At 40.6% G+C, this 57,671-nt stretch carries 55 protein-coding genes and 1 pseudogene (1 of these 56 running past the window's edge); 48 read left to right on the forward strand and 8 right to left on the reverse strand.

What is annotated here, in order from left to right; translation table 11 throughout:
- The 11 genes and pseudogenes from FTU79_RS06485 to FTU79_RS06535 all read left to right on the forward strand — a co-directional run.
- Nucleotides 1–169, forward strand: a pseudogene (locus FTU79_RS06485) (IS5/IS1182 family transposase); the annotation flags it as partial.
- A 576-nt stretch (nt 170–745) separates the two neighbouring features.
- Nucleotides 746–4,663, forward strand: a complete 3,918-nt coding sequence (locus tag FTU79_RS06490) for a DUF3418 domain-containing protein (RefSeq protein WP_218945422.1) — start codon at nt 746–748, stop codon at nt 4,661–4,663.
- Nucleotides 4,664–4,693: 30 nt separating this feature from the next.
- The gene (locus FTU79_RS06495) at nt 4,694–5,809 is read left to right on the forward strand and encodes a beta-ketoacyl-ACP synthase III (protein WP_078189024.1); all 1,116 of its coding nucleotides are present in this window, start codon (nt 4,694–4,696) and stop codon (nt 5,807–5,809) included.
- Nucleotides 5,810–5,820: 11 nt separating this feature from the next.
- Entirely contained in the window at nt 5,821–6,588 is a 768-nt protein-coding gene (locus FTU79_RS06500; RefSeq protein WP_180049325.1) for a 1-acyl-sn-glycerol-3-phosphate acyltransferase, read from the forward strand.
- 212 nt (nt 6,589–6,800) lie between these two features.
- The gene (locus FTU79_RS06505) at nt 6,801–8,816 is read left to right on the forward strand and encodes a hypothetical protein (protein WP_180049327.1); all 2,016 of its coding nucleotides are present in this window, start codon (nt 6,801–6,803) and stop codon (nt 8,814–8,816) included.
- A 96-nt stretch (nt 8,817–8,912) separates the two neighbouring features.
- Nucleotides 8,913–10,628 carry an AAA family ATPase gene (locus FTU79_RS06510; RefSeq protein ID WP_180049329.1) on the forward strand — a complete coding sequence of 572 codons (1,716 nt, stop codon included), beginning with the start codon at nt 8,913–8,915 and terminating at the stop codon, nt 10,626–10,628.
- A 148-nt stretch (nt 10,629–10,776) separates the two neighbouring features.
- Nucleotides 10,777–11,763 carry an ion transporter gene (locus tag FTU79_RS06515; protein WP_180007353.1) on the forward strand — a complete coding sequence of 329 codons (987 nt, stop codon included), beginning with the start codon at nt 10,777–10,779 and terminating at the stop codon, nt 11,761–11,763.
- 181 nt (nt 11,764–11,944) lie between these two features.
- Nucleotides 11,945–12,865 carry a LysR family transcriptional regulator gene (locus FTU79_RS06520; protein ID WP_078189020.1) on the forward strand — a complete coding sequence of 307 codons (921 nt, stop codon included), beginning with the start codon at nt 11,945–11,947 and terminating at the stop codon, nt 12,863–12,865.
- 9 nt (nt 12,866–12,874) lie between these two features.
- A complete protein-coding gene (locus FTU79_RS06525) occupies nt 12,875–13,201 on the forward strand; it encodes a gamma-glutamylcyclotransferase family protein (RefSeq protein WP_180040213.1) in 327 nt (108 codons plus the stop codon).
- 253 nt (nt 13,202–13,454) lie between these two features.
- Nucleotides 13,455–14,465 (forward strand): sensor domain-containing diguanylate cyclase, encoded by a 1,011-nt coding sequence (locus tag FTU79_RS06530; protein WP_180003108.1) that lies wholly within the window; start codon nt 13,455–13,457, stop codon nt 14,463–14,465.
- A 305-nt stretch (nt 14,466–14,770) separates the two neighbouring features.
- Entirely contained in the window at nt 14,771–15,937 is a 1,167-nt protein-coding gene (locus FTU79_RS06535; protein ID WP_257223272.1) for a CynX/NimT family MFS transporter, read from the forward strand.
- Nucleotides 15,938–15,969: 32 nt separating this feature from the next.
- Here FTU79_RS06535 and FTU79_RS06540 read toward each other — a convergent pair whose 3' ends face one another.
- Nucleotides 15,970–16,425, reverse strand: coding sequence for a DUF441 domain-containing protein (locus FTU79_RS06540; RefSeq protein WP_180003104.1), 456 nt, complete (start codon nt 16,423–16,425; stop codon nt 15,970–15,972).
- 151 nt (nt 16,426–16,576) lie between these two features.
- On the opposite strand from FTU79_RS06540, the gene FTU79_RS06545 reads away from it, so the two are divergent.
- Complete coding sequence (locus tag FTU79_RS06545) at nt 16,577–17,296, forward strand: pseudouridine synthase (RefSeq protein ID WP_180007350.1); 720 nt, start codon at nt 16,577–16,579, stop codon at nt 17,294–17,296.
- A 133-nt stretch (nt 17,297–17,429) separates the two neighbouring features.
- Here FTU79_RS06545 and FTU79_RS06550 read toward each other — a convergent pair whose 3' ends face one another.
- The 3 genes from FTU79_RS06550 to FTU79_RS06560 form a co-directional block, all read right to left on the reverse strand.
- Entirely contained in the window at nt 17,430–17,873 is a 444-nt protein-coding gene (locus FTU79_RS06550; protein WP_168378877.1) for a GNAT family N-acetyltransferase, read from the reverse strand.
- Nucleotides 17,874–17,971: 98 nt separating this feature from the next.
- Entirely contained in the window at nt 17,972–18,319 is a 348-nt protein-coding gene (locus FTU79_RS06555) for a type II toxin-antitoxin system RelB/DinJ family antitoxin (protein WP_078189014.1), read from the reverse strand.
- A 112-nt stretch (nt 18,320–18,431) separates the two neighbouring features.
- Nucleotides 18,432–19,337, reverse strand: coding sequence for a pseudouridine synthase (locus FTU79_RS06560; RefSeq protein WP_180007349.1), 906 nt, complete (start codon nt 19,335–19,337; stop codon nt 18,432–18,434).
- 135 nt (nt 19,338–19,472) lie between these two features.
- Here FTU79_RS06560 and tsaE point away from each other — a divergent pair, with 135 nt between their 5' ends.
- The 4 genes from tsaE to hfq all read left to right on the forward strand — a co-directional run bounded on the left by tsaE (nt 19,473) and on the right by hfq (nt 23,507).
- Entirely contained in the window at nt 19,473–19,952 is a 480-nt protein-coding gene (gene tsaE / locus FTU79_RS06565; protein ID WP_180007348.1) for a tRNA (adenosine(37)-N6)-threonylcarbamoyltransferase complex ATPase subunit type 1 TsaE, read from the forward strand.
- Nucleotides 19,942–21,954, forward strand: coding sequence for a DNA mismatch repair endonuclease MutL (mutL, locus tag FTU79_RS06570; RefSeq protein ID WP_180007347.1), 2,013 nt, complete (start codon nt 19,942–19,944; stop codon nt 21,952–21,954). Before tsaE ends, mutL begins: the two co-directional genes overlap by 11 nt.
- A 6-nt stretch (nt 21,955–21,960) precedes the next feature.
- On the forward strand, nt 21,961–22,905 hold the full coding sequence (miaA, locus tag FTU79_RS06575) for a tRNA (adenosine(37)-N6)-dimethylallyltransferase MiaA (protein WP_180007346.1): 945 nt from the start codon (nt 21,961–21,963) through the stop codon (nt 22,903–22,905).
- 92 nt (nt 22,906–22,997) lie between these two features.
- On the forward strand, nt 22,998–23,507 hold the full coding sequence (gene hfq, locus FTU79_RS06580) for an RNA chaperone Hfq (protein ID WP_180040220.1): 510 nt from the start codon (nt 22,998–23,000) through the stop codon (nt 23,505–23,507).
- Between the two features lie 170 nt (nt 23,508–23,677).
- Here the strand turns inward: hfq and FTU79_RS06585 are convergent, their stop codons facing one another.
- Together FTU79_RS06585 and FTU79_RS06590 are read right to left on the reverse strand one after the other, a co-directional pair.
- Entirely contained in the window at nt 23,678–24,985 is a 1,308-nt protein-coding gene (locus FTU79_RS06585; RefSeq protein ID WP_180049331.1) for a peptidylprolyl isomerase, read from the reverse strand.
- Complete coding sequence (locus tag FTU79_RS06590) at nt 24,985–27,456, reverse strand: LPS-assembly protein LptD (RefSeq protein WP_180049333.1); 2,472 nt, start codon at nt 27,454–27,456, stop codon at nt 24,985–24,987. Before FTU79_RS06590 ends, FTU79_RS06585 begins: the two co-directional genes overlap by 1 nt.
- Before the next feature lie 120 nt (nt 27,457–27,576).
- Here FTU79_RS06590 and FTU79_RS06595 point away from each other — a divergent pair, with 120 nt between their 5' ends.
- From FTU79_RS06595 to pyrF, 28 genes are all read left to right on the forward strand, one after another.
- On the forward strand, nt 27,577–28,590 hold the full coding sequence (locus FTU79_RS06595) for an aminoglycoside phosphotransferase family protein (RefSeq protein ID WP_180007342.1): 1,014 nt from the start codon (nt 27,577–27,579) through the stop codon (nt 28,588–28,590).
- A complete protein-coding gene (gene murU, locus FTU79_RS06600; RefSeq protein WP_180049335.1) occupies nt 28,590–29,279 on the forward strand; it encodes an N-acetylmuramate alpha-1-phosphate uridylyltransferase MurU in 690 nt (229 codons plus the stop codon). Before FTU79_RS06595 ends, murU begins: the two co-directional genes overlap by 1 nt.
- An 84-nt stretch (nt 29,280–29,363) precedes the next feature.
- Nucleotides 29,364–29,996, forward strand: a complete 633-nt coding sequence (gene rsmG, locus FTU79_RS06605; protein ID WP_168378887.1) for a 16S rRNA (guanine(527)-N(7))-methyltransferase RsmG — start codon at nt 29,364–29,366, stop codon at nt 29,994–29,996.
- A 24-nt stretch (nt 29,997–30,020) separates the two neighbouring features.
- Nucleotides 30,021–30,803, forward strand: coding sequence for a ParA family protein (locus FTU79_RS06610; protein ID WP_078188958.1), 783 nt, complete (start codon nt 30,021–30,023; stop codon nt 30,801–30,803).
- Complete coding sequence (locus FTU79_RS06615; RefSeq protein WP_168378888.1) at nt 30,800–31,687, forward strand: ParB/RepB/Spo0J family partition protein; 888 nt, start codon at nt 30,800–30,802, stop codon at nt 31,685–31,687. Before FTU79_RS06610 ends, FTU79_RS06615 begins: the two co-directional genes overlap by 4 nt.
- A 31-nt stretch (nt 31,688–31,718) precedes the next feature.
- Nucleotides 31,719–32,360, forward strand: coding sequence for a MotA/TolQ/ExbB proton channel family protein (locus FTU79_RS06620; RefSeq protein ID WP_180049337.1), 642 nt, complete (start codon nt 31,719–31,721; stop codon nt 32,358–32,360).
- Nucleotides 32,361–32,373: 13 nt separating this feature from the next.
- On the forward strand, nt 32,374–32,796 hold the full coding sequence (locus FTU79_RS06625; protein ID WP_078193671.1) for a biopolymer transporter ExbD: 423 nt from the start codon (nt 32,374–32,376) through the stop codon (nt 32,794–32,796).
- Complete coding sequence (msbA, locus tag FTU79_RS06630) at nt 32,796–34,523, forward strand: lipid A export permease/ATP-binding protein MsbA (RefSeq protein WP_180007340.1); 1,728 nt, start codon at nt 32,796–32,798, stop codon at nt 34,521–34,523. Before FTU79_RS06625 ends, msbA begins: the two co-directional genes overlap by 1 nt.
- Before the next feature lie 3 nt (nt 34,524–34,526).
- Nucleotides 34,527–35,540, forward strand: coding sequence for a tetraacyldisaccharide 4'-kinase (lpxK, locus tag FTU79_RS06635; protein ID WP_180049339.1), 1,014 nt, complete (start codon nt 34,527–34,529; stop codon nt 35,538–35,540).
- Between the two features lie 3 nt (nt 35,541–35,543).
- The gene (gene kdsB, locus FTU79_RS06640; protein ID WP_180049341.1) at nt 35,544–36,305 is read left to right on the forward strand and encodes a 3-deoxy-manno-octulosonate cytidylyltransferase; all 762 of its coding nucleotides are present in this window, start codon (nt 35,544–35,546) and stop codon (nt 36,303–36,305) included.
- A gap of 13 nt (nt 36,306–36,318) precedes the next feature.
- Nucleotides 36,319–37,302: a DNA polymerase III subunit delta' gene (locus FTU79_RS06645; RefSeq protein WP_180049343.1), complete on the forward strand. Its 984-nt coding sequence runs from the start codon at nt 36,319–36,321 to the stop codon at nt 37,300–37,302.
- A 15-nt stretch (nt 37,303–37,317) separates the two neighbouring features.
- The gene (locus tag FTU79_RS06650; RefSeq protein ID WP_111885061.1) at nt 37,318–37,659 is read left to right on the forward strand and encodes a PilZ domain-containing protein; all 342 of its coding nucleotides are present in this window, start codon (nt 37,318–37,320) and stop codon (nt 37,657–37,659) included.
- A gap of 31 nt (nt 37,660–37,690) precedes the next feature.
- Nucleotides 37,691–38,464, forward strand: coding sequence for a TatD family hydrolase (locus FTU79_RS06655; RefSeq protein WP_180049345.1), 774 nt, complete (start codon nt 37,691–37,693; stop codon nt 38,462–38,464).
- A 42-nt stretch (nt 38,465–38,506) separates the two neighbouring features.
- Entirely contained in the window at nt 38,507–39,121 is a 615-nt protein-coding gene (locus FTU79_RS06660) for a TetR/AcrR family transcriptional regulator (RefSeq protein ID WP_168378896.1), read from the forward strand.
- 9 nt (nt 39,122–39,130) lie between these two features.
- On the forward strand, nt 39,131–39,688 hold the full coding sequence (locus tag FTU79_RS06665) for a type II secretion system protein (RefSeq protein ID WP_180049347.1): 558 nt from the start codon (nt 39,131–39,133) through the stop codon (nt 39,686–39,688).
- Nucleotides 39,678–40,070 carry a type II secretion system minor pseudopilin GspI gene (gene gspI, locus FTU79_RS06670; protein ID WP_180049349.1) on the forward strand — a complete coding sequence of 131 codons (393 nt, stop codon included), beginning with the start codon at nt 39,678–39,680 and terminating at the stop codon, nt 40,068–40,070. Before FTU79_RS06665 ends, gspI begins: the two co-directional genes overlap by 11 nt.
- 46 nt (nt 40,071–40,116) lie before the next feature.
- Complete coding sequence (gene gspJ / locus FTU79_RS06675; RefSeq protein WP_180049433.1) at nt 40,117–40,737, forward strand: type II secretion system minor pseudopilin GspJ; 621 nt, start codon at nt 40,117–40,119, stop codon at nt 40,735–40,737.
- 49 nt (nt 40,738–40,786) lie between these two features.
- Nucleotides 40,787–41,734 carry a type II secretion system minor pseudopilin GspK gene (gspK, locus tag FTU79_RS06680; RefSeq protein ID WP_180049351.1) on the forward strand — a complete coding sequence of 316 codons (948 nt, stop codon included), beginning with the start codon at nt 40,787–40,789 and terminating at the stop codon, nt 41,732–41,734.
- Nucleotides 41,735–41,864: 130 nt separating this feature from the next.
- Nucleotides 41,865–42,461, forward strand: a complete 597-nt coding sequence (locus FTU79_RS06685) for a 6-carboxytetrahydropterin synthase (protein ID WP_180007335.1) — start codon at nt 41,865–41,867, stop codon at nt 42,459–42,461.
- 36 nt (nt 42,462–42,497) lie between these two features.
- Nucleotides 42,498–43,211, forward strand: coding sequence for a uracil-DNA glycosylase (ung, locus tag FTU79_RS06690; RefSeq protein WP_180007388.1), 714 nt, complete (start codon nt 42,498–42,500; stop codon nt 43,209–43,211).
- The gene (locus tag FTU79_RS06695) at nt 43,208–44,329 is read left to right on the forward strand and encodes an enoyl-CoA hydratase/isomerase family protein (protein ID WP_180049353.1); all 1,122 of its coding nucleotides are present in this window, start codon (nt 43,208–43,210) and stop codon (nt 44,327–44,329) included. The genes ung and FTU79_RS06695 overlap by 4 nt, the downstream gene beginning before the upstream one ends.
- Before the next feature lie 7 nt (nt 44,330–44,336).
- A complete protein-coding gene (gene tadA, locus FTU79_RS06700; protein WP_078188939.1) occupies nt 44,337–44,888 on the forward strand; it encodes a tRNA adenosine(34) deaminase TadA in 552 nt (183 codons plus the stop codon).
- A 26-nt stretch (nt 44,889–44,914) separates the two neighbouring features.
- Nucleotides 44,915–45,346: an SRPBCC family protein gene (locus FTU79_RS06705; protein ID WP_180049368.1), complete on the forward strand. Its 432-nt coding sequence runs from the start codon at nt 44,915–44,917 to the stop codon at nt 45,344–45,346.
- A 17-nt stretch (nt 45,347–45,363) separates the two neighbouring features.
- Nucleotides 45,364–46,047, forward strand: a complete 684-nt coding sequence (cmk, locus tag FTU79_RS06710; protein ID WP_168378902.1) for a (d)CMP kinase — start codon at nt 45,364–45,366, stop codon at nt 46,045–46,047.
- 107 nt (nt 46,048–46,154) lie between these two features.
- The gene (rpsA, locus tag FTU79_RS06715) at nt 46,155–47,834 is read left to right on the forward strand and encodes a 30S ribosomal protein S1 (protein ID WP_078188933.1); all 1,680 of its coding nucleotides are present in this window, start codon (nt 46,155–46,157) and stop codon (nt 47,832–47,834) included.
- A gap of 162 nt (nt 47,835–47,996) precedes the next feature.
- On the forward strand, nt 47,997–48,299 hold the full coding sequence (locus FTU79_RS06720) for an integration host factor subunit beta (protein ID WP_067767464.1): 303 nt from the start codon (nt 47,997–47,999) through the stop codon (nt 48,297–48,299).
- 24 nt (nt 48,300–48,323) lie between these two features.
- Entirely contained in the window at nt 48,324–48,689 is a 366-nt protein-coding gene (locus tag FTU79_RS06725) for a lipopolysaccharide assembly protein LapA domain-containing protein (protein WP_078188931.1), read from the forward strand.
- A 240-nt stretch (nt 48,690–48,929) separates the two neighbouring features.
- On the forward strand, nt 48,930–49,610 hold the full coding sequence (gene pyrF / locus FTU79_RS06730) for an orotidine-5'-phosphate decarboxylase (protein WP_180007332.1): 681 nt from the start codon (nt 48,930–48,932) through the stop codon (nt 49,608–49,610).
- An 80-nt stretch (nt 49,611–49,690) separates the two neighbouring features.
- Here pyrF and FTU79_RS06735 read toward each other — a convergent pair whose 3' ends face one another.
- Both FTU79_RS06735 and FTU79_RS06740 read right to left on the reverse strand, forming a co-directional pair.
- Nucleotides 49,691–50,599: a lysine exporter LysO family protein gene (locus FTU79_RS06735; RefSeq protein ID WP_180007331.1), complete on the reverse strand. Its 909-nt coding sequence runs from the start codon at nt 50,597–50,599 to the stop codon at nt 49,691–49,693.
- A 49-nt stretch (nt 50,600–50,648) separates the two neighbouring features.
- Complete coding sequence (locus FTU79_RS06740; protein ID WP_180007387.1) at nt 50,649–52,178, reverse strand: NAD(P)/FAD-dependent oxidoreductase; 1,530 nt, start codon at nt 52,176–52,178, stop codon at nt 50,649–50,651.
- 157 nt (nt 52,179–52,335) lie between these two features.
- On the opposite strand from FTU79_RS06740, the gene FTU79_RS06745 reads away from it, so the two are divergent.
- From FTU79_RS06745 to FTU79_RS06760, 4 genes are all read left to right on the forward strand, one after another.
- Entirely contained in the window at nt 52,336–53,343 is a 1,008-nt protein-coding gene (locus FTU79_RS06745) for an AraC family transcriptional regulator (RefSeq protein WP_180007330.1), read from the forward strand.
- Nucleotides 53,344–53,427: 84 nt separating this feature from the next.
- The gene (zapE, locus tag FTU79_RS06750; RefSeq protein WP_180007329.1) at nt 53,428–54,579 is read left to right on the forward strand and encodes a cell division protein ZapE; all 1,152 of its coding nucleotides are present in this window, start codon (nt 53,428–53,430) and stop codon (nt 54,577–54,579) included.
- Between the two features lie 526 nt (nt 54,580–55,105).
- Nucleotides 55,106–57,268, forward strand: coding sequence for a malate synthase G (locus FTU79_RS06755; protein ID WP_168378907.1), 2,163 nt, complete (start codon nt 55,106–55,108; stop codon nt 57,266–57,268).
- 88 nt (nt 57,269–57,356) lie between these two features.
- On the forward strand, nt 57,357–57,671 hold the 5' portion of the coding sequence (locus FTU79_RS06760; protein WP_111885048.1) for a hypothetical protein. It continues 162 nt past the right edge of the window; the window shows 315 of its 477 coding nt (coding positions 1–315); the start codon lies at nt 57,357–57,359; the stop codon falls past the right edge of the window.

The following is a 57,671-nucleotide window of genomic DNA, read 5'->3' on the forward strand; positions in this document are numbered from 1 at the left end:
TAGCAATGATGATATGGACTGGTATATGTATAAAATCAGACATTTAGTTGAAAATGCATTTTGTAGATTAAAACAATTTAGAGGAATTGCCACAAGATACGATAAGCTAAAACGTAACTATCAAAGCGCTGTTGCTTTAGCTTGTATATTTATATGGTTGCCTCTTTAGCTCAATTTATCGGCTGTAAATGTCAACACACCCTAATGTATAAAGCTTTCAAATGGATTGGCTTGAGTTGCCTATTCTAGTCAGCATATGGCTTTATTATTCTGTACTGGATGAATCAAGAATGTGCTTTCATTTCAAGGTGCTAGCCCGAATCAAATTAATTATTATGCTGAAATGAATGGTTCTTCATCGGATGAACCTCTTTTATTTATTTTTATTGGGTAGATTTGCATATTATTTTCAATTTTTTTGTGCTTAGCAAAATCTGTTCATCATTTCTTGATCATCACTTTCACTTTATTGATGTTTTTAATTGTGCCATTGAGTATATTCTATACAGTGTCATTTTATCAGCCATTACATGGCAGTATTGAAGCATGTGGCAATTATTGGTTATTGGCCGCAATTTTAGTTTTTTATCATTTTATTCTGTTCGGCTTTACCTATTGGTTTCAGGCACGCAAAAAATAGATTCATCTTTCACTATTTTTACATACAGCGTAAAATATTCGGTTCTATTTTAATTATTAGGATAATGCATCTGTGCCAAGTCAGTTAAATGTCGATCAATTGGTCATGGTTCGTGATCGCCATCGCTTAAGTCGGCTGAAAAAAGGCAAAGAAGCCAATCCTGAAAAATTTCAAGATTTGTTTGAAAAGTCGAATGCGAAAGTGCGCGAACGGATTGCCCGCATCCCAAATATTAAATTAAATCAAGACTTACCTGTTACGCAGTATGCAGACAAACTAATTGACGCGATTCAAAAGCATCAAGTGATTATTGTGGCAGGTGAAACCGGTTCGGGTAAAACCACGCAGTTACCGCAAATTGCAATGCTTGCAGGTCGTGGTTTAACGGGTTTGATTGGTCATACTCAACCCCGTCGACTGGCTGCACGTAGCGTTTCGCAACGTATTGCAGAAGAAGTGGGCGAAAAGCTAGGAGAGTCGATCTCCTTTAAAGTTCGTTTCAATGAACAAGGTTCACAAGATTCCATCGTTCGTTTAATGACTGACGGTATTTTATTGGCAGAACTGGCCAATGACCGATTCTTAAATAAATACGACACGATTATTATCGATGAAGCGCATGAGCGTTCGCTAAATATTGACTTCATCATGGGCTATCTCAAACAGCTCTTGCCTCGTCGTAAAGATCTCAAAGTCATTATTACTTCAGCAACTTTAGACGTAAATCGATTCTCGAATTACTTTAATGGGGCACCTATTTTTGAAGTCGAAGGTCGAAGCTTTCCGGTAGAACTCCGTTATCGTCCGATTTCAGAGCTGAGTATTGTCGGTAGTGATGACGATGAATTTGACGATTTTGAAGAAAATTTACCCCGTGCCGTGGTTTCAGCTGTAGAAGAATGTTTTCAAGATGCGCAGGAAAAAGGTCATCCTGAACATGCCGACATTTTGATTTTTGCCAGCACTGAACAAGAAATTCGTGAGTTACAGGAAACACTGCAAAAGTTTGGGCCACGACATACCGAAGTTTTGCCTCTCTATGCTCGATTAGCTTTGTCAGAACAGCAAAAGATCTTTAATCCATCAGGCGGTGGGCGACGGATTATTATTGCCACCAACGTGGCAGAAACTGCCTTAACTGTGCCAAATATTCGCTATGTAATTGATAGTGGCTTTGCACGGATATCCCGTTATAACTATCGCTCACGTGTACAGCGTCTACCAATTGAGGCTGTATCACAGGCGGCAGCAAATCAGCGTAAAGGTCGTTGTGGTCGTATTGCACCAGGTGTGTGTATTCGACTGTATTCAGAAGAAGACTTTATGAGTCGTCCTGAATTTACCGAACCGGAGATTAAACGAACCAACTTGGCCTCGGTTATTTTGCAAATGCAAAGTTTGGGCTTTGGTGAATTAGAAGACTTCGATTTTATTGAGCCGCCAGATCATCGTTTGGTGAATGATGGTCGTAAGCTTTTGATTGAGCTTGGGGCGATGGTTGAGAAAGGGAAAGCCCCTCTTTCGCAAAGAGGGGTTGGGGGAGATTCTATTGAAAGTAATCCCCCTAAATCCCCCTTTACAAAAGGGGGACTTCCTCCGGCGAAGGGTGGTGGTTTAACCAAAATTGGTCAGCAAATGGCGAAAATGCCAATCGACCCGCGTCTTGCACGGATGATTTTGGGCGGAGCGCATTTTGGCGTATTAAATGAAGTCTTGATTATTGTCGCTGCTTTGGCAGTACAAGATCCACGTGAACGTCCTGCGGATAAACAAATGCAGGCCGATCAGAAACATGCTTTGTTCCGTGAAGCTGACTCAGATTTCTTGTTCTATATCAAGTTATGGGAAGCTTTAGTCGCCAACCGTGACATGAGTGAAAATAAGCGTCGTACATTTGCACGCAACCATTTCCTGAGTTGGTTACGCCTCCGTGAGTGGAAAAAAACCCATGAGCAATTGGTGGATTTGGCTCAGGGTTTAAAACTGTCCTTTAATGAAAAGAAAGCCAATTATGAAAATCTGCACCGTGCGCTATTAACGGGTTTACTTTCATTTATTGCCAATAAAACCGATGAACGTAACGTGTTCATGGCGGTGCGTCAGCAAAAGGCACGTATTTTCCCTGCATCAACCTTGCATAAAACCAATACACCTTGGGTCATGGCTTTTGAGATGGTTGAAACCTCTCAGGTTTATATTCGAACGTTGGCGAAAATTGAACCTGAATGGATTTTATTGGCCGCAGGCGATTTGTTGAAACATCATTATTTTGAACCTCATTGGTCAAAAAAATCTGGTGTAGTCAATGCCTATGATCAAATTTCTTTGTTTGGTTTGATTATTGAGCCACGTCGTCAGATTAATTATGAAAAAGTAGATCATCCGGCGGCGCATGAAATTTTCCTACGCGATGCATTGACGACGGGACATTTGGGTATTACGCCACCGTTCTTAAAACACAATTTATTAAAACTCGAAGAAGTTGAGCGTGTTGAAGATAAACTGCGTCGTCGTGATTTGGTGGTGGATGAAGAAACCATTTACCAGTTTTATGCTGTTAAAGTGCCTGAAGAGGTGGCAAGCCGTCGTAGTTTTGAAGACTGGCGTGCAACGGTAGAACCACAAAATCCGCGTTATTTATTTATCGATGATGATTCGCTTTGGATGAATGACCGTCCAACGACCCAGCAATTTCCAGACTATCTACGTAATGGTGAACTGCGTTTGGCTGCAAGTTATCGTTTTGACCCAAGTCATGATGAAGATGGTGCAACGGTCAAAATTCCAGTTCAAGCTTTGCCGCAAGTGGATGAAAATATTTGGTCATGGGGTATACCTGGTTGGCGACAAGACCTGATTGAAGCTTTACTTAAAGCACTGCCAAAAGATAAGCGCCGTCATTTGGTGCCGATACCAGATACAGCGCGTAAATTGATGGATCGTGTCGATGCCGTGCATTTGCGCGAGCATATTTTTAGTTTCTTGGCGTTCCAACTGCGTGGTGAGCAAATCACAGACAAAGACTTTTCTTGGGAACGTGTTGAGCAATATCTGCTGCCTTTAATCAAAGTCATTGATGAAAAAGGCCGTGTGATTGAGCAAGGTCGTGATCTAGATGAACTCAAAGCACGCTGTCGTACGGAAACTCATAGCCCAGTCAAACAGTTAAAAGGTGAGTTTAAAACCTTCCCTGATAATTTTGTGTTCGAAGCATCACAAAAAGTCACGGGTGTGGTGGTGAAACAATACCAAGCGCTTGTTTCAGTCAAAGGCTTTGCAGAGTTGGATGCCAAAGACGAATCTGGTGTGGTGATTCAGACTTTCAATGACCAATTTGAAGCAGTCAAACAACACCGCGAAGGGATCATTCGTTTGGTTCATATGCAGTTGGGTGACTTAGTTCGTCAGTTGAAAAAACAGATTTCTAAACCCTTGGCATTGGCTTATTCACCGCTAGGTGACAAAGCTAAACTAGAGCAAATGTTAGTTTATGCCACACTTCAGCTTGCAATAAATGAGCTACCTGTCAATGTGCAGGAGTACCAAAACCTGATTTTAAATGTAAAGAAATCTTTCTTAACCCATGGGCAACAAGCATTAGCCGTTTTAACTGAAACCTATATTCAATGGCAGGATATACGTCGGAAATTGTTGGTTTTAGATGATTCTGTGTTTGGAAAGAATATTGATGACATTGAAGATCAGCTCGATTTGATGCAACTTTCAGATTTTGTTTATGGCAAAACTTCCGATGTGTGGCTCGAATTTCCAAGATATTTGAAGGCATTAGTCTTGCGTTTAGACCGCTTGCCAAATAACCTACAAAGGGACAATTCTGCCATTGATCAAGTTGACCCATGGATGGAAAAATTATTTAAGTTTAAAAATGACACTCGCCTTAAAGAATTGTATTTCATGGTTGAGGAGTTACGCATCTCTATTTTCTCTCAACCAATGAAGACCAAGATGCCAATTTCTCCATCCCGCTTGCAAAAAGTATGGGATAAGCTCGGAATCAGTTAAGATATAGGTAATTTCTAAAAGGAGTTTTACATGGGCATCCGCATTACGGGTACAGGTCTTTATCATCCAGAAGACGTAATTACTAACGAAGAGTTAGTTGAAGCTTTAAATGCTTATGTGGAACAGTACAACAGCGACAATGCTGAAAAAATTGAAGCCGGTGAGCTAGAAGCGCGCCGTGGTTCAAGTGCAGAATTTATCGAAAAAGCGTCTGGCGTGAAAGCACGTTATGTTGCTGAAAAAAGCGGTATTTTAGATCCAAAACGTTTACGCCCAGTGCTACATGAACGTCCAAATGATGAAATTTCGCTACAAGCGGAATGGGGTGTCGCTGCGGCTAAACAAGCGATGGAAAATGCAGGCGTGACTGCAGAAGACATCGATGTAGTAATTTTGTCTTGTTCAAATATTCAACGTGCTTATCCTGCTGTAGCGATTGAGATCCAAACTGCATTAGGTATTCAGGGCTATGCATATGACATGAACGTTGCATGTTCAGCTGCAACTTTTGGTATCAAACAAGCCTATGACGCGATCAAATCAGGCGCTCGTCGCGTGTTATTGGTGAACGTTGAGATCACATCTGGTCATACAGATTTCCGTATGCGTGACTGTCACTTCATCTTTGGTGACGTTGCAACGGCTTCGATCATTGAAGAAACTGAAACCAAAGCTGGTTTTGAAGTGTTGGATATTGACCTGTTTACTCAGTTCTCAAATAACATTCGTAACAACTTCGGTTACTTAAATATGAGTGAAGTCGATGCTGACATCGACAACAACCGTTTCCGTCAAGACGGTCGTAAAGTATTTAAAGAAGTGTGTCCATTAGTGGCGAAAATGATCACTAAGCAATTGGATGACAATAAAATTGCGGCAACAGATGTAAAACGCTTCTGGTTACACCAAGCAAATGCCAGCATGAATGAATTGATTCTGAAACTGGTTGTGGGTAAAGAACATGCTCAGCCAGACCTTGTGCCAATCATTCTTGATGAATTTGCCAATACTTCATCAGCAGGTGTCATTATTGCATTGCACCGTACTGCGAATGAAGTAAATCATGGCGAATATGGTGTACTTTGCTCATTTGGTGCAGGCTACTCAGTAGGTTCTGTACTTGTTCAAAAACATGATGCTGCCTAAGGTCAGCACATTTGCAGGTTGAACATGATGCAAAATGGATAAAGCGTTTAAGCGCTTTATCCCGCATGTATTTCACGCCGACCTTTTTTGGCGCTGAATATATTGATGCATCAAAACCTGCAATGTATGTAGGGAATCATACAATTTACGGTGTACTCGATTCACCGTTGATTATTGATTATCTCTACAATGAACATAAAGTGGCTGTGGTCAGTATCGCTGATCATAGCCATTTTTATTTGCCCGGTTGGCGTGGCATGGTCAAAAAGTTCGGTGCAGTCCAAGGTATTCAGGACTATGTCAGAACTGTGATGCAACAAGGTTATTCCATTTTAGTTTTTCCCGGTGGTGGTCGAGAGGTTTTGAAGCGAAAAGGCGAAGCCTATCAACTGATTTGGAAGCAACGTTATGGCTTTTTAAAACTGGCGCAAGAATTTAATTATGATATCGTGCCTTTTGCCGCTTTAGGTGGAGATGAAGTCTTTGAACTGGGCTTTGATGCCAGTGTGATCGTTGAACATCGTTGGTTTAAACAACTATTAAAAATACAAAAACTCGATAAATTATTACGCCATGGTGATGTGATTCCGTCTTTACCCAAACGGATTATCCCCAAGCGCATTCCGTTCTATTTTCAATTTTTACCCCGTCAAAGTTTAAGTCATATTCAGAGTGTGGAGGATTTAAAGCGTTATCGAGAGGCTCTACAACAAGATATTTACAATGCGATAGAACAGCTTAAGAAAATCCGTTCAGAACAATATTCTACAGATCAATAATAGTGACTACTCTTCAACTTCATTCATTTTTATTCGTCACAGCTCAAAATTATGGTGAATTTTGTCACAACAATAGCTTTTAGATTTTTTTATTGAACGCCTTTGTATTGACCTTTTGTACAGCTATTCGGCTGATTAATGGCAGTAGTCGGAGCATTAAACTTTGACTATAGTGAAGGTTGAAAAATAATCAACGATCGTTAGGGCGGAAGATGGAAAAGAAAAGCTTGACCCCGCAGCTTGAGCATATTGCTCGGCAACTTATTCGAATATCTCCAAGTTTAAAGCAGTTGTATCAAGAGCAAATGGATCTTGCTACAGCACTCAATTCACAAAATATCTTTAAAATTGAACAAGAGCAGCACCGCATTCAACTGTGTAATGGACTGTGGACCTTACAGCTACAAAGTCGTGAATCGATTGGCTATCAGTTTCCTAGAAGTCCATTTAGACCCATCAAAATTGCTGAATTGCATACGACAGTGCCATGTATTGAAGTAGTAGAAGATTTCTTATTTCATGAATTGTATTTTTTTACTGGCGACCTAAAGCCGCAACATTCACTCTTGCTCAGAGAAAAAGCACAGCAATTTAGACAATTGATCTTACAGTCGATTTTTCAACATCTAAATGGGCCAGCGCGTGTTCAGCAGTTTTTAGCACAGATGACAGCAGTTGAAGCGCAAATTTTTGATCAGCTGATGCAAGAGCAGCAGATTTATCAGACACCGCTATTACAAACGTATATCGAATGCCAAATCTGTCTACCCCATTGGTTGATGCAAAAGATTGAGCAGATGTTTGCGCTTCATTCACTTACAGAAGCTGAAATATTGCCGATACAGCTCTTGATGGATAGTTTGGACGAGATTTGTTTTGCTACAGCACAATTTTTAGATCCAACGATTTACCGGATCATGAGTTTGAGTTATGAAGATCGGTTCAATTTACAAGAATTAAATGAACATATAGAAGATATTATTTTGTTGCTCGACCATGCATATGAGCGTCCCAATTTGTTGGGTTTTATTCGTTTGATGCATCGGGATGTTTGGGCAGAGCAGGACATATTAAGCCACAGTAATTTTGTGCAAGCTACAGCAATTTGGCAAAAAAAATGTGGAAAACTCCCTTTACTCGATAACAACCGTGCAGTGCGATGGATGTTCAAGCAGTCAGTCGAAGTGTTGGATTGGCTGAGTCGTAATTTTCAACACAGTAATGTACGTGTGGCTGTGACGGCATTGAGTTTCGTCGATACGCAGCATATTTATCCAACATTGATTCTTGCGACCTTACAACATTTTCAATTTGTTGCAGCGCGCTTATTTATTCAAAATTGCCATACGATTGCGCATGAACAAGATTGGTTTAATCATGAAAAAAATCTACAGTTTGTTTTACAGCGAAAATATCAGCAGCATGATGATCATCGTGTAGTGATCAGCCCATCGATTTTGTATTTAGATGAGTGGTTGATCTTAATGCGACAGGTGTTAGGCGCGGAGGATCAGGCCATAAAAAAAGTCTATCTACCTTTGAGCCGTATTATGCAGGCCTATCTGCAACATTTAGTACGTTGTACGCAGCATTTACCGCAGGCTTTGATGGATTATATCCATCCAGAAACCCAAGAAAATCGCCAGTTTTTAAGTATGTTACGACAGCATAAAATTCAACTGCAGGATTTTCGAAATTTATTTTATTTAAAGCATGCTAATTTAAGAGTATCTGTATTTGATGCATATGTGCGTGACTATGTTAGTGCGACTTATTCTACAGGTCATACAGTCCCTAAAAATATTACCTGGAATGGGGTCTTTCATCAGGCGGTGCATTGGCATGCTAAGCAACAAAAGCAAGAAGTGTTAACTCAATTAAAGCGTAAATTTCAGACAACAGTATGGCAGCCATTTACAACAGAAGACAAAATATATTTTCAAGAGTGGGTCTTTGAAGAATTAAAAACCATCGATCGAATTATTGATGAATCTATTCACTTTAAACATTGTTTGGCATCAAGTTATAGCGCCAGTATCATTGCAAGAGTATATGTAGCTTTTCATATGTATCATCCCATTTTGCATGTTTCGATGACTTTGGGCTGTCATGTGCAAAACCACATTTTGGTTTTTGATCAACTTGAGTATTCAAATAATACCCAAGCAGAAATAGAAAAAGTAAATATCGCCAAAGAATTTTTAAATAGGTTCAATAGCTTAAAGTAAGATTGGCGAAATACGGATTTAGTAAACTGTGTTGTGCGCTTAACTTTTGAGTCAAAAATCGTTAGGCTATAGCCGTTCTTTTACGGTATAGGTCTTATGAAACAAGAAACTGCACTCAAGCTGCTCAAAGCAGGCGAAAATGTGTTTTTAACAGGTTCGGCTGGTGCAGGTAAAACTTATACTTTAAATCAGTACATCAATTATTTGAAAGCGCGCAAAGTGCCGGTGGCGATTACAGCTTCTACAGGGATTGCTGCAACCCATATGAATGGCATGACGATTCATACATGGGCAGGGATTGGTATTAAAGATGCTATTTCCGAAGATGAATTAAAGCGCTTAAAAGAACGTAAATATTTAAAAGAGCATTTGGGAAATGCCCAAGTTTTAATTATCGATGAAATTTCGATGTTGCATGCCAAGCAATTAAACTTGGTGAATAAAGTTTTAAAATTTTTTAAAGACAGTGAAGACGCTTTTGGGGGAATCCAAGTCATTGTTGCGGGTGACTTCTTCCAGTTACCCCCTGTGGGACGCAAAGGTGAATTAAACCGTGATAAGTTTTGCTTTATGTCTGAGGCATGGGTAGAAGCGAAGTTTCGCGTGTGTTATTTGACCGAACAACATCGTCAGGGTAATGACTATCTCAATGATATTCTAAATGCGATTCGTGCTCAGCAAATTACGGGTGATCATTTGCATGCTTTAGGGCAAACCCGTGCGCAAAATATTGGTGAAACCTTTACGCGTCTGTATACCCATAATATGGATGTGGATAGTATTAACTATAAGCATCTAAATGAAATTGAACAAGAATCTCGCCAGTTTGATGCTCAATGCGATGGTAATGACAAACTGATTGAAACCTTAAAATCATCAGTGCGTGCACCGGAAACTTTGACTTTAAAGAAAAATGCCAAAGTGATGTTTGTAAAAAACAACTTCGATGTGGGTTATATCAATGGCAGCCTCGGTGAAGTGATAGGTTTTGAAGAAGATGATGAATATGGCATCTTGCCTAAAGTAAAACTCACTGACGGCACGACCTTGGTGGTCGAACCTGAAACATGGTCTGTCGATAATGATGATGGTAAAACCATTGCCAGTTTCCAACAAATTCCACTACGTTTGGCCTGGGCGATTACCATTCATAAATCTCAAGGGATGACCCTTGCAGCAGCTGAAATTAACTTGACCCATACTTTTGAGAAAGGTCAGGGTTATGTGGCATTGTCGCGTTTAAAAACATTAGATGGTTTGCGTTTACTTGGTTTTAATGAACAAGCCTTAGAACTCGACAGTTTGGCCGTTAAAGCCGATCGACGCTTTCAGGAACTCTCTGATGAAGCGGAAACCAATTTTGCAGAGGCTGATTTAACCGTACAACACAAAGCCTTTATTCGCCATTGTGGCGGAACACTGAATGAAGTGGAAATCGAGCGCAATGAAAAGAAAATTGCCAAAACTGGTGCGAAACAAAGCTTTGCCACAGCGACTTTAGATCAAACTCGTGAATTATTTGAAGAAGGTTATGAAATTCAAGATATTGCAGTGGAGCGTGGTTTAACACCTGCTACGATTATTAACCATTTGGCTCGTCTGCAAAAAGAGCAAGGTTTAGATATATCGGTGGCACATCCGGGAGAAGACGTGGTTGAACAGGTGCGTAAAATTTATAAACGTTTGGCGAAACGACAAGACCCAGCACATTATAACGATGATGGTACTGTTAAGCTGCGCCCAATTGTGGAGTTGACCAGTCCACGCATGGGATATGACCAAGTTCGTTTGGCTTTATTATTTGTGGAATAATGGATATATGGTGCATACGAAAAATACTGATGAATAAAGTGTGGTTAATATCGTTCAATAGATTTAACAGTAGACTGTCTAAAGGATTCGTATTTTTCCTAAGCGATGGTTTACACTGTAGCAAGTTAATTTGCTAACGATTTGAATTATGACTTTTAGTGCATGGTATTCACTGCGTAAATTTGTCTATAACAATTTACATAATGATGATTATGAAACTAAATTTAGTCATTTTCTCAACTATGCTTTGATATTGCTGATTTTAGGTAATGCTGCTGCGGTTTTACTCGAATCGGTCAATGATATTTATTTGTCTTATCAAGTTTACTTTGATTTTTTTGAAAATTTTTCAATCATTGTATTTAGTGTTGAATACGTATTGAGGCTTTGGTCGATTGCAGATAAAGACCCATTTTACTCCGCTTGGCGTAATCGTTTGAATTGGGTAAAAAGTGGTGGCGCAATTATTGATTTATTGGCAATTTTACCTGCATATCTAAATTTCTTTGTCCATTTTGATTTGCGTTTTTTACGTATTTTACGATTACTGCGTTTATTAAAATTAACTCGATATTTTGTGTCGTTGCAAATTTTGTTACGTGTCATTGAACGTGAAAAAGGTTCATTTCAAGCTGTTGTTTTTATTTTATTTATTATGATTATTATGGCCGCAGCTGGGGTGTATTTAGTTGAGAGTAAAGCACAGCCAGAGGTCTTTAGTTCTATTCCTGCGTCCATGTGGTGGGCTGTTGTTACTTTAACGACGGTCGGTTATGGCGATGTAACACCGATAACCCCTGTTGGGCGGATATTAGGTGCAATGATTACGATATTAGGGGTTGGCTTGGCAGCATTGCCAGCAGGTATTTTAGCCAATGGTTTGGCACATGAATTGGAGCAACGCAAACAACAATTAGAACTCAGTTTTCGTGAGTTGATTCAAAATCGTGAAATTGATTTTGTACTTGAGCCTGAAAAAATCGAAGAAATCCGAAAAACAGTGGGTTTAACCCGTGAGCAAACACAGGATATTATTTGGCAATTGTTACGTGAGCAAAAAGAGGAATCATTAAAGCAGGAGCGTGAGCAGTATGCATATTGCCCGCATTGTGGAAAAAAATTACCTGATTTGTAATGTGAAAAAAACACATTAGCTAAAGATGATTCAGAAAAACTTGATGAAGTATATTCATGTGAATAAAAAATAGTTAAATAAAATTTATGATGAATATGATTCATAAATATCATGATATGATAAATATAATTTAAAAATACTGATTTTCAGCTCATTCAGTATGTCGTTTGTGGAACTCATTATGTTGGAATTACGCCATCTCAAAACATTATTGGCACTCAGAGAACATGGTTCTTTGGTCGCTGCATCTAATGATCTGTGTTTAACGCCTTCTGCGCTTTCACATCAGTTGAAAGAGCTTGATCATTGGTATGGGGTAGAGGTGGTGAACCGACGCACACGTCCTGTGACCTTTTCGAATGTTGGGCAACGTTTACTACGCCTTGCCGATGACATTTTGCCGCAAGTTCAAATTGCGCAATCGGACATTACACGTATTGTGCATGGTCAAACCGGCCGAATTATTTTTTCTTCTGAATGTCATAGTTGCTTTGACTGGCTCATGCCGTTATTGAATGTCTACCGTCAACAATACCCCGATGTAGATTTAGACTTTGCCTCTGGTTTTGAAGCCAATCCGCATGAACTATTACAAACGGGCGAGTTTGATCTTCTGATTACGGCAGATCCGATCAATTTAAAAGGTGTGGAATATTTCCCTATCTTTGAATATGAGTCTCGTTTGGTACTGTCAAATACGCATCCATTGGTTCGTGCGACAAATGTGACTGTTCAAGAATTAGCAGAAGAAACGCTGATTACCTATCCGGTTGATAAACATCGTTTAGATATCATGGCGAAATTATTTTTACCGGCCAATATTCAGCCTAAACATGTCCGTACCACAGATTTGACCCAGATGCTGATTCAGTTGGTTGCAAGTGGTCGTGGTATCGCGGCATTACCTGATTGGGTCGTGAATGAATATGAACAAAAAGGTTGGGTGACCTCTCGACGTTTAGATTGTGTTTCACCTGAAGGTTTAAGACGAACTTTGTACGCCGGTTATCGTACCGAAGAGGCTGAAAAAAGCTATTTTGAAGGCTTCCTAAAACAGTTGGCCAAATTCTCACAAAAACGCAATCAATATTATTCCAACTAAGGGGGAGCTATGACTCAGAGTCTTTTTGTATACGGGACATTACGTCTAGGTCAGCCCAATGCTCATGTGATGGAGCGTATTGGTGGCGAGTGGAAGAAAGGTGTGGTTTGGGGTGAGTTAGAACATAAAGGCTGGGGTGCGGCGATGGGCAGTCCGGGCATTCGTTTATCGAAGGCAGGTCTAGCGATTGAAGGCTATGTTTTTATCTCTGAAAACTTAGCCGCACATTGGGCGGCTTTAGATGAATTTGAAGGGGTTGAATATCAACGTGTGGCTGTCGATGTGCAACTGGAAGGCGGAGAATGGATGCAGAGTGAAATTTACGCGTTGAAATAATATTCAGGGGGAGAGTCGTGAAATACGTGGGTCATCCATACATCATGACTTCCCCAACCTTCGAAATATGTATCGATGATTCTGCTTGCTCTGTTGTTTCCTTGAGTGCATTTTCTTTCGAAGAGCAGTATTTGAAAGAGTTGTATCTAAAGTGCTTGAATGCACAGAAATTACTTTAAGATTGCTATACAAGTGGATGAATAATTTTTAGAATTGAGCTGTATCTCACATTGAACCCTGTTTGAACTCAATCATGCCCAATTCTATAGAACCCTCACCAACTCAACTCATGTCTGTGATTCAAACTCAGACAGCTATTGCCAAACTGGGTTTAGATCTAAATGCAGTGATGACCGTAGTGGCAGAACAGGCGCAGCAGATTACACATGCTAAAGGTGCAGTTGTAGAGTTGGCTGAAGATGGTGATATGGTCTATCGTGCAGTGTCTGGTGGGGCGAGTCATTTACTGGGTTTAAGACTTCATATTGAAAATAGTTTATCGGGTCTATGTATAGCGCAAAAACAAACACTGTATTGCCAAGATTCGGAAACAGATGCACGGGTAGATCGCGTGGCATGTCAACGTGTTGGATTGCGTTCGATGGCAGTAGTGCCATTGATTCATTGTGATGAAGGTGTCGGTGTTTTAAAGATTTACTCTGACCAAGTCGATGCCTTTCAGGAAGCCGATTTACATATATTGAGTTTGATGTCTGAGTTGATCGCTGCGGCGATGTACCATGCAACACGTTTCGGTGCGACAGAGTTATATAAATTGGCGACTCAAGATAGCTTAACAGGTTTAGCTAATCGGGCTTTGTTTGTCGACTTTTTACGCCAAGGTATAGAAAAAGCACGTGCGCAGAAAAAAGTGCTAGGTATCTTGATGATTGATATGGATGGTCTGAAGCCGATTAATGATCAGTTTGGACATCGCATTGGGGATGCTGCACTGAAAGAAATTGCACAGCGCATTTTGCGTGAAACACGTCAAGATGACTTGGTTGCACGCTTGGGTGGTGATGAATTTGCTGTGATTTTAACCAATATTGCCAACTTAGAGCGTGCGCAAACGGCGATGAATCGAATCGCAGAAAGTTGCGGACTGCCATTTGCATTCGAGCAAATGAGCTTGAAAATTGGTGCCAGTATTGGCATGGCTTTATTTCCAGAGGATGCCGAATCCATCGATCAATTGGTCGAAATGGCAGACTTGAAAATGTACGCCAATAAGCGTGAACGGAAACAAGTAAATATTGAATAACTCACTGCTTAAATAATTCACTAATTGTTAGGCAGGTGAATTCCTTCACTACCGCCAAATTATTGAAAGTATCAGAAAAAACATTTTTGATGGGAATACGTGTTGTCTCAAACAATTGCAGATGACATCACGGAATATCATTGTTTAATTTAAATCAAAGTGCGCTTAGCATGTGACGGTGCAAGATGATTAAATAATTGAAAAATCATCTAAGGTCATTTGTTTTTTGACTCAAAATAATATTTTGAATTGTTAAGCTGTGCACTATTGCATGGCGAAAAGAGCATGACAATTCAATGAAAGGGATGTCAAAAGATTTATTCATTATTGCGGCAGGTTTTGTTGCTGCAATGCATATCGGGAAATTACCGCCCGCAATACCTGTATTACAACAGCAACTTGGTATTAGCTTTATTCAGTCTGGTTTATTGCTCTCACTAGTACAGGGTGCAGGAATGTGCTTTGCATTGTTGATTGGTAGTTATATCCAAAAAATTGGATTTAAACTGTGTATCTTATTGGGCTTAAGTCTATTGACGATAGCAAGTGCATGGGGGAGCTTTGCACAAAGCTTTGATGTCTTGTTGCTACTGCGTGTCATAGAAGGATTTGGCTTCTTATTGGTGACACTCACAGGGCCTGCATTTATCCGTCAGCTTGTACCGCTACAGCACATCAGCGCAAAGATGGGGCTGTGGAGTGCCTATATGGGTGGAGGTATGGGCATTGCCTTATTGGTTGCGCCATTTCTAATTGCTCAATATGGTTGGAGTGTGGTTTGGCTCAGTTTCGCTATGATTACTGCAGCATTACTACTCTGTATCGCTATGTTTATTCCTCAGCCTAATGTGGCGCTGAATACAACACCTATTATTGGTCTCATTCGGGATACTCTGAAACATCCTGCAGCATGGCTTTTGGCGCTCATTTTTGGGACATATGCAGGGCAGTGGTTTGCATTGGTGGGCTTCTTACCGATGATTTATGCCCAAAACCAAATTTCAGCAGAACTGGCGGGTGCTTTAACAGCCAGTGTTGCCGTTGCGAATGCTGTGGGCACATGGGGGTGTGGACTGCTATTACAGCGTGGTTTTCAAGCTAAAACTTTAGTCCAACTGGGTTTTGCTGTTTTGATCATTTGCTCCTTAGGGTTTTATCTCTCTAAAGATGCGTTACCTTTTTTACTGCAATATTTAACGGTGTTTAGTTTTTCGCTTTTTGGAGGCTTGGTTGCTGCGACGGTCTTTGCGCAAGCACTGCATTTTGCACCTTATCCTGCGGCAATTAGTACGACGGTCGGCATGATTTTACAATGCTCTGCCATATCACAATTTGTTCTGCCACCTGTGATTGCCACTGTGGTTTCACAAACTGGCGCGTGGTTTTGGGCGGGGATCTTGATGTCAGCATTATCATTCGTTGGAATCATGCTTAGTCGACGTTTATTTCAAATGCAGCATGGCTCAAATTAAAATTTTGTTAAACCGCTATGTCAGCAACGGCCTTATTGTTTAATCCCAATCAGTAGCGACAAGATGCCTGCTGCAATGAGTGGGCCGACAGGTACACCACGCAGCATGGCAACACCTGCGACTGTCCCAATCAATAGTCCGGCAACCACATCTGGCTGATTGGACATCAGTTTGACACCACGTCCGCCTAGCCATGCGACAAAGATGCCAATGGCGATTGCGACGAGGGATTTCCAACTTAAAAAGGATTTTAAAATCGAATCACCGGGTATTTTTCCGCTAGCGATCGGCGTGAGTACGCCAATGGTTAAAATAATAATGCCAATGTTTAAGCCATATTGTTGCAGATAGGGGAAAAATTCACTTAAAGGCGTGATGCGGAAAATAATCAAGACACCTGCTGCTATGGTGATCGCTGTATTGTGGCTAAAGATGCCACAAGCCAATAACACCAATAACACGATCAGATTTAAATCCAACTGAGACATAGGATATTCGTGAGAAACTTCAATAAATAATCAATAGTGTAGCGCAGAAACATTAAAAACTGGCGTTCAAGATTATTTCCGCTATTTTTCCTGCAAGTTGGCTCGTGGTTCAGTATAAAATAGCAATATATGGTGTTTATTAGGTTGTTCTATGTTTTTGGAAAAAATGCTGCAATCACAAGGTTTTGGTTCGCGTAAATATTGCCAACAGTTGATTAAAAATGGTGCGGTCGAAATACACGGTGAGATTGTAGATAATCCAAAGCAAAAGCTGGACTTGAATGATTTAACTTACAGTGTGCATGGACAGGACTATACCTATCGTGAGCATGTTTATATCGCGTTAAATAAACCTCAAGGTTATGAATGTTCGCATCAGGCAACCCATCATTTTAGTGTTTTTGAATTATTTGATGATGTGCTGTTAAATCGTGGTCTGCAATGCGTCGGGCGACTGGATCAAGACACCACTGGACTGTTGCTGCTCACGGATGATGGTCAATATCTACAAGCGCTTACACACCCTAAAAAGCATGTTGCCAAAGTGTATTCGATGCATACCGCAGATCCTGTGACACCTGAGCAAATACAACAATTAGAACAAGGCGTGGAGCTTCGAAACGAAAAAGGCATTTTCGCTGCAACCGATGTACAGCTATTGGCTTCACATCAATTGCAAATGACTGTCCATCAAGGGGTATATCATCAAGTGAAGCGGATGTTGGCGGCTGTCGGCAATAAAGTTGAAACATTACATCGTGCTCAAATAGGACAATTAAAGCTTGAAGATATTGCTGAGGGTGAATGGATCTATTTGAATGCAGCGCAAATTGAACAATCGAAATTTCGTGAAAATCTAAATTCACAGTAATAGGTACAGGGCTTTGATACGTCATCATTTGAAGGATGAATGTGCGGTATTAAAGCCCATAAATATGTCTGCTAATTATTTAAAGATGCGTTTCTAATATGCGTTGATGATGTTTTTAATGCCGAGCAAGGCATTAGCGAATAAAGTAATGATAAGTTTGAAATTCATCATCTTTAATGAAGCCCATCGATTCATAGAGCTGATGTGAGTGATAGTTATTTTTTTGAGTTTCGAGGCTGATTCGAAGCGCACCTTCATGTTGAGCAAAGAGAACCGCGGTATCGATCAATTGTTTGGCTGAACCCTGACGACGATATACAGGGCTGACATAGACATCATCTAAAATATAGTAGGTTGAACAAGCCACAGATGAAAAGCCCAAATACAGTAAGATAAACCCAGTAATCACATCATCTTTTAAGCAAATAAAAATTACGCTTTCATTATTTTCAAAACGTTGTCTTAGAAATTTATATGAGATATCAAGATTAGAAGAGGTGCCATAAAATTGGCGATATTCATCAAATAAAACAGCAAGTGGATGAAGGTCTGCTTCTGTTGCGCGTCGAACGATCATTTTTTTCTATACTCCATGCTATTTTTATCAGTCTTGCATGAAGCATATCGAATTTTCGAAATTGGTTGATTTATAAATTGTTTATAAATGCGACAGTGTTAAGTTTTGTCACCTTCACCCAAAATTGCATTGAGCTCTTCAAACAAGTCGAGATGATCATCATCTAATAATGGATCATTATTTAAAATTTCTAATTCCGCAGGGCTAATTTCAGTGGTTGAAATGGCTTGGGCTTCTTGTTGTTTTAATTTGCGTAACTTAATCAATTGTTCAATATTGATATTTTGGTTTTCAATAGAGAAGGGGATTGATTTGGTTAAAACAACTTGTTTAAAGAATAGACGTACAGCCTGTGCAGGTGTAATGCCTAATTGTTTAAACACGGCAAAGGCCTGTTTCTTTTCCTGTGAATCGAGGCGGATTTGGTAGACTTCAGTTTTTCTCATATTCTTAGAAAGCTTTAAAATACTTAACTTTTCGCATTTATTCTAATCAAAACTGTTTTAAATTCAAGAAAGTTTGGCAGTATTTTATCAATTTAATGTAATGACAATCGATTTACAGTGTCAATTCATAGGCAGAACTGAATTGAAAAGCCTGCTCTGTCACAGGATCGATAAACTCAAGATGTTTCGCAAGTAGTTGTAAAGGTTGGCTGAAATCGTCATCTGCCTTATGTTGTACTACTGGATAAAAGGGGTCATTTTGAATTGGAATGCCCAAAGCATTTAAATGTACACGAAGTTGGTGTTGCTTGCCGGTATGGGGATTTAATTCATACTTAGCGCGGTTTCCATGCTGCTGGATCAGCTGAATGAAGGTTTCGCTGTTAGGTTCACCATCTACTATTTGCATTGTATAAAAAGGTTGACCTTTTTCCATGCGATAGCGAGTTGTGATTGGGAAATTTAATTCATCTCGATAAGCTGCAATGGCATGATAGGTTTTTTGAACGTTTCGAGTGGCAAACATTTGTTGATACAGCCCACGGCTTTCGACACATTTGGAAAACAGCACCACACCTGCAGTTTCACGGTCTAAACGATGAATCGGCGTTAGCTGTTCAAGCTGCGTTTGTTTTTTGAGTCGAACCAATAAGGTTTCTTGTACATACTGACCGGTTGGACTCATGGTGAGAAAATGTGGTTTATCGACCACAATGAAATGATCATTTTCAAACAAAATCTGATGCTCAAAAGGAACATGGATTTCATGCGCTAAGAATCGATAATAATAAACATGACGATTGGCTTCAAAAGGACTGTCTATCGTTAAAACGTCACCATTTGCGGCATAGACCAATCCATCCTTAAATCGTTGTTGCCACTCTGCTGCTTGGATATGAGGAAATTGTTCACACAAATATGCATAGACGGTAGAGGCTTGCGTGTGTTGACCGTCAAGGAAGACTTTGCTGGCACTAACACCATTGATCATTGGGGGAGTAAATTCAAAACTGTGCATGAAGAAAGATCTAAAAACTGAGCAAATAAAGCAGAGAACACATCATGAAAAATGCTCAATCTGTAGTGTGAACATATCCATTTTAGCCAGTGCGATGCTATCATATTTAATTCTTATGTACATGTTGTGAGTAATATGCAGTATTCATTCAGTCTGGAACTTAATAGTGAAGTCGATACCCAAAACTTAGCTACCGTACTGGCGACGCATTTTACGACGGGTGTAGCGTATTTAATTGGTGACTTGGGTGCAGGAAAGACCACGTTAACACGTTATTTTTTACAACACTTGGGTCATCAAGGTGCGGTAAAAAGTCCAACCTATACATTAGTTGAACCTTACAATATTCAAGGACAAGATATTTTTCATTTTGATTTATATCGTCTGAATGACCCTTATGAGCTTGAACTTATGGGTATCCGTGATTATTTAGAAACGCCGAACGCCCTATTTTTATTTGAATGGCCATCTAAAGGGGGCGACGAAATCCCTGAGGCTGATTTAATTATTAATATTGAAAAGTCTGCGGATGAAACCACCCGTACAGCGACTTTAAGCTCTTCTTCAGAAACTTTGCAAAACGCTTTGGAGCAAAAATTTAACCATGCTGAATGAAATCAGTGCCCGCCGCATTCGAACGCTTGATCCTGCCTTAGCCAACCAAATTGCCGCAGGGGAAGTGATTGAACGTCCTGCTTCTGTGGTCAAAGAATTACTGGAAAATGCCATTGATGCAGGGGCGACTGAGCTGATTGTTCGTATTGAACAAGGCGGCAGTACACTGATTGAAATAATAGACAATGGTCGGGGTATTCACCCTGAAGATCTACCTTTGGCGGTCATGCGCCATGCCACAAGTAAAATCCAAACTGCTGAAGATTTGCATGCCATTGTAAGTCTAGGTTTTCGTGGGGAAGCCTTGGCTTCGATCGCTGCGGTGTCTCGTTTGACATTGACCAGTAGCCAAAATGATGACGGTGTAGGCTATCAGGTCGAAGTAAATGGCACCGCATTTGATTCGCAAGAAATTCAGCCTGTGGCAGCGACGCAAGGCACCACCATCCGTGTGCAAGATTTATTTTTTAATGTGCCTGCACGGCGTAAGTTCCTCAAAAAACCGGGGACTGAGTTTGGACATATCGAAGAAATTGTCCGTCGTTTGGCACTGACCCATTTTGATATACGTTTTGTCCTTGAGCATAACAATAGTATTAAGCTGAACTTGCCTATTGCAGACAGTGGCGCGCTCCGTTTTCAGCGGGTACAACAATTATTAGGCCGTCAATTTACTGAAAATGCGTACTGGATAGATGCTGATAGCGTCAATATGCGTCTCAGTGGTTGGTTAGGCCATCCTTCAGATGCACGTGCGCAGGCCGATATGCAATATGTCTATGTGAATGGACGTATCGTAAAAGACAAGACCGTTTCACATGCACTTCGCATGGCTTATGACGGTATTTTGCATGGGCATCAACATGCCGCTTATTTGTTGTTTATGGAAGTTGATCCAGAAAATATCGATGTGAATGTGCATCCAACCAAGCATGAAATACGTTTTCTAAATCAACGTGAAGTACATGAGTTTGTGCGCCATTTTGCCAAATCGACTTTAGCGCAATTTCAAACCGCGACAGCCGAATTGTCATCTGCAATGAAACTCGACGGGCAGGCACACGAAAATATTATTCCGCAGCCGCGTCATCAGGAACAATTTTCATTACATCAATCTCAGCCAGTTGCAGAGCAAGGTTCAAATTTTGTCAGTCCAGAGATCTCAGGCGGACTCACTGACTTTAGTTCACCTGCAACAGTGCAATATGCTTCTAATCATGCGCCAACAGGGCAGGAAGCTTATACACAGCAATATTCAAATGCGTCGAACAATAGTGCTGGATATCAGTCAAATTTAGCGGGTTCCAGACAGCTCAATAATGCATTGCAAAGTTATTTGGCGCCTTTACGTCAAACTGAGTCGTTAAATGATCCGGATACCGCATTGGCTGAACATATTCAGCAGAAAGTCGATGAGCATCCTTTGGGGATTGCCATTGCGCAATTGCATGGTATTTATATTTTGGCCCAAAACACCGAAGGTTTAATCATTGTTGATATGCATGCGGCACATGAGCGCATTGTTTTGCAACAAATGAAAACTGCTTGGGATAAACCTGAGTTTTGGACATCGCAGCAATTGCTGATTCCTAAAGTCGTGAGCATCAGTAGGATGCAAGCGATGCGCGTCGATGAGCTCAAAGAACAATTGGCACGCCTAGGTTTAGAAATAGATCAATATGGCGATGAGCAAGTTATTGTCCGAGGTGTTCCTGCCATTTTGCATAAAGCAGACTTTGATGCGCTGATTCCAGATTTATTAAATGATTTAGACCCAAGTGATCAGGTTGCAGGGTTACTACAAAAGCGCGATCAAATATTGGCAGGCATGGCCTGTCACGGCGCTGTACGCGCACACCGTATTTTAAGTCTATCTGAAATGAATGCATTACTGCGTCAGATGGAACAAACTGAATTTGCCAGCCAATGTAACCATGGACGTCCGACGTGGCGTGCGTTTCCATTGGCACAGCTAGATAAACTTTTTGCTCGGGGAGAGTAGTTTTACATGTCAAATCAATTGCCGGTCATCAACTTAATGGGACCAACTGCAAGCGGTAAAACCGCCTTGGCATGTGAATTATACGAGCAAGGTGGATTCGAATTAATTTCTGTCGATTCTGCTTTGGTTTTTCAGGATATGGATATTGGTACGGCCAAGCCGAGTAAAGCTGAGTTGGAGAAATATCCACATCATTTGATTGATATTATCAGTCCGCTAGAAGTGTATTCGGCAGCGAACTTTGTGGAAGATGCGTGTGTGCTGATTGATGATATGCATGCACGAGGTAAAACACCGATATTAGTCGGTGGTACAATGTTGTATTACAAGGCTTTATTGGAAGGGTTGTCTTCAAATTTACCAAGTGCAGACTATGCCGTACGTGCTGAAATTGAAGCCAAAGCTGAGTCGCAAGGTTGGGATGCTGTATATGCAGAATTGTGCAATGTAGACCCATTGGCAGGTGAAAAATTTAAACCGAGTGATAAGCAACGAATTATCCGTGCGCTCGAAGTTTTTAAGTTAACCGGTAAACCCATTACTCAGTTACAAGCTGAGCAACCTAAAAACGTACCATACCGATACAATTTTCATAATTACGCATTATTGCCCGACCGATTAGAATTACATGAGCGTATAGCTCGACGTCTAAAAATAATGTGGGAAATTGGATTTTTAAATGAAGTGAAAGCTCTCATTGAAAAATACGATTTAGATGAAAATTTACCCTCTATGCGCTCAGTTGGATATCGTCAAGCTTTAGATTTTTTGAAAAATAGTGATCAAAGTAGCGAAAAACAGCGTGAAATGGAGGATAAGGCACTTTTTGCAACACGACAACTTGCAAAACGTCAATATACTTGGTTAAGATCTTTGCAAGAAACGCATAAATTTACTACATATTTAACTGCGCAGCAGGCTCAAGAAGACTTGCGAAAGTGCTACGGATAAAGCAAAATTTACAGACTACCTTTTTGATAATTTTTAATTGAAAAGTAAAGGTAGCTTTTGCGCTGATTTTTATTATTTTTTGGAGTTATAACATGTCTAAAGGTCAAACTTTACAAGATCCGTTCTTAAATTCTCTCCGTAAAGAACGTATTCCAGTGTCGATCTTCCTTGTAAACGGTATTAAATTGCAAGGTCATATTGAATCTTTCGACCAATACGTTGTTTTATTAAAAAATACTGTAAGCCAAATGGTTTACAAACACGCTATTTCAACTGTTGTTCCAGCACGTAACCCACGTCCTGCTGGTGCTCCTGCTGGTGCTCAAGGCGCTGCTGGCTTCGGTGGTCAACAAGGCGGCTTCGGCGGCCAACAAGGTGGCTTCGGTGGTCAAGGTGGCTTCGGTGGTCAAGGTGGCTTCGGTGGTCAAGGTGGCTTCGGTGGTCAAAGTGGCTTTGGTGGTCAAGGTGGCTTCGGTGGTCAAGGTGGCTTCGGTGGTCAAGGTGGCTTCGGCGGTCAAAGTGGCTTCGGCGGTCAAAATGCTGGTTTTGATGGCGAAACTAAATTTGAAGATGCTCAAGACGACGAAAACAACAATCGTTAATTGAGTTAAAAAAACCTCCCAAATGGGAGGTTTTTTTTTGCCTATAAAAAGAGTAGATGGTTTAAATACTGGTTTTTTAATAATTACTACAACTAATAATTACTACAACGCTGAATAATGATAAGAATCGACATAAAAAACCAGCCGAAGCTGGTTTTTTGTTTATTCACTTATTTCTTTTTACGATCTAGAGCAGGGTCTTTAATTTCAACATAGGCATTGTTGCGTATTTCACGTAACCAGCTGTCCAGTTCAGTGTTAAATTGACGCTCACCTAAAATCTGACGTGCCATACGTTCTTGTACTTCATGTGTCATGTCTTGTTGACGTGTATCTGTTACTTGCAGGATGTGCCAACCAAACTGAGATTGGAAAGGTTTGCTGATTTCACCTTTCGCTGTTGATTTCATCATCGCTTCAAATTCTGGAACCATAACACCTGGGCTAACCCAACCTAAACTACCACCATTGGCAGCAGAACCGGTGTCATTCGAGAATGTTGAAGCCAAGACAGCAAAATCTTCACCTTTTTGCAGGCGGTTATACAAGCTGTCTATCATTTGTTTTGCGTTTTCAGGACTCACCACTTCAGAAGGTTGAATCAAGATATGGCGAGTTTGGTATTGTGGAACAATGGCTTTTTGTTCGCCACCTTTACGGTCAACCAATTTTAAAACATGAACGCCATCACGTACTGAAATCAGTTCAGTGGTTTGACCGACTTGCAAAGGTGCTACACGTGCAGCAAGTTCATCTGGAATATCAGATAAGTTGCGGAAGCCCATATCTGCACCGTCAACTTTAATGTCTTTGGTGCTGTATTTGTTGGTAATCGCTTTAACATCGTTACTTGCTGCCAGTTCTTTGCGAATGTCTTCAGCGATTTTAACGGCATTATCACTGCTAGCAACGCGTACATGTAAGACGTGGACTTGATTACCTAGCGCAGCTTGACCTTGTGGTGAACTTAAGAAGTTTTTCACATCTTGGTCACTGATTTGAATACGAGAAGTGACCAACTGTTGGCGTAGGCGTTGTAACGCGATGTCTTCAGCGATACGTGCACGTAAACCTGCATAGGTATTTGGCGCAACAGCATCTAATTTTTGCTGAAATGCTTCTAAGCTTGGAGAGCCGGCGTCTTTTGCAACTTTAAGTACGGCTTCATTGAGCGATTTTTCATCCGCTTTGACATTATATCGTTTAACCTGTTCAAGCTGTGCTTGGCGCGAAATCAGCTGTTCTAAAGCTTGTTGCTGCAAATATTCAGTCGGTGGGACGGTTTGTTTTTTTGCTTGAAATTGATGAGTGATCTCGGCAATGCTTTGATCAAGATCACTACGTAGAATCACGCTATTGTCAACGACAGCTACAATTTCATCTTTAGGTTGCGCAGCAGCAAATACAGATACAGAAGTCGATATGCAAAGTGCCAAGGCTGACGCTTTAAAAATTTGTTTTAACTGTTTTGTCTTCATTAACGTTCTGTCCAAGATTGATTAATATTGTTAAAACCCAACACTCGGTTTTCAAGCAAAGAGGTTAATTTATTGTTGAAGCCACCTAAACCTTTTAGAGTGAACTCCGCCATAATGGCACGTTTTGGTTTAACATCTGAAGATGTTACATCATCTAAATCGTTATAGTACGAACGACCATAAACTGAAACACCCCAGCAGCATGACTCGTAGTTCACACCAAGTAAATATTCACGCGCAATACTGTTGTCGAGGTCATATTGTGCATGACCAATAATACGCCAGTTATTGTGAATAGGTTGAATAAACGATGCTACTGCTTGGTCATAGCTGTCTTGGCGATTCGGAATGTCTTTACGATAGAAATAACCGACATTGTATAAATTGCCTTTATTTCCTGTGTAATACATTTGAATATCGCGCTGAGCATTATCACCATTCGCCATCCATGCTGAATTGGCATTCACACTGATGCTGTCAGATAGTTGGCTAGAAATGCTCACGACAGGGCCGGTATGGCGTTCGGTATCAAATTTATCAGAGACGTTGTTTAGAGTGACGCGACGGTCTTCAAAATAGAAGCTTTGACCAACACTGGCTTTTAAACGCTCAAGACCTACATCATCAAATAAACTATAGCTTAAACCTAGAGATGCGAAGTTGTTGTCTTCTAAACGGTCATTACCGTAGAAGCGACGCGGGCTAAATAATTGGTCATAGTTAATTGACGCTGTGGTTGAGTCAAAGTTCGGGTTAGTGTCTTGGTTTTTGTATGGAGAATACGCATAGAAGAAGCGAGGCGTTAAGGTTTGTAGATAACGACCTTCGCGCTCCATCACAAGACCCGCATCTAAAGTGAATTGCGGTACAACGACCGACTTACTTTCATTTGATGAACTAATGTTTTGTGCATTAACGGTGTCTTGATCGTAAATGGTGTTGACGTTACGAATCGTTGCTTCAGGAATCACAAATGACCATGGGGTACGATAGTTATAACGCACACTAAAGTCGTTATAAATACGTGCACCACTTGGCTCATACATTGTCGCATCACTATTGTTTTGCGGAATATTATCGCCACGCAGATTCTTTTTAAAATATGCTGTATCGTTGTTAAATTCGTACTGTAAGCCGAGCGGATTACCAGTCTTGTAGTTCAGTAGGAATTGCGGCAAGCGCGCATACGGACGGTCTTCATCACTGACAGTTTTATCCAGTGTTTGGAAGTCTTCAACTTTAAGCTGTGCTTTTAGGCCGGGGATACCATTTTTATAATTGAGTTCCCATGCACGGCGTAAGTTCAGGTCAGTTTTTGAGTTTGGATTATTATTGAGATCTGAGAAATAGTCTTTATCAGATGCATAGTTATATTCTAAATTTGTCGTGAATTGATCGTTAATTTTCCAGTTATGGAGGAAATGTAAGTCTTTACGATCTTGATCGTCATACTTTTGGTCGGATGGTAAATAACCACCCCACACCATCCCTGAACCAAAGTTTTTGGTCAAATAACGGAATTCACCTTCCATCATTGCGCCACGGTCTGCAATATAACGTGGTGTTACTGTAGCATCATAGTTTGGCGCAAGGTTTAGGTAAACTGGTACTGCAAGTTCAATACCGCCATCATTGGTAAAACCAAAGCTTGGGGTCAAAATACCTGTGGTACGGCGGTCATCAATCGGGAAGTTGAAGTAGGGTACAACCATCACAGGAACATCTTTTACATAAAGTGTTGTCCCCTTGGTTTCGCCACGACCGGTTTCTTGATTCAGCTTAATTTTGTCTGCTTGAATTTTCCACGTTGGTTTTTCATCGGGTGGACAGGTGGTATAAACCGCATTTTCTAATTCAAGGGTTTCGGTTGAAGTACGTGAAATTTTCTCAGCGCGACCGTGTGCATGCTGCTGTTCAGCAATAAAGAAACTGTTATTTAAATCACCCTGTTGGGTTCTTAAATTGTAATCAATCGAATCACTTTGAGAAATCAGCCCAGACTGTGCCATTTGTACGCGGCCAGAAGCATTGGCGTAGGTTTGGGTTTTATCAATTTTGATTTGATCGGCACGAATTTGACGACCTTCTTGGTCAATCAGAACATTACCTTCAAGAATGGAGTCGCCATTCGGGTCAAAATGACCATAGTCTGCGGTAATGGTAGAGGTTGCATCTTCAGGTGCGACTGCTTTCGTTGTTGGAGCAACTGGGGTAATCCAGGTGCCTGTACAAAACGCAGAACTTAATTGATTAGTGTTGCGAATCTGTGCTTCAGGTGCAGATTTATCGACATAATATTGTTCGAAGAACTGCTGCCCCGGATAAGCTTCTGAAATGCTTTGTTTGAGTTGTTCTGTATCGTCATCCGTGGACGGGTTTGAAACAGGTGCTGCATAGCTTGGTAACGAGCTACCACATAGAAGGGTTAAGATCGCAGTCGCTAAAGGATTAAATTTAAACTGATGCTTCATTTGTCTCATTAACCAGGTATGCTTAATCGCAATTAATTATTGTCGCATCATAGAGAAAAAGTTGATAAGTAGCTACACTTAGCACTTTAAAAACTCAGCCTGTATTAGAATTTATCGCAAATGAATACACAACGTGAACAATTGATACAAACATGGATTTCATCTGTACTCGATTCAGATCAATTTGAAATTAACTTCTTAGCAGGCGATGCAAGCTTCCGTCGTTATGCACGAATCAAATTGAATAATAAAACATTTATGCTCATGGATGCACCACCAGAAAAAGAAGATTGTGGTCCTTTTGTGTCGATTGATGAATTTTTTGATGCACATGACGTGCGTGTACCACATATCGTGGCCAAAGACCTTGATCAAGGCTTCTTATTGTTAGAGGATTTTGGTGATGTTTTATTGTCCACGTTGTTGAATGATCAAACAGTAGACGCACATTATGCTCAAAGTTTTAAACAGTTGATTCAATTACAGTCAATTGATGGTACTGCTCATTTTCCTGCATATACCTATGAAAAGCTGATTTCTGAAATGGAGCTGTTAACCGATTGGTTATTGCCATCTCTACAAGTGCAGCCTACTGAAGAAGAATCGGCACTGATTAAACGTACCTTTGCTATCTTAGCCAATGCTGCATTGGCTCAGCCTCAAGTGATTGTGCATCGTGATTTTCATAGCCGTAATTTGATGGTACTTGATGGTGAGCAAGATCAGGGTGTGATTGACTTCCAAGATGCTGTGATTGGTGCAGATACTTATGATTTGATTTCTATTACACGTGATGCCTATGTGCAGTGGAATGCAGATCGCGTTTATGCATGGTTTAAGACGTTCTATGATTTGCTACCTGCATCGGCAAAAGAAGGTCGTAGCTTTGAGCAATTCAAACAAGACGCAGACCTCATGGCGATTCAACGGCATATCAAAATTTTAGGTATTTTTGTGCGCTTATTTGAGCGTGATGGTAAGTCGGGTTATCTCAAAGATTTGCCGCGCGTGATGTGGTATTTACTCGAAGAAAGTAAACCGTATGCAGAATTACAACCTTTTATGCAATTTATTCAGGCTAAAGTATTGCCGAAATTTGAAGCCAAATACGGCACTTATGAGGTTGTTGCATAATGAAAGCCATGATTTTAGCGGCGGGTCTCGGAAATCGGATGCGCCCTTTAACATTGTATAAGCCAAAGCCGTTGCTTGAAGTGGGTGGAAAACCACTGATTGTTTGGCATATAGAAAAGCTAAAAAAAATTGGCGTAACTGAAATCATCATCAATTCTGCATGGCTTGCAGATATCCTGATTGGTACTTTAGGTGATGGTTCGCAGTTTGGTGTAGATATTCGTTGGACACGTGAAGCGGAAGGTTTGGAAACAGCTGGTGGCATTATTAATGCTTTACCTTTGCTTGGGACAGAACCGTTTATTTTAGTCAATGGTGACGTTTGGACGACTTACGATTTTTCAGTCTTGCTCAATGTTGAGCTAAAAGATGATTTGGCACACTTGGTTTATGTGACTAATCCAACGCAACATCCAAAGGGTGATTTTATCTTGGATGCAGGGCGTAGTTATACCTTTGAGCAAGAACATACAGGCGAGGCACTCACCTATAGCGGGATCGCAGTTATACATCCAAACATGTTTGATGGATTGGAAGCGGGTAAGCGTCCGCTCGCACCATTATTGAAACAAGCCATGTTGGATGGAAAAATTTCTGCAGAGAAAATGCAAACTGCGTGGGTTGATGTTGGCACACCTGAGCGTTTAAGTGATCTAGATCTACAGATTCGCCAAGGCATGTACGATTAAGTGCATATTCGCTAAGCGTTAGCTACTGTTCCACGGCTTAGAAATCGGTATACTTCAGTTAATTTTTATTGAGATGTCTTCTTTATGCATCCTTTTTTTCAAGACTTAAAGCAAGGTAGTCAAAAGCTTGGCTTAGATTTGAGTGAAGAAGCATTAAATCTATTGCTGAAATACCAAGACGCCCTAGTGCTGTGGAACAAAGCGTATAACTTGACCGCTATTCGTGATCCTAAAGAAATGTTGGTTAAGCATTTATTGGATAGCTTAAGTATCCTAAATGATTTGCCTGCAGGTCGTTTATTGGATATCGGTACGGGTGGTGGCATGCCGGGCATGATCATTGCACTGTGTCAGCCTGAGCGTGAATGTGTGCTTTTAGATGCCAACGGTAAAAAAATTCGATTCTTAAAACAATTTATTGCTGACCTAAAACTAAAAAATGTCATTGCGGTACAAACACGTGTCGAAAATGAAGACAGCATTAATGAACTGGGTCAGTTTGATGTGATTACCAGTCGTGCTTTTGCATCGTTAACGGATTTTGTGGATGCGTCTAAACCGTATATGCATGAGCAAAGTATTATTGCGTCGATGAAAGGCTTAATTCCTGAAGAAGAAGTTGAAACACTGAAAAGTGATTTCAAGATTGATATCGTTGCATTAAAAGTTCCACGACTTGATGAGCAACGTCATTTAATTTTTCTTAAACGTATTTAAAATTTTCAAAGGACTGGGGTTACCATGGCTCAAATTATTGCGATTGCAAACCAAAAGGGTGGCGTAGGTAAAACCACAACGGCTGTGAACTTGGCTGCATCTTTAGCCATATTAAAAAAACGAGTTTTACTTGTGGACATGGATTCACAAGGCAATGCCACGATGGGTTCGGGCATTCAAAAAAATGATTTGCTGTATTCAGTCACAGATGTCTTACTCGGCGAAGTGCCGATTGAAACCGCCATATATAAAGCGGAAGTGGGCTATAAAGTTTTAGGTGCAAACCGTGACTTGGCCGGTGTTGAACTGGCGATTGCGGATCAAGACGGTCGTGAGTTTATTTTGCGTGAAGCGTTGGCAAGTGTTGAAAAAGACTTCGACTATATTATTGTCGATTGTGCGCCAAGTTTAAGTTTGATCACTGTCAATGCACTTGCAGCGGTACGTGCGGTGCTGATTCCAATGCAGTGTGAATATTATGCATTGGAAGGTTTGGCTGACTTAACCCAAACCATTGACCGTATTCAGCAAGCTTTAAACCCAGATCTAGAGATCGTGGGTGTGCTTCGTACCATGTACGATGCGCGTAATGCCTTAACACGTGATGTGTCTGCTGAGCTTGAACAATACTTCGGTCAGAAACTTTATGACACGGTCATTCCGCGAAATATTCGTTTGGCTGAAGCGCCTGCGCACGGTTTACCAGTAATTTATTTTGAAAAAAGCTCGAAGGGTGCAGTTGCTTATTTGAACTTGGCAGCTGAGATGTTAAAAAAAACCAAAGTAAAAAAAGGAACTAAAGCATGACCGTAAAAAAACGCGGACTGGCTAAAGGTCGTGGTCTGGATGCCTTACTCGGCTCAATCCAAAAAGAAAAACTACAGCTCGAAGCAAAAGCTTTAGATCATGGACAGTTAAAACAAATTGATGTGCATTTATTGAAACGCGGCGAGTATCAACCGCGTCGTTTCATTAAAGAACAAGATTTACAAGAACTTGCTGCATCGATTGAAAAGCATGGTGTCATGCAACCAATCGTCATTCGTCCTGTCGAAGATGAAAAGCATCCCTACGAAATTATTGCTGGTGAGCGTCGTTGGCGTGCGGCTCAGCTTGCAGGTTTAACTGAAGTTCCTGCCATTGTTCGTGACTTGAGTGATCAAGTGGCAATTGCCTTGGCATTGATTGAAAACATTCAACGTCAAGATTTGAACCCAATCGATCAAGCCATGGCTTTACAACGCTTCCATGACGAGTTTGGTTTAAGTCATCAAGAGATTGCCGATACGGTAGGTAAAGCACGTACCACAATTAGTAACTTGCTACGCCTCTTGTCTTTAGCGGATCAAGTCAAAGACTTTATGCAGCAAGGTTTGCTCGATATGGGGCATGCACGTGCGATCTTGACGTTAAAAGCCAAAGATCAGCTTAAAGTTGCTGAAATGGTGATTGAAAAAAGTATGTCTGTACGTCAAACCGAACAATTTGTTCGTGATTTGAATGCACCAAAACAACAAAAAGCGAAACCAAGTGTTTCATCAGACATTCAGCAACTGACACAACGTCTCTCTGATCGTTTCAGTGCAGATGTGAAAATTGATCATAATAAACAAGGGAAAGGCAAGCTGGTGATTAGCTACCATACTCTTGAAGAGCTAGATGGCATTTTAAATATTTGTCTAGCTGAATAATTTTTAAATTCGATTTATTGGGGAAAATCAAATGTGGGAATTAGTCAAAGCGGGCGGGTGGTTAATGATCCCGCTCGTCATTTGTTCGATCTTTACGGTAGCCGTTACCATTGAGCGCTTTATTCGTTTAAAGAAATCAATGGTGTTACCAAAAGACTTGATGATGAATGTAAACACATCGGTGAAAGATGTGGTGCAGCAGCTAAAGCAAAGTTCAACTTTACAACAAAGTACATTGGGTCGTGTCTTGGATGCAGGATATGCCAGTAAAGATCAAAACGAGCAATATGCACGTGCGCAAATGGAAGTGACTGCGTCACAAGAAATTGGTTATTTAGAAAAAAATATTAACTTTTTGGGCACTTTAAGCGCTGTTGCACCGTTACTAGGTTTGTTGGGTACGGTGATCGGTATTATTGAAGCATTCTTAATGATTGATATTGGCACCAATAGTGATCCAGTGTTAATGATGCCGGGTATTTCAAAAGCCTTGATTACCACTGCTGCCGGTATGTTAATTGCTGTGCCTGCATTATTTGCGCATCGTTATTTCCAACGTTTGGTTCAGGAATATGTGGCTGAGTTAGAACAGCAGTCGACATTATTTCATGCCGCTTTGTTTTATAAAAAAACACCTGAAGTAGAAAGTCAGGACATTCAGAAAGCCAGCTGAGTGGAGACTGCGCATGAAATTTAAACGTCGTCAGGTTGAAGATATTCATATCAACCTCACACCGATGATTGACTGTTTGATGTTCATTTTGGTGTTCTTGTTGCTCTCGACTACCTTTAACCAGATGAGTCGAATGAACCTCACTTTGCCAGATGCACAGGGTGTTCCACCTAAAAACTATGATCAAAAGATTGAAGTTGTGGTGGATTCAACAGGACATTATTCTGTCAATGGTCAATCATTGGCGAGTAAAGAAGTCTCTGATTTGAATACTGCAATTAAACAGACAGCCAATGATCGTCGTGATTTAATGTTTGTGATTGCAGCAGATGCAAAAGCAACACATCAAGATGTGATTCGGGTGATGGATGTTGCAGGTCAACTTGGATTTGTGAATATCAACATCAGTACCAAAGTTCCAACTCGAGGTTATTAGTGAAGCACGATTTTAAGGTCTATTTACGCCTATTAAGTTATTTAAAACCTTTTTGGGGAATCGGCCTGCTGGTTTTGCTTGGTTTCGGTATTAATGCTGCGACAGAAGTTTCTGTCGCAAAATTATTGGAACGCATTATTGAAGCCATTCAAAACAAAGATCAAAGCTTTACAACCTTATTTCCACTCTTGGTGGTTTTATTGATGTTCTTCCGTGGACTCGGTTTGTTCATGGGGGGATATTTTACCGCAGTGATTTCTCGAAACTTAATCTTTAATATTCGTCAGCAAGTGTTCGCAAAACTCATGCGTTTGCCTTCGCAATATTATTTAGATAATTCGAGCGGTCATATCACTGCAAAAATTATGTATAACGTTGAACAGTTGACGGCAGCATCATCTGAGTCACTGAAAACGATTGTACAACAGGGTCTGATTACCATCGCATTATTGGGTTATTTGCTCTATACCAACTGGCGTTTAACTCTGTGTATTTTGATTTTTGGTCCAATTATTGGGCTGATTATCCGTAAAGCATCCAAGCGCATGCGTAAATTATCCATGCAAGTGCAAAGTACCATGGGTGATGTTAACCATGTGGTGCAAGAGACAGTGCAAGGCAACCTAGTGGTTAAGGGCTTTGCAGGGCAAGATTATGAACAAAAACGTTTTTATGAAAGCTCAATGGAGAACTTACGCCGCGGCTTAAAAATGGTTGTGGTGCAACAACTCAATAGCCCAATTGTTCAGCTGATTATGTCGATCGCGCTCAGTATCGTGATGTATATCGCGCTACGCCCAGAGATTTTACAAGATACAACCGCGGGTGAGTTTGTTGCCTATATCACTGCCGCAGGTATGTTGAGTAAGCCAATTAAAACCTTGACGGATGTCAACGAAAAACTACAACGAGGCATGGCAGCAGCTTATTCAGTTTTTGAATTGCTTGATATGCCTGAAGAAGTAAATAACGGCACGCTTAAGCCTGCTTTGAAAGGCGATGTCGAATTTAAAAATGTTAATTTGATCTATGCCGATGGTCACCATGCGATTCATGACTTCAATTTAAAAGTGAATGCAGGGCAAACCGTTGCATTGGTTGGGCGTTCAGGTGCAGGTAAAACTTCATTGGTCAATCTGTTGGTGCGTTATCAAGAGGTGTCATCTGGACAATTGTTGCTTGATCAGCATGATATTCATGATATTGAGCTCAATAGCTTGCGTACTCAGATTTCGATGGTCAATCAGCAAGTGGTTTTGTTTAACCGTACTGTGCGTGAAAATATTGCTTATGGTCAACTCGAGCATGCAACAGATGAACAAGTCATTGCTGCTGCTAAAGCTGCATTTGCACATGATTTTATTATGGATTTACCGCAAGGTTATGACACTCCATTGGGTGCGCAAGGTTTAAACCTGTCTGGTGGTCAACGTCAACGGATTGCGATTGCGCGTGCGATTTTGAAAAATGCACCGATCTTAATTTTAGATGAAGCGACCAGTGCGCTAGATAACGAATCTGAATTTTTCATTCAGCAAGCATTTGACGCTGCGATGCAAGATCGTACTACGATCGTGATTGCGCATCGTTTATCGACCATTGAAAATGCAGACTGTATTGTGGTGATGGATAAAGGGCGTATTATTGAACAAGGTTCGCATACGGAATTGATGGCACAACGTGGTGCATATTACCAACTTCATCAGCGTAATTTTGAGGAAAATTAAGTCATGTCTTTTACACAATTGATTCAGGATGCTTGGAATGAACAGGCAAAGTGGCTCGTTGTGTTTAGACCTTTGTCATGGCTTTATCGTGGCGGCTTTTTACTCAATAAAAAACTCTATCAATCAGGTATAAAGCAAAGCTATAAAGCGCCCATTCCAGTCATGGTCATTGGTAACATCACAGTCGGTGGAAGTGGTAAAACCCCTTTGCTCATTCACTTGGTTAGTTATTTAAATAGCTTAAAGCTGCGTGTTGGTGTGATCAGTCGTGGCTATGGTGGTCAAGGACCATTTCCGGCCTATGTGGATTTAGATTCGACGGCTGAAATCGTGGGTGATGAACCGAGCTTAATCGTTCAATCTACTGGCGTGCCGATGGCAGTCGGTCCAAATCGCCAGCAAAGTATTGAGTTACTGCTATCTAAGCATGAATTGGATTTGATCATCTGCGATGATGGGTTGCAGCATTGGGCGCTTCAACGTCAGTTGGAGTGGATCGTACTGGATAATAACCGTGGTTTAGGCAATGAAAAATTATTACCCGAAGGTTATTTGCGTGAACCGAAAAAGCGCCTTGCCACTGGAACGGTCATTGAGCATTCAGCAGATCCAAGTTCTCCACTGAATATGCACTTAGAAGCGGCGCAGCCTTATTTGCTCAATAAAGATCTTGTGACGACATTTGATGCAAGTAAAGATTTTTATGCTGTGGTGGGTATCGGCTTTCCGCAACGCTTTTATAAAACCTTAGAAAATATGGGGATTCATCAATTTCAATGTCATGAATTCCCAGATCATTATGAATATGAACTGAGTGATTTGCAGTTTGAAGATGCGAATCCCATCATTACCACTGAAAAAGATGCAGTAAAAATTTTAGCGATCCTCAAAAATAATCCAGATTTTAAAAGAGAAATATGGGTTGTTCCTGTAGATGCAGTGTTATCACCTGCGTGTTATGAAACTTTGCATGCGCAGTTGAAACAACTGGGTCTGAAACTTCCCGAAGGCATTTAATTTATGAAACATATTGTTATTCCTGCACGTTTTTCAAGTTCACGTTTACCAGGTAAGCCATTGCTTGAAATTCACGGCCGTCCGATGATTTTACGTGTAGTCGATCAAGCTAAAAAAGTTGCAGGATTCGATGACCTATGTGTTGCTACAGATGATGAACGTATTGCAGCAGTATGTCGTGCGGAAGGGGTTGATGTGGTACTGACCTCTGCAGAGCATCCAACAGGGACAGATCGTTTAAGTGAAGTTGCATGCATCAAAGGTTGGGCGAGTGATGACATTATTGTCAATGTGCAAGGTGATGAACCTTTGCTTCCCGCTCAATTGGTAAAACAAGTTGCACAATTACTTGTTGATCAACCGACATGTTCGATGTCGACGCTCTGTGAGCCGATTCATAGTCTAGATGAGTTTCAACGTGACAGTATCGTCAAAGTGGTGATGTCAAAGCACAATCAAGCGCTGTATTTTAGCCGTGCGACTATTCCTTATGACCGTGATGGTGCAAAGCAAGCTGAACAAACCTTGCATGATCAGGCTTATCGTCATTTAGGCCTATATGCATACCGCGTAAAACTCCTACAAGAATATGTCACTTGGGATATGGGTGTGCTGGAAAAATTAGAAAGCCTTGAACAATTACGCGTTTTGGAAAATGGTCACCGTATTGCCATTGCTGTGGCAGAAGCGAACCTTCCACCGGGCGTAGATACTCAAGCTGACCTTGATCGTTTGAACCAAATGGATGTTTCGAACTTCGAATAAGGTTAAACGATTTATGCAAAATGAAATTGTGGCGCAAGTGTACCCTTGGCAGAAAAATACATGGAATACATTAACCAGCCGTTTTCCACAATTGGGACATGGCGTGCTTTTGTATGGCAAAAAAGGCTGTGGTAAAGAGGCATTTGCAAAACAATTTCTTGCATGGGTGCTGTGTCAAAAACGTGATGAGCGAACTGAGCCGTGTGGTGAGTGCGGGAGTTGCCAGTGGTTAAAGTCAGATACACATCCAAATTTTGTCCATATCAGTACAGATGAAGACAATAAAAAGCAAAACGCCAAAATTAAAATCGAGAAAATTCGTGATTTATTGCCTTTTGTACAGCAAACCGTAGACGGTTGGCGAGTTGTGTTGATTGAGCCTGCTGAAGCATTAAACATTGCATCATCAAATGCATTGCTGAAAACATTGGAAGAGCCGGGCGAGCGGATTGTGATTATGTTATTGGCAGAGCATTATTTGAAATTGCCGGCAACCATTCGCAGTCGAATGCAGCACTATGCATTGGATCGTATTGAACCGGAACAATCACAGCAATATTTACAGCAGCATTTGCCCGATAGTGGTGAAACCCAGCGCAAAGTTCTCATGAACTTAGCCAGTCAAATGCCATTACAAGCGATTTCATTGGCAAGTAGTGAATGGCTAAATATGCGCCAAGAGTTTCTACAAGATTGGCAAAAACTTGTGACAAAAAAAAATATGCCGATGGCAATTGCGACCAAGTGGAATAAAGCTCTGAGTTTTAGTGATTTTAGTCAAATGTTTGAATACTTGTTGTCCGATATAATTTGTGTCAAGCTAAATCAATCCATAAAAAATATAGATTTGGATTTTGGGGTGTTGGCAGAGCAATATTCGCTCGAAACACTCTTTGGGATTTATACAGAATTACAGCAGTCTAAGCGGTTCATCGAGCAGAACGTACAGGGGAATCTGGTCGTAGATGAGCTTTGCATCAAACTGATGAATGTTTAATTAAGGGGAAACATCATGCAACCACGTATGGGCGGGATCGTTCACGCTAATATTCCAGATGTGGAAACACTTTTTGCGAGCTACATGCCTTATGTCGTTGGTGGTGGTTTATTTGTACCATCAAAGCAAGCTGTGAAAATGGGTGATGAGGTTTTCTTATTGGCGACTTTGCCTGAACAAAGTATAAAAATTCCTTTGACAGGGAAAGTGATTTGGATTTCGCAAAAGCAAAATGGCATTAAACCACAAGGCTTTGGAATTCAATTAAGCGGCGAAAAAGGCGTTTATTTCAAAACAGAAGCAGAACGTTTACTTGCAGGGCTTAAATCTGAGGGGCGTAGAAGTTACACTATGTAGTTACAACAGTGAAGACTTGTAGGTACATATTGTGTTTGTAGATACCCATTGCCATTTAACCATGCTTGACTTAAGCCCTTATGAGGGTAATTTAGATCTTGCATTGGATCAGGCTCGTCAAGCCGGGGTCTCAAAATTTATGAGTATCTCGGTTGATCTAGATGACCATATCGAACTTTCAAAAATTGCATCACGTCATGCTGATGTGGGTTATTCCGTTGGGGTTCACCCATGTGAAGATCCTGCAACGATGGCTCGGGCAACAGAAGAATATCTCATTGAATTAGCACAACCTGAAAAGGTTTGGGCGATTGGTGAAACAGGGCTGGACTATTTTCATAGTACAGACTTTATTGCAGAGCAAAAAGAATGCTTTGCCCGCCATATTCACGCATCACAAGCTGTAAAAAAACCAGTGGTTGTTCATACCCGTTCTGCAAAGCATGATACGGTGGATATTATCCGTGCAGAGAAATCCACTCACGGTATTTTGCATTGTTTTACTGAAGATTGGGAAACGGCAAAAGCGGTCTTAGATTGCGGTTATTACGTGTCATTTTCAGGCATTGTTTCTTTTAAAAATGCACAAGATTTGCGTGATGTGGCCAAGCAAGTGCCACTGGATCGCGTGCTCATTGAAACAGATAGTCCATATCTTGCACCGGTGCCCTATAGAGGAAAGTCTAATGAACCAAAATACGTTCCTTATGTAGCCAAAGCCTTAAGTGATGTATATGATAAGTCAATTGAAGAGATGGCTTTCATTACAATGCAAAACTTTGAAAATCTCCTCAATCTTAAGTAAATAATTTGAATTGATATAAGAGTAAGAGAGTATAGGGTGAAGATGGATCGTCAAGCTCAGTTTAGAGCAAGAGAGGCATTAATTTTCCAAGTGGCAGAGCAGCTGCTATTGGAAAATGGCGAAGCAGGGATGACACTAGATGCGCTAGCGGCAGAACTCGACTTGGCAAAAGGGACGTTATATAAACATTTTCAAAGTAAAGATGAACTATATATGTTGCTCATTATTCGTAATGAACGCATGTTATTGGAAATGATTAAAGACACCGATAAAGCTTTTCCTGAACACCTTGCTTTCTTTATGTTGCATCACTTACATCACCCAGAACGTACAGTGTTGTTTCATCAAATTGAAGAGCGTTTATCGACAACGGGTGTGGGTATTCAACACTTGTTTAGTGAACTTTATCAAGTGCGCAAACAGCGCCTGAGATTGATTATCCGTATGACTGAGCGTTATTTGGAGTCGATTCAAAGTAGTATGCCAGTACGTGATTATCTTGCTTCAATTTGGTCACTTACACATGGTGCTGCAGCAATTTTGAACTCTAGTTTTTATCAGCGTTATTTGGGTTCAAGAGACACCTTGCGGGTTGCTTATATTGATCAAGCCTTGGCCTTACCAAAACAAGTGCATGCGGTTGCTCAATTCGCTTAAAGGCTGCTTATGAAAAGTGCATCACCATCATCGGTTCGTGGCTTCACCCTCGTAGAATTGATGGTGGTGATTGTGATTATGGGCATCATGGCCTCATTGGTACTTTTAAATATTGGTGGGACAGATCAACGCAAAGCCATGCAAGCACGCGAAGTGTTTGTAATGGATCTGAAACGAATTTTACGTGATGCAAATGATCAAGCTTTGATATTGGCTTTACAGCAAAAAGCTGGAACGGATGTCAACACGCAAAGCTATGCGGTACAAGAATATTTACCAGAACAAAAACGTGTAGAAAATAGTATTTTAAATCAGAATAATAAATGGCAAAACTATAAAGATTTTGAAACCCGAGTATTACCTGAAAATGTCTCTTTTACAATTCAGCCTTTAGATCAGCAGTATGAAAATGCCAATAATGATGATTTGTTAAATACCAATGCACCCAAGTTGATTTGGTTGGGCAATGGTGAGGTAAAGCCTGTGCGTATACAGTTTTATTTTGAAGAACGTGCCATTGGTAATGAAATCGAAATCGATCATTTAGGGAAAGTCAATGCGGGCTAAAGGATTTACGCTACTTGAAGTCATGGTGGCATTGGCGATTTTTGCTACTGCGGCAATGGCTTTGTCTAATGTTGCGATGCAATATACGCAGTCGACAGCACACGCAATTTTAAGAAATAAAGCACAATTTGTCGCGCTGAATGAAATCGCTAAGATGGAAATCAATCGTGAATGGATGACAGGTACTGCATCTAAACAAGTCACTGAACAAGGCGAACAATGGCAAATTGACAAAAAAGCCCAAGCCACCATTAGTCCAAATGTACAACGTATCGATATCCAAGTGAGTTTGATGAATGCTGAAACTGGGGGTGTTGAAGCAGGGATTAGTAGTTTAGTGTTCTTTAACTATAAGGCTCCGTTGGATGAAAATAATAACTAGAAAAAAACGTACATCTCAAGATATGCCTGTGCTTGTGCAGCAAGGAATGAAGAATCAAGCAGGATTTACCTTAGTTGAACTTTTGGTTGCGATTGCCATTTTTGCAGTACTATCTGCATTGGGCTGGAAGGTTTTTGATTATGTCTCGAAAGTGAAAGAACGAAACGCAACCCATGAGGCACGGCTCAGTCAGTTGCAAGATGCCCATCAGCAGATACTCAGAGACACGGTACAAGCTGTGCCTTTAACTGCCAATATTAATGGAGATATTCAACCAGCGCTGGTGTTGCAAAATGGCCGATTTAATTTCAGTAAGACTGGTGTCACTGACCCATTAAATCAGGGTATTGCACCTGATGAGCGAGTAGAATATCAATACAAAGCTGATGAAAAAAAATTGTATCGGCTAAAGTTTAAAAATCTAAACCAAACGGGGCATGATCAGCCAGATTCGAGTGTGTTACTAGATAATGTAGAGCAATTTAAAATCACGGTACTCAATCCAAATGAGTTAGAGAATTGGCCAGATGCTGCCGCAGATTTGAATAATGAAAAAACCATACAATTGTTACCGCGGGGCATCAGAATGCAACTCACAGTTGATGGGACAAACTACGAATGGTTATTCAGTTTGTTAAATACTGATTTTTTATTGGATAAAAAATAAGAATGGTTAACGAACAGGTAGTAGGTTCATTTGAAGTTCGGAGTTGCTTATGAAACAGCAACGCGGCATTGCTTTGCTAACTATCCTGATGATGGTAGCTTTGGCAACCATAGTTGCAGCAGGTATCGCAAAACAACAAGCCCATACTTCTGAAAATACCGCTTATGTGATGCGCCAAAATCAGTCGTTGTTATATGCGAAAAGTGCCGAAGCATTTTTTGCTGAACTTTTAGTAAATGATGCCGAAAATGCAGGGCAGGTGGATCACCTCCAAGAAAATTGGGCTCAGCCTATGCCCGCCTTTCCAGTGGAAGGTGGAACTGTTGCAGGTGTGCTGCAAGACGAATCTGGAAAATTTAACCTCAATAGTTTGGTTTCAGAAGAGGGTGTGGTAAATGACAAAGCAAAGCTATGGTTTGAAAAAATATTGCAGCGTGTTGGTTTACCCGCAGAATTAAGTCAAGCCGTGATTGACTGGCAAGATGAAGATGATGAGACCTCTGGCCCAATGGGAGCAGAGCTGGCGTATTATCGTGGTTTAAATAATGCGGCACTACCGCCAAATGCAAAATTCCATAGTGTGGAAGAGCTGAAATCAGTCCGTGGTTTTGAAGGTGCTCAATATAAACTGATTGCGCCTTATGTGAGTAGCTTGCCCTCGCATGAAACAACAGTAAACATTAATACCGCTCCTGCATTTTTGTTAGCGACCTTGGATGATCGTTTAGATGTCAATGCAGTCGAACAAGCTTTGCAACAAAAGGCAGCCAAATTTGAACATTTCGAAAATATCAATGACTTATGGGTAATGGAGCCATTTGCACAGGTGAGCACAGAAAATCGAGAAGTTTTAAACTCACAATTGGGTGTGCAGTCGAATTATTTTAAAGCGCAAATTGAAATTATTTTAAATGAAAGAAAGCGTCAATTTACTAGTGAGTTAGTCCGAAAAGATAAAGATGTATATGTGGCTTTTCGCAGTATGGCACCATTTTAGGTCTTAAATATCGCTAAATTTTCATGATGCCTTTTCCCAATTGTGCTGAACAGCAAAATTAATGCCTCTTGTTAGACTTTTGCATTATAATCTCTGAGAACCCATAGATTATTTGATTGCATTACGACATATGTTAATTCGTAAGTTATTTAAGTTTGAAAACGCGCATATCGTGCGTAATTGCACGTCAGACCGTTGCAAACGTTCCATTCATGGACACAGTTATAAAGTCGAACTATTACTCAAAGCATCGAAACTTGACCATGGACAAATGGTTTACGATTTCGGTTTGCTCAAAGGGGTAATTAAAGACTTATTTGACAGTTTTGATCACGCGATTTGTTTTTGGCAACATGATGATGCCGAGTACATTCGTGCTTGCAAGCAGTTCAGCGCACGTTGGGTTCAACTACCCGTATCGCCTTCAGCAGAACAGTTTTCACGGATCTTCTTTTACTTAGCACAACAAGTTCTAAAATCAACAGAAACTCAAAATGGTGAGGGTGATGTTGAAGTGTATTCTGTGATCGTGCATGAGACAGACACAGGCTATGCGCAAAGCTTTTTAGAAGATATCGACAACGCACAAATGGGGCTGTTGCAGTTAGATCAAATCGTCTTTTCCGAACAGGTTCAGTCGGAATGGAACGATCCCCAGATGTATGAAAAATTAAAACAGGGTCAAAAATTTTTAAACCCTGCAGTTGATTTACAAGTTAAAATTTAAGTAAATATTTGGTTTTATTAGGATTAGTTAACAGTGATGTCTTTAACAGAAGAGCAACAAGCAAAACTCGCTAAAGTGCAGCTTGATGCTAGCTGGAAATATGGCCTAAGTGAGTTTCTGCTTAGCCCCCGCATGGATGAGTTAAAAGACTTTCTGCTACAACAAATCAAACAGGATAAAGTGATTTATCCACCGAATCCGCTGATTTTTAATGCCTTAAACACGACGCCTATGGCGAATGTAAAGGTGGTGATTTTAGGCCAAGACCCGTATCATGGGCCAAATCAGGCACATGGCTTGAGTTTTTCGGTACAAAAGGGGGTTGCATTACCACCTTCTTTACGTAATATTTTCCATGAGTTAAATACCGACCTTGGGGTACCTGTGTCAAAACATGGGGACTTAACACGCTGGGCAGAACAAGGTGTTTTGCTTTTAAATGCGGTACTGACTGTTGAGGCTGGGCAACCAACTTCACATCAAAAACGTGGCTGGGAAGATTTTACAGACCATGTGATTGATGTTTTAAATGAGCAACGTGAGCATATTGTCTTTATTTTATGGGGGGCATATGCACAGCGTAAGGGACAACGCATTGACCAAAATAAGCACTTGGTGCTAAAAGCCGCGCATCCATCTCCTTTGGCTGCAAACCGCGGTGGTTTTTTTGGTTGTAAGGTGTTCTCAAAAAGTAATAATTATCTTAAACAAAATGGCATTGAGCCAATAGACTGGCAGCTGGACGCATGACTTATTCTCCCGTTTCAAAAAATTATCACCCAGATCTGATTGTTGAAGAAGCGAAAAATGGCTGGCGCATTGTTCGCCTGAATCGCCCAAAATCGCTTCATGCATTAGATGAATCTATCTGTACAGCGTTGCTTGAAGTCTTTCAGGACTTTCAACATGATGATGCTGTTAAAGCGATTTGGTTGGATTCCACTACGCCGAAAGCATTTTGTGCAGGTGGCGATGTACGCAAATTGCGACAATTGGTGGTCAATGATGAAGTTGAAACGGCGAATAAATTCTTTGAACAAGAATATGCCCTAGATTTGCTGCTGCATAACTATGCAAAGCCGATTTTGGTTTGGGGCGAAGGTTATGTCATGGGTGGTGGTTTAGGTCTATTTATGGCCGCACCTTTCCGTTTGGTGACACCTTATTCGCGTTTAGCAATGCCTGAAATTAATATCGGTTTGTATCCAGATGTAGGTGCGACGCGTTTCCTAGCTGACCGTGGTGCTATTGGTTTGTTTACGGGATTAACAGGCTCGATTATGACCGCAGCAGGTGCTTATGGTATCGGCTGGGCAACCCACATTTGCGATGCACAGCGTGATAATGTACTTGAAACTGTCATTAATATTGATTGGGATCATTATCCAGCGGGCGATTTTCGTGCCATTGATGACACTTTAAATAGTATGCATCGTCCTGTGGGGCCGGGGCCATTACAAAACTCGTTAGATGTGATTCAAAGTGTGTGCCGTGGGCATAATTTTGAACATGACTATGAATCAATTATTGGTTTAAGTGATGCGCGCAGTGATTGGTTACGCCAAGCCAGTGAAAATCTACAAAAAGGTTCACCTGCAACCGCCGCATTAACATGGTTGTTGTGGCAGTGGGGGAAAAAAGTGCATTCTTGGAATGAAGTGTTTGAACTAGAAACTCAAATTTCAGAGTGGAAAATTCGTCATGCGGACTTTGTGGAAGGTGTGCGCGCCCGCCTAGTCGATAAAGACCTGTCTCCAGAATGGAAAAAAGGTACAGATCTTTCCCTCAAAGGAATTCTGGCTGATGAGCCTCCTGTAACCAATATTGACAGTTGGAATGCGCTGTTAAGACAGTATGGTGTAATTTAATTAATTGATGTCTGAACCAAACTTATATAGTGATGAACACTGGATGCAGCTGGCTTTCGAGCAGGCTGCACAAGCTGCAGAATTGCAAGAAATTCCTGTAGGCGCAGTCATTGTGAGTCAAAATCAAGTCATAGGTGCAGGGTTTAATGCGCCGATTTCTCTGAAAGATCCCACCGCACATGCGGAAGTACAAGCTTTGCGTCAAGCTTGTTTAAATATCGATAATTACCGTTTACCCGATGATGCAACCTTATATGTAACATTGGAGCCATGCACAATGTGTGTGGGTGCTTTGGTACATTCGAGAATTAAACGTGTGGTATTTGCGACGACTGAGCCTAAAGCAGGTTCTTTGGTCAGTTCGCGTCAATTATTAAATTCAGGCTACTATAACCATATCTTTGAGTTTGAGCATGGTTGCCTACAAGAGCAATGCTCCCAACAATTAAGTGATTTTTTTAAAATGCGTCGTGAACAAAAACGACTGATGAAGTTACAGGAAAAAGCCACTTTGACTGAACTTAATTTAAAAAATCAAGTAAACTCTACTGACAATTAATATTGTCAAATAAAATAGGGTACACCATGAAATCCATTCAAGTAAAAAAAGAATTTAATGCACCGGTCGAGCAAGTTTTTGACTTACTTTCAAAACATTCGACCTACAACGTGGCTTTTGCGCCGATTCAAGTGGTGCGTGTTAAAGATTCAGTAGATCCTGAGCGTCCTGATGGTGTGGGTTCTGTGCGCTGTATGGGCTTTGGGCCAGTGAAACCGTTACAAGAGCAAATTACCTTGCTTGAGCCAAACCAACGTATTGAATATAAAATTATTAAAAACCCATTGGTGAAGCATCATTTGGGCGTGATTCAATTCGAAGCGATTGATGCTGCGCGTACTTTAGTCACTTATACGATTGAATTACAGGCGCGTGCGCCATTCGTTAGTCAATTAATCCTTGCGCAACTGAAGTCAGCGATTAAAATTGGTTTTTCAAAACTTGCAAAAACCGTATAAACAAAAGTGGAAGAGCAATGACAGTTCAAATCATTACAATTGATGGCCCAAGTGGCTCAGGTAAAGGAACATTGGCAGCAAAAATTGCGGCACATTATCAGTTCCACTTACTCGACTCAGGTGCGTTATATCGTCTGTTGGGATTGTCATTGCATAAGCAAGACTTAATTGATGCATTAGACTCAAAGCTCGATGAATGCGTAAAAATTGCAACAAATTTAGACATACAATTTGTGACAAATGAAGCAGGTGTTTCGGTGCTTTTAGATGGTGAAGATGTCTCAAAAGTTATCCGTACTGAGAGAGTCGGAGAGTTTGCCTCAAAAGTTGCTGCAATTCCTGCACTTAGAACTGCGCTTTTAGAACGTCAGCATGCCTTTGCCCAAGCACCTGGTTTGGTTGCAGATGGCCGTGACATGGCAACTACGATTTTTCCCAATGCTCAAGCCAAGATTTATTTAACGGCTTCTGCTCAGTCCCGTGCAGAGCGCCGTGTAAATCAGTTGCAGGCTATGGGCGTGGATGTTAAAATAAACGACATTTTAGCTAATATCGAAGCGCGTGATAAGCGAGATATGGAACGCACAGTCGCTCCACTCAAGCCTGCGCCAGATGCTTATTTTATTGATAGTTCAACTTTGAGTATTGATGAAGTATTCACGCTGATGACGAATTACATCGATCAGCAATTAGCAAACTAAAGAATTTTCAGCAGAAGCATAGCTTGATCAGTCTTATACGGACTATGTAGACGCTTAATTAAACCGGCCTTGTCTGATCCAAGACCGCTGACTTTACTAGGTATATCATGACCGAATCTTTTGCAGCCCTCTTTGAAGAAAGCGAATTAAACCTCAACGTTGAAAAGGGTGCTGTCATCCAAGGCGTTGTAGTAAATATCGACTCTGACTGGGTAACAGTTGACACTGGCCTTAAATCAGAAGGTATTGTTGACCGCGCTGAATTCTTAAATGAACAACGTGAACTTGAAGTTCAAGTTGGCGACACTGTTGACGTAGTTGTTGAAGCTCTTGACAACGGTATGGGTCAAACAGTTTTATCACGTGAAAAAGCTAAACGTGCTGAAACTTGGACTAAACTTGAAAAAATCTTTGAAGACGGCGAAATCGTTACTGGTGTTATCTCTGGTAAGGTTAAAGGCGGTTTCACTGTTGACATCGGTCCAGTTCGTGCGTTCCTTCCAGGTTCTTTAGTTGATACTCGTCCTATTCGTGATACTACTCACTTAGAAGGTAAAGAGTTAGAATTTAAAGTAATCAAACTTGATGCTAAACGTAACAACGTTGTTGTATCTCGTCGTGCTGTTATGGAAGCTGAATCTTCAGCTGACCGTGAAGCTCTTCTTGCTCAGCTTGAAGAAGGTCAAACAGTTACTGGTACTATTAAAAATCTTACTGACTACGGCGCGTTCGTTGACCTTGGCGGTATTGATGGTCTTCTTCACATCACTGACATGGCTTGGAAACGTATCAAGCACCCTTCAGAAGTTGTTGAAGTTGGTCAAGAAGTTACTGTTAAAGTACTTAAATTCGACCGCGAACGTAACCGCGTATCTTTAGGCCTTAAACAATTAGGCGAAGATCCATGGTTAGCGATCATGAACCGTTACCCTAAAGGTTCTATCGTTAAAGCTCGTGTAACTAACTTAACTGACTACGGTTGCTTCGCTGAAATCGCTGAAGGCGTTGAAGGCTTAGTACACGTTTCAGAAATGGACCACACTAACAAAAACATCCACCCATCTAAAGTTGTTCAGATCGGTGACGAAGTTGACGTTATGGTTCTTGAAGTTGATGAAGAGCGTCGTCGTATTTCTCTTGGTATCAAACAAACTCGTGCTAACCCATGGGAAGAGTTTGCTAAAGAACACGACAAAGGTGAAAAAGTTTCAGGTACGATCAAGTCAATCACTGACTTCGGTATCTTCATCGGTTTACCAGGCGGTATCGATGGTCTAGTTCACTTGTCTGACATTTCTTGGAACGAACAAGGCGAAGAAGCTATCCGTCGTTACAAGAAAGGTGACACAGTTGAAGCGGTTATCCTTTCAGTAGACGCTGAAGGCAACCGTATCAGCCTTGGCATCAAACAAATGAACAGCGATCCGTTCAACGATTTCTTAGCTGCTAACGAACGCGGTGCGCTTGTTAAAGGTACTGTAACTGCAGTTGACGCTAAAGGCGCTACTGTTAAGTTAGCTGACGAAGTTGAAGCGACTCTTAAAGCATCTGAAATCAACCGCGACCGCGTTGAAGATGCAACTAAGTTCCTTGAAGTTGGTCAAGAAGTTGAAGCTAAAATCATCAACGTAGACCGCAAATCACGTTCTATCAACTTGTCTATCAAAGCGAAAGACGAAGCTGAAGAAAAAGAAGCAGTAGCTAACTTGAACAAGACAGCTACAGCAACTTCAGACAATGGTCCTAAGACTATTGGTGATTTGATCAAAGCTCAAATGAACCACTAAGTAAGTGTTTGAATTGTATTGTTAATGTAAATTAATTAATATATTTTACACAATTACTGTAACGGTAGCGTAGTAAGTGATTATTACGCTACCGTTTTGTATTTAAACAGGTTATTATCAGGAAACTGATCCTAGGTAGCTTGATAATTAAAGAGGTCGCAGATGACTACTGAAGCACTTAATAAGTCTGACTTAATAGAGCGTATTTCTCTTAAAAACCCACACTTAGCTGAACCCTTAGTGGAAGAGGCCGTTAAGATAATGATCGATCAAATGATCGAAGCTTTGTCTACAGACAACCGAATAGAAATCCGTGGTTTTGGTAGTTTTGCATTACATCACCGTGAACCACGTGTGGGTCGTAACCCAAAAACAGGTAAATCAGTTGAAGTGGCAGCAAAAGCTGTACCGCACTTTAAACCTGGTAAAGCTTTACGTGATGCGGTAAACGAATCTGCAAACTAATTCAAAACATTGTTAGGGGTGTTTATGCGTTACGTATTGGTCGTAATTCTACTGGTCCTATTTGGATACTCATTGGCTTTGGTTCTACAAAACGGAACTGAACTTTCGGTCGATTTGTTGTTTACACAAGTGCCTGCAATGCGTTTAGGGCTTTTATTGCTATTAACCTTGTCATTAGGTTTGGTGTTAGGTCTTTTATTGGCAGTGCAAGTATTTCGAGTATTTCAAAATAACTGGGAAATTAAACGTCTACGTAAAGATATTGACCGCCTACGTAAAGAGCAAATTCAAACTGCTCAACTGGCTGCTGCTGAAGCGGCTGCACATACGCGTCATGAAAAGACAGTTTTAGATATTGATGCGAATGAGCGTCCTTCTAACCCGTTATAATTGGGTTTTAGAAGTAAATTAACTACTTTTATGAGTAGATTTAAATTTTATATTTAACACTCCGGTGGATCATCGGGGTGTTTTTTTATGGGCTGAAAAAATAAAACGCTTATCTCAAATAAAATAATGAGATAGCTCAATTCAAATTAATCATTTCAAATGACATGAGTTTTATGACTTTCTGATCAAGTTGAATCCATCTATAATGCACTAATTTTGTCAAAATGAAGGGTAAGTCTCTTGAGTATCATCGTTGCACTAGATGCTAAAAGCCAATATGACGCACTTACAATTGCAGAGCAGTTAGATCCTGCATTATGTCGAGTTAAGGTTGGTAAAGAGTTATTTACCCATGAGGGTCCAAGTGTCGTTAAGGCATTGCATGATAAAGGTTTTGAAGTATTTCTAGATCTAAAATTCCACGATATTCCAAACACTACAGCGCAAGCAGTTTGTGCAGCTGCGGATATGGGTGTGTGGATGGTGAATGTTCATGCTTCAGGTGGTCGTAAAATGATGGAAACCTGTGTTGAGCGTTTAAAGACGGGTAACTATAACACTCAGCTGATTGCAGTAACGGTATTAACCTCGATGGGCCGTGAAGATCTTGCGGATTTAGGTTTAGATGTTGAACCCTTTGAACATGTGAAACGTCTTGCGACTTTAACGAAAGAAAGTGGTTTAGATGGTGTAGTGTGTTCGGCACAAGAAGCAAAAATGCTGCGTGAAACTTTGGGTGCTGACTTTGCTTTAGTGACACCGGGTATCCGTCCAGCAGGTTCTGCTGCTGATGATCAAAAACGAATTGTGACACCTAAACAAGCCATGCTTGATGGTTCTACACATTTGGTGATTGGTCGTCCGATTACCAAATCGGACAATATGCGTCAGACTTTAAAAGATATTTTGGCGACTTTGTAAGAATCCCACCCGACCTCCCTTTGAAAAAGGGAGGAGAAAGTCCCTCTTTTTTAAAGAGGGATTTAGGGAGATTAAAATCGTTAAAGCACCGCCAATATACTCACCAATATAGGTGCAAGTACAGAAAGGATAAAGCCGCTGACCATGGCATGTGGAATAAAATCATTCCCACAGGCTTGTTTGACCATAGGTAGGGTGACATCCATAGCTGTTGCGCCCGCAGATGAAATTGCAGAGCGTGGGTAACGCCAGCCAATAATATACATAAACACAATCGCAAAGATTTCTCTGAATAAATCATTCATCAACGCAATACTACCTAGATGCGCATTTTTTAATTCAGTTACGACGATACCTGTCATCGAATAGAAACCATAGCCTTGTGACAGCATAATCAAATCTTTCAAGCTGATTTGTGGCAATAGATAGGCAGCAGCAAAAGCGCCCAAAAGTGAACCGACGATACAACCGAGTGGAACAAGTAGAATTTTCCAATTTAACCAAGAGCGATCGAGCGGTGAGTAGGCGAGATCAAGCCCAATCAGAAACATGAAGACTAAAAGTAGATCCCAAGTACTAATATGTGGCTGAAGACTAAAATGTGCTGCCATTTCGGCAAAAGCATAACCTAAACCTAATGCAATAAAAGCATAGCTAATATTGATGAGTGAGCTTGTCACTAACTGCATGGACACTTTGCCATGACTGGGTTTATAGCCTAAAAGCTTAAATAAAATATAGCAGCAAATAAAAGCACCCACTGAGGTCAATAGTGCAATAAGTACTGATGAAGAAAGGATTTGCAGAGGTGCTGGAATAGTGTGTAATGTTTCAGAAAATTCGATCGCAATCGCAAATAACAAAATATAAGTAAAATACGGCAGCAGTTTAAAGGCGATTTTTTCAAGCCAAGTGGGTAGGCGACGTGCAAGAATAAAACCAAGCCCTAAACAGGCCAAGAGCTGGAAAATCAGCCAGAAAGATTGCATACAAAAATAGGCAGATAATGAATACCTGCCTATTATGACCTGTTATTGCTTAAGCTGCATGACTAGATTTTGTTTTACTGAGGAGTCGAAAATCGGCTGGATTTATTTTTCGAGTAGCGAGCCAATATTTCCATGTATAAGTCGGCCAAAGTGCAAAATTTTTACCGCCATTTTGTTGATACCAACTCACACAGCCTGATTGCCAAACTGTTCCATCAAGCATGTCTTGTACATGAGTGTTAAATTGATCTTGCACCTGATCTTTGACGGCGATGGCTTGAACATTAGATTTTGAAACCAATTGCATCATTTGTAAGATGTAATCGACTTGTGCCTCAATCATAAATACCACTGAATTATGGGCAAGCACAGTATTGGGGCCTAATAATTGGAACAGGTTTGGAAAGCCTTTGGTGCAAATGCCATAAAAGCTTTCTGCGCCAGCTTGCCAAACTTGTTTGAGTTCTTGAGCATTTTCACCAATACATTCAAATGATTTTAAATAAATTCTTGGATCGGTAATAAAGCCTGTGCCATAGATCAGACAATCGATTTCACGGGATTTTCCATCTTTGGTAATAATGGCATTTTCAGTGATTTCTTGTATTGCATCACTGACCAATTCCACATTCGGTCGATTAAACGTTGGAAAGTATTTATTAGAAATTAAAATGCGTTTACAGCCCATGATGTAGTTTGGGGTTAGTTTCTTGGCAAGTTCAGCATCTTTCGCTTGATACTTAATATATAGTTCTGCCAGTTTTTGCGCATATTTCATGGTGGTTGGTTTAACAATTGGCACGACACGTGATTCGTTGGTCCAATACAGGCGAGCACGGTGAATTTTTCGAAACCAATCATATTTTTTAAATAGTGATTTTTCTAAACCATGATAACTACGCTCATCTCGTGGAATGACCCAAGCCGCTGTACGCTGAAAAACATACAGTTGCTTTGTTTGTGGTGCGATTTCAGGAATGTATTGGATGGCACTGCCGCCTGTACCAATAGATGCGACTTTTTTACCTTCTAATGGATATTGATGATCCCATTGCGAAGAATGGAACACTTTACCCTTAAATTTTTCAATGCCTGGAATATGTGGAATTTGTGGGACATGTAACGGGCCAGATGCAAAAATCACATATTGAGCGGTAATTTTAACGCCATCTTTGAGTTCTAAATGCCAGTCACAGGTTGATTCATTGTATTGGCTTGAAAGCACTTCACTGTTAAAGCGACAGAATTGTTTTAAATTATATTCACGGGTGACGTGTTGGATATAATCAAATATTTCCGGCGCTTCGGCGTAACGCTTTGACCAATCTGTTTTGGGTGCAAAAGAAAGTGAATACATATGTGATTGCACATCGCAGGCAGCGCCAGGGTAGCGGTTTTCACGCCAGGTGCCACCAAAATCATTGGCTTTTTCGAGGATTAGAAAATTTTGATTACCTTGTTGTAAAAGTCGTATCGCCATAGCAATGCCACCAAAACCGCCGCCGATGATGGCGATTTGCGTATGAATTTCCGAATTGGCTTTTGGGGTTTGCACTGTTTTTGTTTGCGCTTCCTGCATCATTTTTTTAATTCCAAGCGAGATTACAAACTAAGCATACTTGAGTTCATGATCAGAACAATATGATTGAGATGACAGAAAAATTGATCGAAACGGCAATGTTCATAATTGCAAATTTGTAGTAAAAAAGAAGAAATTTAATGTCATTTTACGATTTATGAAACGATCCATTCTAAGCCTGATGTATCTTGTACAAGGAATGCGTAAAGCAGGCGTAGATGTCGATCAACGTTTGCAAACTATCGGGCTGCGTGTCGATGCACTCGATCCTACTTCGGTGATTCATCCGAGTTTGGAGTGGGATGTACTGAAAGTCATTGGTAAAGATGTAGAACCTGAGCAAGGGTTATTTATTGGTCAGCATTATACATTGGCGGGTTATGGCCCGTTGCTGATGTTATTGGTCACCAGTGATACTTTACGCCAAGCTTTAAATCAGGGAATTCGCTTTCAACAGTTGACGCATCTAACTGGGCGTTTGAGTTTGCAAATCAGTCAGCATAAAGTGGCCTTATGTTATCAACCACAAGATGTGTATGCGACACTGGGTGCATTATTGGCGCATTCAGAGATTTCAGGAACGTATAAATTCATCCGTGATCTGTACAAAATGATGGGGCTATCTACGCCACAAGTTCAAATTGATTTGCCATTTGCTGAACCCAAAGATCCCGAAAAATTAAAAATGTTTACTGATTATTATGGCTCTCAAGTTCGCTTTGGTGCGCCATTTGCAGCATTTTGGTTTGATGAAGATGTTTTAGATATTCGTATTCCATCCGCCGATATTATTACTTTTCGATTATATGAGTCGAAATGTATCGCAGAGTTAGAACGTTTAAGTGCCGATGAAGATGCACCATCATTGGTTCAACGTGTGCAAGATTATTTGGAATTACAAAGTGGTGCGATGCCAAGTATGGCAGCAACTGCTCAAGCATTGAATTTGCCAGAAAGAACTTTGCGTCATCAATTGCAACAGTTAAATACCAGTTATAAGCAAATTCGTGAAGATATTATTAAAGATAAAGCACTCCGTATGATTGAATATAATGAATATTCAATTGAAATGATTGCAGAATTGCTCGGCTATTCAGAACCTGCGGCGTTTAATCATGCGTTTAAACGTTGGTTTGGGCATAGTCCGAGACAATATAATAAATAGCCAATGCGCTTTACTGCCAAAGTGTTATATCTTCGAGTTTATTCTTCGTTATAATTCATTTAGCCCAAAAAAGTATTTAATGATATGTCAGATTTTCAGTCACCACACAACACCGCATTTACTCCGATTTCACCGGCTGAGCGTTATGCTCAAGCCTTAGCATCTGGTCAGTTTTTACCAGATCAGGAACAGGCGCAAGCGGTGCATGAGTTGGATCGAGTTTGGCAAGAATTAATCCAACGTTTTAAGGCTTCTAAAAAAGCGTTTCGTCGTTTCCGTCGTCAAACTGCACCGAAAGGGGTGTATATGTGGGGCGGTGTAGGACGTGGTAAAACGTGGCTGATGGATCAGTTTTATGATTCTGTGCCATTTCGACGCAAAACACGTATGCATTTCCATCACTTTATGCAGTACGTACACCGTGAATTAAATAAGCTTTCAGGTCAGCGTAATCCACTAGACCTTGTTGCCGACCAAATTTATAAAGAAGCAGTCGTGATCTGCTTTGATGAATTCTTTGTATCCAATGTCACGGATGCAATGATTTTGAGTGATCTATTCCAAAAATTATTTACGCGTGGGATCACCCTTGTTGCAACATCTAACATCGCACCAGATGGTTTATATAAAAACGGGATCCACCGTGACCGTTTTATCCCAACCATCGAAATGGTAAAAAAGAACTGTGTGATTTTAAATGTAGACTCAGGCGTAGACTATCGTTTACGTGTATTGAAACAAGCGCAGTTGTTTAAGTCGCCTTTAACACATGAACATAAGTTGTGGATGGCACAGCGTTTTACAGCATTAACGCAAACCCAAACGGTTTCACAAGAGCCAATTATTATTAATCAGCGTATTGTAGAAACCATTGGTCATACGGAAGATGTGCTGTGGTGTGAATATTCTGAGCTTTGCCTAAAACCACGTAGCCCAGCGGACTTTATTGAAATTGCCAATATTTATAATACAGTCTTGGTGAGTAATGTGCCGCACATGACCGATTATTTGTCTGAAGGGACACGTCGTTTTATCTACTTGGTTGATGAATTTTATGACCGTGGGGTGAAGTTGTTGCTTACTTCAGAAGATACGATTATTGAATTATATCAAGGTGAAAAATTGGCATTTGAAATTGAGCGTACACGTTCGCGCTTATTGGAAATGCAATCTGATGATTATCTACATACCTCTCACCGCCAAATCAATGTAACAGAATCTACAGCAGAAAATTAAGCGTTTTTGTTGGAATAAAAAAAGAACGTCTTAATGGCGTTCTTTTTTTTTGATTTTTTGTTTTAGATAACATGTATAAATTAAGAAAAGCTGTGGAACGAACAATAGAAGTTAAAGCCAAGTCTCAAGATAAAAGCATCATTTAATAAGAAGCTAGACTGAATAATAATTCATCGATAAAAGCGTTAAATTTAAACTGATTGGTTGAAGTTGTAGCATCGACATTGGCAGCATTTCATGGCTTAATCGAGTGAGTTTGTTTGAGGCTTGGGTCTATTTGTTCAGTTTTAGAACAAAATTCTGCACTTAAGTCTAATTTCGACATTTCAAAAACTTTATACACTGTAAAAAGGTATTCAGGCTGATGATGACGTCGTATTTCTGATCTTTATTATGTTGAATGATGAGGGTATTTCATTACATAGAAAATGATCATTATTTAGGAATGTGATAGTACTATTCAGCAAAGTATAAATGGGTATACTAGAATCTCTTGTTATAAAAAATAGCAATATCAGGAAAGACAATGACTGCACGTATTCAAAAAGGCAAGTTAGCGATTGCTAAAGAACTTTACGATTTCATCGAAAATGAAGCACTACCGGGTTCAGGTTTAGACAGTGAAACTTACTGGAAAAACTTTGAACAAGTCGTTGTCGATCTTAGCCCAAAGAATAAAGCACTATTGGCTAAGCGTGACGACATTCAAGCTAAAATTGATGAATGGCACCGCAACAACAAATTTGAACTCGAAGCTTACAAAGCTTTCCTTACTGAAATTGGCTACTTATTACCAGAAGTAGAAGATTTCCAAATCAGCACAGAAAATGTAGACGAAGAAATCGCATTATTGGCTGGTGCGCAATTGGTAGTACCTGTGCGTAATGCACGTTACTGCTTAAACGCTGCGAACGCACGTTGGGGTTCACTCTACGATGCTCTTTACGGTTTTGACGTGATCTCTGAAGAAGGCGGCGCGGAAAAAGGTAAGGGCTATAACCCAGCTCGTGGCGCAAAAGTTATCGAATTTGCTAAAAACTTCTTAAATGAAACTTTCCCGTTAGCAAATGGTTCGCATGCAGATGCAACTAAATATGCGGTAGAAGGCAAAAAGTTAGTTGTAAGCCTAAAAGATGGCTCAACTGCAACTTTAGCGAAAGAAGCTCAGTTTGTTGGTTTTAATGGTGACGAAGCTGCACCAACTGAAATCGTACTTTTAAACAATGGTTTACATGTAATCATTGAAGTTGATGCGACGAGCCCAATTGGTTCAACAGATGCTGCTGGCGTGAAAGACTTAGTTCTTGAAGCTGCGGTAACGACAATTCAAGACTTGGAAGACTCAATTGCAGCAGTTGATGCTGAAGAGAAAGTTGAAGGCTACCGTAACTGGTTAGGCTTAATGAAAGGTACGCTTTCTGAATCTATCGAGAAAAATGGTAAAACCGTTACTCGTACATTGAACAAAGACCGTACGCACAAAAACTTGATCGGTGGTGAAACTACGCTTCACGGTCGTTCATTGATGTTGCTTCGTAACGTAGGTCATTTGATGACAAACCCAGCGATCCTTGTAGATGGTGCTGAAATCTACGAAGGCATCATGGATGCATTGATCACACCGTTATTGACGTTTGCAGACATCAAAGGCGAAAACGAAAACAAGAACTCTCGTAAAGGTTCTATGTACATCGTTAAACCAAAAATGCACGGTCCAGAAGAAGTTGCATTTGCAGTTGAATTATTTGAGCGTGCTGAACAAGCGCTTGGTCTACCTGCGAAGACTTTGAAAATCGGTATCATGGACGAAGAACGTCGTACTTCTGTGAACTTGAAAAACTGTATCGCGCAAGCGAAAGATCGTACGATCTTTATTAATACAGGTTTCATGGACCGTACGGGTGATGAAATCCATACTTTCATGGAAGCAGGTCCATTCGTTCGTAAAGGCGAAGTGAAGTCTCAAATCTGGTTCCCAGCGTATGAAAACCGTAACGTGATGATCGGTCTACAAGCAGGCTTACGTGGTAAAGCGCAAATCGGTAAAGGCATGTGGCCAAAACCAGATATGTTGCTTGATATGTACAAAACTAAGATTGAGCATCCAGAAGCTGGCGCAAGCTGTGCATGGGTTCCGTCTCCATCTGGCGCTGTAATTCACGCGATTCACTATCATCAGTGCAATGTTTCTGAACGTCAAAAAGAGTTGTTGAATACTCAACCGCTATCTTTAGATGACTTGTTAACACCGCCTTTAGCGACAGATACAAACTGGTCTGAAGAAGAGAAAACCAAAGAACTCGAAAATAACCTTCAAGGTATCTTGGGTTATGTGGTTCGTTGGGTTGATTTGGGTGTAGGTTGTTCAAAAGTTCTAGACATCAACAACGTTGGTTTGATGGAAGACCGTGCAACTTTACGTATTTCTTCTCAACACGTTGCGAACTGGTTACGTCACGGTATCGTAACTGCTGAGCAAGTTGAAGAAGTATTTAAGCGCATGGCGAAAGTTGTAGATGAGCAAAATGCCAACGATCCACTTTACACACCAATGGCACCAAGCTTTGATGGTTATGCATACAAAGCTGCTTATGATTTAGTATTCAAAGGTGGCGAGCAGCCTTCTGGTTATACAGAGCCGCTTCTTCATGCTTACCGTTTAAAATTAAAAGGTTATACAGGTGACTAATCTGTAAATCAAAAAAAGCCTCTTCGGAGGCTTTTTTTATTGCTTGAGAAATTTAGAATGTCGACATAAAAAATGAAAAGGAAACTCCATGTATTTATGGAATGTAAATCGGTTGGTGGATGATATAAGACTGAATAAAGTCTCTGAAACCCATTATAAAAACTACTATATTGCCAGCTCAATATTGATTTTCTTTAGCTACTTAGCACTGACGTTAACCCCAGAATCCAAACCTACAGAAGCTTGGGCTTCGTTTGTTTTACAAGTTGGTCTGCTGATTAGCTGGGTGAATGCCATATTTAAAGCCAATGGCGGCGAGCAAGGCCGAGATTTTTTAAAGCGCTTTATTGCATTGTATTTGCCCGTAACGATTCAGAGTTTAGTCCTCTTTATCTTGATCGCT

Source organism: Acinetobacter sp. YH12144, assembly GCF_013418345.1.
In the GTDB taxonomy this organism is placed as follows: domain Bacteria; phylum Pseudomonadota; class Gammaproteobacteria; order Pseudomonadales; family Moraxellaceae; genus Acinetobacter; species Acinetobacter amyesii.

Coding starts and splice junctions, on each gene's coding strand:
- FTU79_RS06490 (WP_218945422.1), top strand. CDS start 746: ATGGTTCGTGATCGCCATCGCTTAAGTCGGCTGAAAAAAGGCAAAGAA.
- FTU79_RS06495 (WP_078189024.1), top strand. CDS start 4,694: ATGGGCATCCGCATTACGGGTACAGGTCTTTATCATCCAGAAGACGTA.
- FTU79_RS06505 (WP_180049327.1), top strand. CDS start 6,801: ATGGAAAAGAAAAGCTTGACCCCGCAGCTTGAGCATATTGCTCGGCAA.
- FTU79_RS06510 (WP_180049329.1), top strand. CDS start 8,913: ATGAAACAAGAAACTGCACTCAAGCTGCTCAAAGCAGGCGAAAATGTG.
- FTU79_RS06515 (WP_180007353.1), top strand. CDS start 10,777: ATGACTTTTAGTGCATGGTATTCACTGCGTAAATTTGTCTATAACAAT.
- FTU79_RS06520 (WP_078189020.1), top strand. CDS start 11,945: ATGTTGGAATTACGCCATCTCAAAACATTATTGGCACTCAGAGAACAT.
- FTU79_RS06525 (WP_180040213.1), top strand. CDS start 12,875: ATGACTCAGAGTCTTTTTGTATACGGGACATTACGTCTAGGTCAGCCC.
- FTU79_RS06530 (WP_180003108.1), top strand. CDS start 13,455: ATGCCCAATTCTATAGAACCCTCACCAACTCAACTCATGTCTGTGATT.
- FTU79_RS06535 (WP_257223272.1), top strand. CDS start 14,771: ATGTCAAAAGATTTATTCATTATTGCGGCAGGTTTTGTTGCTGCAATG.
- FTU79_RS06540 (WP_180003104.1), bottom strand. CDS start 16,425: ATGTCTCAGTTGGATTTAAATCTGATCGTGTTATTGGTGTTATTGGCT.
- FTU79_RS06545 (WP_180007350.1), top strand. CDS start 16,577: ATGTTTTTGGAAAAAATGCTGCAATCACAAGGTTTTGGTTCGCGTAAA.
- FTU79_RS06550 (WP_168378877.1), bottom strand. CDS start 17,873: ATGATCGTTCGACGCGCAACAGAAGCAGACCTTCATCCACTTGCTGTT.
- FTU79_RS06555 (WP_078189014.1), bottom strand. CDS start 18,319: ATGAGAAAAACTGAAGTCTACCAAATCCGCCTCGATTCACAGGAAAAG.
- FTU79_RS06560 (WP_180007349.1), bottom strand. CDS start 19,337: ATGCACAGTTTTGAATTTACTCCCCCAATGATCAATGGTGTTAGTGCC.
- tsaE (WP_180007348.1), top strand. CDS start 19,473: ATGCAGTATTCATTCAGTCTGGAACTTAATAGTGAAGTCGATACCCAA.
- mutL (WP_180007347.1), top strand. CDS start 19,942: ATGCTGAATGAAATCAGTGCCCGCCGCATTCGAACGCTTGATCCTGCC.
- miaA (WP_180007346.1), top strand. CDS start 21,961: ATGTCAAATCAATTGCCGGTCATCAACTTAATGGGACCAACTGCAAGC.
- hfq (WP_180040220.1), top strand. CDS start 22,998: ATGTCTAAAGGTCAAACTTTACAAGATCCGTTCTTAAATTCTCTCCGT.
- FTU79_RS06585 (WP_180049331.1), bottom strand. CDS start 24,985: ATGAAGACAAAACAGTTAAAACAAATTTTTAAAGCGTCAGCCTTGGCA.
- FTU79_RS06590 (WP_180049333.1), bottom strand. CDS start 27,456: ATGAAGCATCAGTTTAAATTTAATCCTTTAGCGACTGCGATCTTAACC.
- FTU79_RS06595 (WP_180007342.1), top strand. CDS start 27,577: ATGAATACACAACGTGAACAATTGATACAAACATGGATTTCATCTGTA.
- murU (WP_180049335.1), top strand. CDS start 28,590: ATGAAAGCCATGATTTTAGCGGCGGGTCTCGGAAATCGGATGCGCCCT.
- rsmG (WP_168378887.1), top strand. CDS start 29,364: ATGCATCCTTTTTTTCAAGACTTAAAGCAAGGTAGTCAAAAGCTTGGC.
- FTU79_RS06610 (WP_078188958.1), top strand. CDS start 30,021: ATGGCTCAAATTATTGCGATTGCAAACCAAAAGGGTGGCGTAGGTAAA.
- FTU79_RS06615 (WP_168378888.1), top strand. CDS start 30,800: ATGACCGTAAAAAAACGCGGACTGGCTAAAGGTCGTGGTCTGGATGCC.
- FTU79_RS06620 (WP_180049337.1), top strand. CDS start 31,719: ATGTGGGAATTAGTCAAAGCGGGCGGGTGGTTAATGATCCCGCTCGTC.
- FTU79_RS06625 (WP_078193671.1), top strand. CDS start 32,374: ATGAAATTTAAACGTCGTCAGGTTGAAGATATTCATATCAACCTCACA.
- lpxK (WP_180049339.1), top strand. CDS start 34,527: ATGTCTTTTACACAATTGATTCAGGATGCTTGGAATGAACAGGCAAAG.
- kdsB (WP_180049341.1), top strand. CDS start 35,544: ATGAAACATATTGTTATTCCTGCACGTTTTTCAAGTTCACGTTTACCA.
- FTU79_RS06645 (WP_180049343.1), top strand. CDS start 36,319: ATGCAAAATGAAATTGTGGCGCAAGTGTACCCTTGGCAGAAAAATACA.
- FTU79_RS06650 (WP_111885061.1), top strand. CDS start 37,318: ATGCAACCACGTATGGGCGGGATCGTTCACGCTAATATTCCAGATGTG.
- FTU79_RS06660 (WP_168378896.1), top strand. CDS start 38,507: ATGGATCGTCAAGCTCAGTTTAGAGCAAGAGAGGCATTAATTTTCCAA.
- FTU79_RS06665 (WP_180049347.1), top strand. CDS start 39,131: ATGAAAAGTGCATCACCATCATCGGTTCGTGGCTTCACCCTCGTAGAA.
- gspI (WP_180049349.1), top strand. CDS start 39,678: ATGCGGGCTAAAGGATTTACGCTACTTGAAGTCATGGTGGCATTGGCG.
- gspJ (WP_180049433.1), top strand. CDS start 40,117: ATGAAGAATCAAGCAGGATTTACCTTAGTTGAACTTTTGGTTGCGATT.
- gspK (WP_180049351.1), top strand. CDS start 40,787: ATGAAACAGCAACGCGGCATTGCTTTGCTAACTATCCTGATGATGGTA.
- FTU79_RS06685 (WP_180007335.1), top strand. CDS start 41,865: ATGTTAATTCGTAAGTTATTTAAGTTTGAAAACGCGCATATCGTGCGT.
- ung (WP_180007388.1), top strand. CDS start 42,498: ATGTCTTTAACAGAAGAGCAACAAGCAAAACTCGCTAAAGTGCAGCTT.
- FTU79_RS06695 (WP_180049353.1), top strand. CDS start 43,208: ATGACTTATTCTCCCGTTTCAAAAAATTATCACCCAGATCTGATTGTT.
- tadA (WP_078188939.1), top strand. CDS start 44,337: ATGTCTGAACCAAACTTATATAGTGATGAACACTGGATGCAGCTGGCT.
- FTU79_RS06705 (WP_180049368.1), top strand. CDS start 44,915: ATGAAATCCATTCAAGTAAAAAAAGAATTTAATGCACCGGTCGAGCAA.
- cmk (WP_168378902.1), top strand. CDS start 45,364: ATGACAGTTCAAATCATTACAATTGATGGCCCAAGTGGCTCAGGTAAA.
- rpsA (WP_078188933.1), top strand. CDS start 46,155: ATGACCGAATCTTTTGCAGCCCTCTTTGAAGAAAGCGAATTAAACCTC.
- FTU79_RS06720 (WP_067767464.1), top strand. CDS start 47,997: ATGACTACTGAAGCACTTAATAAGTCTGACTTAATAGAGCGTATTTCT.
- FTU79_RS06725 (WP_078188931.1), top strand. CDS start 48,324: ATGCGTTACGTATTGGTCGTAATTCTACTGGTCCTATTTGGATACTCA.
- FTU79_RS06735 (WP_180007331.1), bottom strand. CDS start 50,599: ATGCAATCTTTCTGGCTGATTTTCCAGCTCTTGGCCTGTTTAGGGCTT.
- FTU79_RS06740 (WP_180007387.1), bottom strand. CDS start 52,178: ATGCAGGAAGCGCAAACAAAAACAGTGCAAACCCCAAAAGCCAATTCG.
- FTU79_RS06745 (WP_180007330.1), top strand. CDS start 52,336: ATGAAACGATCCATTCTAAGCCTGATGTATCTTGTACAAGGAATGCGT.
- zapE (WP_180007329.1), top strand. CDS start 53,428: ATGTCAGATTTTCAGTCACCACACAACACCGCATTTACTCCGATTTCA.
- FTU79_RS06755 (WP_168378907.1), top strand. CDS start 55,106: ATGACTGCACGTATTCAAAAAGGCAAGTTAGCGATTGCTAAAGAACTT.